This is a genomic window from Bradyrhizobium sp. (genome assembly GCF_035309285.1).
GTDB lineage: Bacteria > Pseudomonadota > Alphaproteobacteria > Rhizobiales > Xanthobacteraceae > Bradyrhizobium.
Genome location: NZ_DATGFH010000033.1, coordinates 1 through 51,621, shown reverse-complemented (window position 1 = coordinate 51,621; position 51,621 = coordinate 1). Strand labels below are relative to the sequence as shown.

General features: G+C 63.4%; 48 protein-coding genes. 26 read left to right on the top strand and 22 right to left on the bottom strand.

Translation table 11 applies throughout. The annotated features are described in order from the left end of the window. Window positions 1–153 precede the first annotated feature (153 nt). Both VKR55_RS07500 and VKR55_RS07495 read right to left on the bottom strand, forming a co-directional pair. On the bottom strand, window positions 154–507 hold the full coding sequence (locus VKR55_RS07500) for a nuclear transport factor 2 family protein (RefSeq protein WP_324401330.1): 354 nt from the start codon (window positions 505–507) through the stop codon (window positions 154–156). Between the two features lie 20 nt (window positions 508–527). Next, on the bottom strand, window positions 528–2,000 hold the full coding sequence (locus VKR55_RS07495) for an amidase (protein ID WP_324401328.1): 1,473 nt from the start codon (window positions 1,998–2,000) through the stop codon (window positions 528–530). A gap of 260 nt (window positions 2,001–2,260) precedes the next feature. Here VKR55_RS07495 and VKR55_RS07490 point away from each other — a divergent pair, with 260 nt between their 5' ends. Beyond that, window positions 2,261–3,316, top strand: a complete 1,056-nt coding sequence (locus VKR55_RS07490; protein ID WP_324401326.1) for a serine hydrolase domain-containing protein — start codon at window positions 2,261–2,263, stop codon at window positions 3,314–3,316. A 2-nt stretch (window positions 3,317–3,318) separates the two neighbouring features. Here the strand turns inward: VKR55_RS07490 and mbfA are convergent, their stop codons facing one another. Next, window positions 3,319–4,290 (bottom strand): iron exporter MbfA, encoded by a 972-nt coding sequence (gene mbfA, locus VKR55_RS07485; protein ID WP_324401324.1) that lies wholly within the window; start codon window positions 4,288–4,290, stop codon window positions 3,319–3,321. A gap of 204 nt (window positions 4,291–4,494) precedes the next feature. Between mbfA and VKR55_RS07480 the strand changes: the two genes are divergently transcribed. Beyond that, on the top strand, window positions 4,495–5,217 hold the full coding sequence (locus VKR55_RS07480; protein ID WP_324401322.1) for a hypothetical protein: 723 nt from the start codon (window positions 4,495–4,497) through the stop codon (window positions 5,215–5,217). An 86-nt stretch (window positions 5,218–5,303) separates the two neighbouring features. On the opposite strand, the gene VKR55_RS07475 is transcribed toward VKR55_RS07480, so the two are convergent. The 4 genes from VKR55_RS07475 to VKR55_RS07460 form a co-directional block, all read right to left on the bottom strand. Next, window positions 5,304–5,687 carry a hypothetical protein gene (locus tag VKR55_RS07475; protein ID WP_324401320.1) on the bottom strand — a complete coding sequence of 128 codons (384 nt, stop codon included), beginning with the start codon at window positions 5,685–5,687 and terminating at the stop codon, window positions 5,304–5,306. Window positions 5,688–5,809: 122 nt separating this feature from the next. After that, on the bottom strand, window positions 5,810–6,970 hold the full coding sequence (locus tag VKR55_RS07470) for an alpha/beta hydrolase (protein ID WP_324401319.1): 1,161 nt from the start codon (window positions 6,968–6,970) through the stop codon (window positions 5,810–5,812). A 123-nt stretch (window positions 6,971–7,093) separates the two neighbouring features. Continuing rightward, window positions 7,094–8,641, bottom strand: coding sequence for an acyl-CoA synthetase (locus VKR55_RS07465; RefSeq protein ID WP_324401318.1), 1,548 nt, complete (start codon window positions 8,639–8,641; stop codon window positions 7,094–7,096). Window positions 8,642–8,810: 169 nt separating this feature from the next. Beyond that, window positions 8,811–9,983 (bottom strand): acetyl-CoA C-acetyltransferase, encoded by a 1,173-nt coding sequence (locus tag VKR55_RS07460; RefSeq protein ID WP_324401316.1) that lies wholly within the window; start codon window positions 9,981–9,983, stop codon window positions 8,811–8,813. A 150-nt stretch (window positions 9,984–10,133) separates the two neighbouring features. Here VKR55_RS07460 and VKR55_RS07455 point away from each other — a divergent pair, with 150 nt between their 5' ends. The 8 genes from VKR55_RS07455 (at window position 10,134) to VKR55_RS07420 (ending at window position 19,352) form a co-directional block, all read left to right on the top strand. Further along, window positions 10,134–10,802 (top strand): TetR family transcriptional regulator, encoded by a 669-nt coding sequence (locus VKR55_RS07455; protein ID WP_324401314.1) that lies wholly within the window; start codon window positions 10,134–10,136, stop codon window positions 10,800–10,802. 91 nt (window positions 10,803–10,893) lie between these two features. After that, entirely contained in the window at window positions 10,894–11,652 is a 759-nt protein-coding gene (locus VKR55_RS07450) for an SDR family NAD(P)-dependent oxidoreductase (RefSeq protein ID WP_324401312.1), read from the top strand. 176 nt (window positions 11,653–11,828) lie between these two features. Then, window positions 11,829–12,635 (top strand): enoyl-CoA hydratase/isomerase family protein, encoded by an 807-nt coding sequence (locus VKR55_RS07445; protein ID WP_324401310.1) that lies wholly within the window; start codon window positions 11,829–11,831, stop codon window positions 12,633–12,635. 40 nt (window positions 12,636–12,675) lie between these two features. Beyond that, entirely contained in the window at window positions 12,676–14,550 is a 1,875-nt protein-coding gene (locus VKR55_RS07440; protein ID WP_324401308.1) for an AMP-binding protein, read from the top strand. Window positions 14,551–14,675: 125 nt separating this feature from the next. After that, on the top strand, window positions 14,676–15,803 hold the full coding sequence (locus VKR55_RS07435; RefSeq protein WP_324401306.1) for an acyl-CoA dehydrogenase family protein: 1,128 nt from the start codon (window positions 14,676–14,678) through the stop codon (window positions 15,801–15,803). 119 nt (window positions 15,804–15,922) lie between these two features. Next, entirely contained in the window at window positions 15,923–17,167 is a 1,245-nt protein-coding gene (locus VKR55_RS07430) for an acyl-CoA dehydrogenase (RefSeq protein WP_324401304.1), read from the top strand. Between the two features lie 114 nt (window positions 17,168–17,281). Then, entirely contained in the window at window positions 17,282–18,526 is a 1,245-nt protein-coding gene (locus VKR55_RS07425; protein ID WP_324401301.1) for an acyl-CoA dehydrogenase, read from the top strand. A gap of 124 nt (window positions 18,527–18,650) precedes the next feature. Then, window positions 18,651–19,352, top strand: coding sequence for a nitroreductase (locus tag VKR55_RS07420; protein ID WP_324401299.1), 702 nt, complete (start codon window positions 18,651–18,653; stop codon window positions 19,350–19,352). A 33-nt stretch (window positions 19,353–19,385) separates the two neighbouring features. Here the strand turns inward: VKR55_RS07420 and VKR55_RS07415 are convergent, their stop codons facing one another. Both VKR55_RS07415 and VKR55_RS07410 read right to left on the bottom strand, forming a co-directional pair. Then, window positions 19,386–20,198 (bottom strand): enoyl-CoA hydratase/isomerase family protein, encoded by an 813-nt coding sequence (locus VKR55_RS07415; RefSeq protein WP_414642316.1) that lies wholly within the window; start codon window positions 20,196–20,198, stop codon window positions 19,386–19,388. Further along, window positions 20,195–21,298 carry a cyclic nucleotide-gated ion channel gene (locus tag VKR55_RS07410; RefSeq protein ID WP_324401297.1) on the bottom strand — a complete coding sequence of 368 codons (1,104 nt, stop codon included), beginning with the start codon at window positions 21,296–21,298 and terminating at the stop codon, window positions 20,195–20,197. The genes VKR55_RS07415 and VKR55_RS07410 overlap by 4 nt, the downstream gene beginning before the upstream one ends. A gap of 295 nt (window positions 21,299–21,593) precedes the next feature. Between VKR55_RS07410 and VKR55_RS07405 the strand changes: the two genes are divergently transcribed. The 4 genes from VKR55_RS07405 to VKR55_RS07390 all read left to right on the top strand — a co-directional run bounded on the left by VKR55_RS07405 (window position 21,594) and on the right by VKR55_RS07390 (window position 24,579). Then, window positions 21,594–22,256, top strand: a complete 663-nt coding sequence (locus tag VKR55_RS07405; RefSeq protein WP_324401295.1) for a Crp/Fnr family transcriptional regulator — start codon at window positions 21,594–21,596, stop codon at window positions 22,254–22,256. A gap of 26 nt (window positions 22,257–22,282) precedes the next feature. After that, window positions 22,283–23,158, top strand: a complete 876-nt coding sequence (locus VKR55_RS07400) for a DUF6537 domain-containing protein (protein WP_324401293.1) — start codon at window positions 22,283–22,285, stop codon at window positions 23,156–23,158. Between the two features lie 521 nt (window positions 23,159–23,679). Then, entirely contained in the window at window positions 23,680–24,030 is a 351-nt protein-coding gene (locus VKR55_RS07395) for a DUF3307 domain-containing protein (RefSeq protein ID WP_324401335.1), read from the top strand. A gap of 144 nt (window positions 24,031–24,174) precedes the next feature. Then, on the top strand, window positions 24,175–24,579 hold the full coding sequence (locus VKR55_RS07390) for a hypothetical protein (RefSeq protein ID WP_324401291.1): 405 nt from the start codon (window positions 24,175–24,177) through the stop codon (window positions 24,577–24,579). 30 nt (window positions 24,580–24,609) lie between these two features. On the opposite strand, the gene VKR55_RS07385 is transcribed toward VKR55_RS07390, so the two are convergent. Together VKR55_RS07385 and VKR55_RS07380 are read right to left on the bottom strand one after the other, a co-directional pair. Continuing rightward, window positions 24,610–24,921 (bottom strand): YkgJ family cysteine cluster protein, encoded by a 312-nt coding sequence (locus VKR55_RS07385; protein WP_324401289.1) that lies wholly within the window; start codon window positions 24,919–24,921, stop codon window positions 24,610–24,612. A gap of 6 nt (window positions 24,922–24,927) precedes the next feature. Further along, on the bottom strand, window positions 24,928–25,626 hold the full coding sequence (locus VKR55_RS07380; RefSeq protein ID WP_324401287.1) for a helix-turn-helix transcriptional regulator: 699 nt from the start codon (window positions 25,624–25,626) through the stop codon (window positions 24,928–24,930). Between the two features lie 214 nt (window positions 25,627–25,840). Here VKR55_RS07380 and VKR55_RS07375 point away from each other — a divergent pair, with 214 nt between their 5' ends. Next, window positions 25,841–26,575, top strand: coding sequence for a glutathione S-transferase family protein (locus tag VKR55_RS07375; RefSeq protein WP_324401285.1), 735 nt, complete (start codon window positions 25,841–25,843; stop codon window positions 26,573–26,575). 137 nt (window positions 26,576–26,712) lie between these two features. Here VKR55_RS07375 and VKR55_RS07370 read toward each other — a convergent pair whose 3' ends face one another. The 4 genes from VKR55_RS07370 to pobA form a co-directional block, all read right to left on the bottom strand. Further along, entirely contained in the window at window positions 26,713–27,384 is a 672-nt protein-coding gene (locus VKR55_RS07370) for a pyridoxamine 5'-phosphate oxidase family protein (protein ID WP_324401283.1), read from the bottom strand. Window positions 27,385–27,619: 235 nt separating this feature from the next. Further along, window positions 27,620–28,039: a PaaI family thioesterase gene (locus tag VKR55_RS07365; protein ID WP_324401281.1), complete on the bottom strand. Its 420-nt coding sequence runs from the start codon at window positions 28,037–28,039 to the stop codon at window positions 27,620–27,622. A 282-nt stretch (window positions 28,040–28,321) separates the two neighbouring features. Next, window positions 28,322–28,903 (bottom strand): glutathione S-transferase family protein, encoded by a 582-nt coding sequence (locus VKR55_RS07360; protein WP_324401279.1) that lies wholly within the window; start codon window positions 28,901–28,903, stop codon window positions 28,322–28,324. A gap of 142 nt (window positions 28,904–29,045) precedes the next feature. After that, on the bottom strand, window positions 29,046–30,215 hold the full coding sequence (gene pobA / locus VKR55_RS07355) for a 4-hydroxybenzoate 3-monooxygenase (RefSeq protein ID WP_324401277.1): 1,170 nt from the start codon (window positions 30,213–30,215) through the stop codon (window positions 29,046–29,048). A gap of 252 nt (window positions 30,216–30,467) precedes the next feature. Here pobA and VKR55_RS07350 point away from each other — a divergent pair, with 252 nt between their 5' ends. The 10 genes from VKR55_RS07350 (at window position 30,468) to VKR55_RS07305 (ending at window position 40,905) form a co-directional block, all read left to right on the top strand. After that, complete coding sequence (locus VKR55_RS07350) at window positions 30,468–31,484, top strand: TRAP transporter substrate-binding protein (RefSeq protein WP_324401332.1); 1,017 nt, start codon at window positions 30,468–30,470, stop codon at window positions 31,482–31,484. A 78-nt stretch (window positions 31,485–31,562) separates the two neighbouring features. After that, window positions 31,563–32,072, top strand: a complete 510-nt coding sequence (locus tag VKR55_RS07345) for a TRAP transporter small permease (protein ID WP_324401275.1) — start codon at window positions 31,563–31,565, stop codon at window positions 32,070–32,072. Between the two features lie 6 nt (window positions 32,073–32,078). Then, window positions 32,079–33,392: a TRAP transporter large permease gene (locus tag VKR55_RS07340; RefSeq protein ID WP_324401273.1), complete on the top strand. Its 1,314-nt coding sequence runs from the start codon at window positions 32,079–32,081 to the stop codon at window positions 33,390–33,392. A gap of 3 nt (window positions 33,393–33,395) precedes the next feature. Next, window positions 33,396–33,857: a DUF3237 domain-containing protein gene (locus VKR55_RS07335; RefSeq protein ID WP_324401271.1), complete on the top strand. Its 462-nt coding sequence runs from the start codon at window positions 33,396–33,398 to the stop codon at window positions 33,855–33,857. Between the two features lie 231 nt (window positions 33,858–34,088). Then, entirely contained in the window at window positions 34,089–34,892 is an 804-nt protein-coding gene (locus tag VKR55_RS07330; RefSeq protein ID WP_324401268.1) for a crotonase/enoyl-CoA hydratase family protein, read from the top strand. After that, entirely contained in the window at window positions 34,889–36,763 is a 1,875-nt protein-coding gene (locus VKR55_RS07325; RefSeq protein ID WP_324401266.1) for a feruloyl-CoA synthase, read from the top strand. The genes VKR55_RS07330 and VKR55_RS07325 overlap by 4 nt, the downstream gene beginning before the upstream one ends. Before the next feature lie 21 nt (window positions 36,764–36,784). Continuing rightward, window positions 36,785–37,546 (top strand): SDR family NAD(P)-dependent oxidoreductase, encoded by a 762-nt coding sequence (locus tag VKR55_RS07320; RefSeq protein ID WP_324401263.1) that lies wholly within the window; start codon window positions 36,785–36,787, stop codon window positions 37,544–37,546. A gap of 9 nt (window positions 37,547–37,555) precedes the next feature. After that, window positions 37,556–37,975 carry an acyl-CoA thioesterase gene (locus tag VKR55_RS07315; protein ID WP_324401261.1) on the top strand — a complete coding sequence of 140 codons (420 nt, stop codon included), beginning with the start codon at window positions 37,556–37,558 and terminating at the stop codon, window positions 37,973–37,975. A 51-nt stretch (window positions 37,976–38,026) separates the two neighbouring features. After that, window positions 38,027–39,178, top strand: a complete 1,152-nt coding sequence (locus VKR55_RS07310; RefSeq protein ID WP_324401259.1) for an ABC transporter substrate-binding protein — start codon at window positions 38,027–38,029, stop codon at window positions 39,176–39,178. A 323-nt stretch (window positions 39,179–39,501) separates the two neighbouring features. Then, window positions 39,502–40,905: a GSCFA domain-containing protein gene (locus tag VKR55_RS07305; RefSeq protein WP_324401257.1), complete on the top strand. Its 1,404-nt coding sequence runs from the start codon at window positions 39,502–39,504 to the stop codon at window positions 40,903–40,905. A 131-nt stretch (window positions 40,906–41,036) separates the two neighbouring features. Here the strand turns inward: VKR55_RS07305 and VKR55_RS07300 are convergent, their stop codons facing one another. The 3 genes from VKR55_RS07300 to VKR55_RS07290 are packed head-to-tail and all read right to left on the bottom strand — an operon-like array spanning window position 41,037 to window position 44,582. After that, window positions 41,037–41,768: an ABC transporter ATP-binding protein gene (locus VKR55_RS07300; protein ID WP_324401256.1), complete on the bottom strand. Its 732-nt coding sequence runs from the start codon at window positions 41,766–41,768 to the stop codon at window positions 41,037–41,039. Next, window positions 41,765–43,534 carry a branched-chain amino acid ABC transporter ATP-binding protein/permease gene (locus VKR55_RS07295; RefSeq protein ID WP_324401253.1) on the bottom strand — a complete coding sequence of 590 codons (1,770 nt, stop codon included), beginning with the start codon at window positions 43,532–43,534 and terminating at the stop codon, window positions 41,765–41,767. Before VKR55_RS07295 ends, VKR55_RS07300 begins: the two co-directional genes overlap by 4 nt. A 4-nt stretch (window positions 43,535–43,538) precedes the next feature. Then, window positions 43,539–44,582: a branched-chain amino acid ABC transporter permease gene (locus tag VKR55_RS07290; RefSeq protein WP_324401251.1), complete on the bottom strand. Its 1,044-nt coding sequence runs from the start codon at window positions 44,580–44,582 to the stop codon at window positions 43,539–43,541. Between the two features lie 182 nt (window positions 44,583–44,764). On the opposite strand from VKR55_RS07290, the gene VKR55_RS07285 reads away from it, so the two are divergent. Next, window positions 44,765–45,253 carry a MarR family winged helix-turn-helix transcriptional regulator gene (locus VKR55_RS07285; RefSeq protein ID WP_414642317.1) on the top strand — a complete coding sequence of 163 codons (489 nt, stop codon included), beginning with the start codon at window positions 44,765–44,767 and terminating at the stop codon, window positions 45,251–45,253. Between the two features lie 129 nt (window positions 45,254–45,382). Here the strand turns inward: VKR55_RS07285 and VKR55_RS07280 are convergent, their stop codons facing one another. The 4 genes from VKR55_RS07280 to VKR55_RS07265 all read right to left on the bottom strand — a co-directional run. Beyond that, window positions 45,383–47,533, bottom strand: a complete 2,151-nt coding sequence (locus VKR55_RS07280) for an EAL domain-containing protein (protein WP_324401245.1) — start codon at window positions 47,531–47,533, stop codon at window positions 45,383–45,385. 145 nt (window positions 47,534–47,678) lie between these two features. Beyond that, complete coding sequence (locus tag VKR55_RS07275) at window positions 47,679–48,959, bottom strand: glycerate kinase type-2 family protein (RefSeq protein ID WP_324401243.1); 1,281 nt, start codon at window positions 48,957–48,959, stop codon at window positions 47,679–47,681. 108 nt (window positions 48,960–49,067) lie between these two features. After that, entirely contained in the window at window positions 49,068–50,297 is a 1,230-nt protein-coding gene (locus VKR55_RS07270; RefSeq protein ID WP_324401240.1) for an ABC transporter substrate-binding protein, read from the bottom strand. 208 nt (window positions 50,298–50,505) lie between these two features. Then, on the bottom strand, window positions 50,506–51,621 hold a 1,116-nt coding region (locus tag VKR55_RS07265), incomplete at its 5' end, for an ABC transporter substrate-binding protein (protein WP_324401238.1).

The window sequence follows — 51,621 nt, the reverse complement described above, 5'->3', positions numbered from 1 at the left end:
TCGCTCAAAACCTCATGCAGCGACGGCGGATCGATCGCCTCCTCGATCCGCCTCCGCCAATCATCAAAGATCAGCGACAGATGAGCCTCAGCCTATGCCAAAGCTAAACCGGACAGCCGTGGGTCAAGCCCGGCAATGACGAGTGCTACTTTCCTACCGCGACACATGCGCCGACACGGCGAGCCACTTGCCGTTATGCCGTGCCCAGCAGTCGGTGTAGCGGCCGTGGGCCTCCTGGCCGTCCGGCATGGTGTAGCTGGTTGCGGCATGGATGATCGCAAAATCGCCCATCACGCGAATCTTCACGTCATGTGCGTACAGATTCCTGATCGCGACCGGCTTTGCCGTCTGCTTCAGGAACGCGGCGCGGTCGACCAGCGACTTGTCCGGGTTGGAGCAATAGAACTCCGGCGCCAGGATTTGGTCGAAGCGTTTTACGTCGGAGGATTGAACTGAGTCGACGTAGTCCTTATTGAGCGCGGCGAGCTCGTCGATGTCCTTGCTCATGCGGTTCTCCTCATTTCCCGTCAATCATCAAACGCCGGCGGCGGAACGAAGCCGCCGAACTCGCGCTCGATCAGTTCCGCCAGCGTCAGCGGCGTGCGGTCCTCCAGGAACGGACCAACGATCTGCACGCCGAGCGGCAGGCCTTGCGCGTTGAGCCCGAGCGGGATCGCGGTGGCGGGCAGGCCCGGCAGCGTCGCGATGCCGGGCCAGGCGAGCTGGTCGGTGTAGGAATAATCCGTGCCGTCGATGTTGACGCGGCGGTTCTCCTGCTCCGGCGACTGGTCCTGCACAAAGGCCGCCGTCGGCATGACCGGGCAGATCACCGCATCGAAGCTCCTGAACAGCTCGGCCCATTGCGCGCGAAGCCGCGTGCGGCCGCCGTCGGCCGCGAGCCAGTCGCGATGGCTGAGCGCGATGCCGCGCAGCCGCTCCGCGCGGAGACTCACGTCGTCGGACGTGAGCTGCGCGGCGCCGGCCTTTGCACCGTCATAAACTTCAGGCTGAAAGGTCGCGCCCAACAGCGACATCAAGAGGCGCATATAGAGCCGCGAGGACGCCGCAAAGTCGGGCAGCAGCGGACTTTGCCGCGTCACGATGGCGCCGGCCTTGCCGAGATTCGTTGCGAGTGTCTCGATCGATCCGCGCACGTCCTTGCCGGTCGGCATCACGGGATCGCTGTCGATCACGAGGATGCGAAAATTCCTGAGCGCGCCATGACGCGCCTTTGGCAGCTCGAGCCTGTAGGCCTTGCCGGCTTCGATCGGGTCCGGTCCAGCCATCACGTCGAGCAGCAGCGTGAGGTCGGCGGCGCCGCGCGCCATCGGCCCGATCACCGCGAGGTCGCGGTTGAAGGGCAAGGGCGGCAGCGGTGGCGGCGTATGGCCGCGGTTCGGCACCAGTGCGAATGTCGGCTTGTGCGCGTAGACGCCGCAATGGAACGCCGGCGCGCGCAGCGAGCCGCCGATATCGGATCCGATCGACAGCGGACCGTAGCCCGCGGCAAGCGCGGCCGAGGAGCCGCCGGAGGAGCCGCCCGGCGTGCGCGCGAGATCGAAGGGATTGTTGGTGGTGCCGTAGATCTCGTTGTAGCTCTGCCAGTCGCCGAGCCCGAGCGGCACGTTGGTCTTGCCCAGGATGACGGCGCCGGCATCCTTGATGCGCGTGACCGACAGCGCGTCTTCCTTGGCGATGAAATCCTTCTGCGCCGGAAAGCCCCACGTCGTGGGCAGGCCTGCGATGTTATAGGATTCCTTCACCGTCAGGGGGATGCCGAGCAGCGGCCTGTTCTCGCCGCGCGCGATCGCGGCATCGGCCGCGCGTGCCGCCTCCAGCGCGCGATCGAAGTCGCGCACGCAGATGGCGTTGATCTTGCCGTCATGCCGCTCGATCCGTCCGATCGCGTCCTGCGCGAGTTCGACCGCGGAGACCTGCTTCGCCTTCAGCGCCGCGGTAAGCTCGACGGCGGTCTTGAAGCTCCATTGCGATTTGGCCAAAGCGTACTCCCGTCCGATATTTTTCGAAGCGGCTCGGATGATGCGCAGTTTGGCACGGCGCCGCAAGAGCAATCGCTGTACAGTGACGCCTCAGATGACATGTTACTGCCAATGCGCGCCGTCATCGTCGTTGCAGGCCGAAAGGTGACGATAGGACCGCAACAATGTTCAACCGCCGGCGGATGCTGGCAGCCGCAGGAGGAGTTCTCATGGTCGGATCGATCAGAGAAAGTTCGACGGCAACAACGCTCGATTGGCACATGACGAAGCCTTCCGAAGCCGGATTTGCCGCCGATCTCGAGGCGCGGCTCGGCAAGGCCGTTGCCGACAAGCGCATCTGGAACATGCACGCCGTCATCGTCATCCGCGGCGGGCGGCTGGTGCTGGAACGCTATTTTGACGGTGCGGACGACGCGCGCGGCACACCGCTCGGGGTCGTCGCGTTCAAGCCGGATACGCTGCATGACCTGCGCTCGGTGTCGAAGAGCATCGTCGGCCTCCTCTACGGAATTGCGCTCAGGGATGACAAGGTGCCGCCGCCCGAGCAGCCGCTGATGCAGTCCTTTCCCGAATATGCGGATCTCGCCGCGGATAGCGACCGCCAGCGCTGGACGCTGCATCACGTGCTGTCAATGACGATGGGCACGGATTGGGATGAGCTCAGCATTCCCTACACCAATCCGGCCAACAGCGAGATCGCGATGGATCGCGCTCCCAATCGCTATCGCTATGTGCTCGGGCGTCCCATTGTCATGGAGCCGGGCGCGCGCTGGACCTATTGTGGCGGGGCCACTGCGCTGCTCGGCCGCATCATCGCCGAGGGCACCGGCAAGTCGCTCCATGCCTATGCGCGCGACGTGCTGTTCGATCCGCTTCGTATGGCGCCGACCGATTGGTACACGGGCCGCGACGACGAACTGATCGCAGCCTCCGGCATTCGCATGACGCCGCGCGATCTTGCCAGAATAGGCCAGCTCATGTTGAACGGCGGGGTCTGGGAGGGCCGCCGGGTCGTGCCGGCGGATTGGATCGCGCGTTGCACGACGGCGGTGGTGCGGGTCGATGAGATGCGCGAATACGGCTATCAGTGGTATCTCGGACGCTTCGGTTTCGAGACGGCGTCGGATGGTCCGCACTGGAAGAGATCCCGGCTCGAGCCTGTCACGAGCGCCTTGGGCAATGGCGGGCAACGGCTCTATGTCATGCCGGGGCTCGACCTCGTGGTGGTGACCACGTCGGGCAATTACGACACGCCGGATCAATGGGTGCCGCCGACGCGCATCATGCGGGAGGTCGTGCTGCCGGCCGTGCTGTAGTTCTACGACGCGCCGATCAGGATGCCGACGCCAAGCACAATGACGCCGCCGAGCACGACCTGAAACACCGCCTGCAGGAACGGCGTATCCATGTAGTGCGCGCGAATGAAGGCGATCGCCCACAATTCGAAGAACACGACGACACCAGCAATTCCGGTCGCGATCCAGAACGCGTTTGGCCAGGCGTCCGGCACCAGATAGGGCAGCGTATGGCCGAGACCGCCAAGCGCGGTCATGATGCCGGTCATCGTGCCGCGTATCCAGGGCGAACCGCGACCGGTCAGCGAGCCGTCGTCCGAGAGCGCTTCGGCAAAGGCCATGCTGATGCCGGCGCCAATAGACGCAGCAAGGCCCACCACAAAGGTCTGCCAGTTGTGATGGGTCGCAAACGCCGCCGCAAACAGCGGCGCCAGCGTGGAGACCGAACCGTCCATCAGGCCGGCGAGCCCCGGTTGCACATATTGCAGCACGAACATGCGCCGCCGTGTCTTGTCCTCGGCCTCGCGCACGTCCGGCTTGAGGATTTCGCCGGTCAGCCTGGTTGCGAGATTCTCGTGGCCCCTTTCCTCTTCGGCGAGATCGCCGAGGAGACGGCGCACGCCAACATCCTCCGCCCGCTCGCTGGCCTTGGCATAGAAACGCTCGGCCTGCTGCTCCATGGTCTCCACTTCCTTGCGGATGGTGTCGAGCGGCAGGTTCTTGGTGAGCCAGATCGGGCGGCGGCGCAAAAAGCCCTTCACGTCCTCGCGGCGGATCGGCGGCAGATGTGGGCCGAAGCGCTGCTCATACATTTCGAGCAGGCGGTGGCGATGGCCGCGTTCCTCTTCTGCCATCTCCTCGAAGATCCTTGCCGAATCCGGGTAGCGCTCCTTCAGATCCTCGGCGAAGGACATATAGATGCGGCTGTCCTCTTCCTCGGAGGAAATCGCGACCGCCAATACCTCGCGCTCGGTGAGATCGGCGAAATTCTTCATCGAAGCCTTCCGGGGAGCCTAATTTAGAATGGTTCTAAACCTATAGGTTCGGACTGACGCGGTCAAATGTTCAGAATGCTCTCAGGTCAAATGGTGAGAATGTCTTCAGAAATGTCGCCTCGCCGGCACGATGGCTGATATGGAACCGGCAGCGGCAAATGACCGTTTCGATTGGTCGGTGGGAGCGCCGAGCGGGGAAGCTTCATGGAAAAAGTCAAATACCGTCTGAACCATCCAGGACTGGCGCCGCGGCGCACCAAGCTCGAAATCCCGGGTTGGGCCGGCACCCGCGATCCGCGCAAGGACGGATCGCACGAGCAGGTCTGGCACTGCGTGCCGTTTTCCGAAGGCGCGCAGTACGGGATCGAGCTGTTCTATCCATACGACAACGAGCTGCATGTCACCACGAAGGATGGGCACCTTGTCCTCGAAGGCGATTGGGGTGAGCCGCCGAACAACGGACTGCAATGGCCGCCCTTCCGGAATTTCGGCGACACCTTCTACACCTATCAGCTCCTGCTCGATGTGAAGGCGCCGCAGGGATTTGCGATCCGCACCGAGCCGCATCCGCGCTTCTACTCCGACCCGACCGACACAGTGCCGATCGCCGTGCCCGCGCTGATCCGCAACTGGTGGCCGATGGTGTTCTTCTGCGTGTTCAAGTCCCCGGCGGAAGGTCGCACCCACATCTTCCGTCCCGGCGAGCCGTTCGCGCAAATCATCGTGATCCCGGAGGAGGCGCCCTTCGAGCTCGAGCCGATGACCGAAGAGGAAGCGGCCGAACGCGAGCTGCAGGCCCGCCGCATCTATGCCAACCGGCCAAATCTCGCCAAGGGCACGGAGTGGCTGTCATCGACCGATACGGTGTTCGACGGCACCTACCGGCATCTCCACCGCGCGGCAAAAGAGAAAGCGCGGCAGGGCTGATCGCTATTGAGCCGACCCGAGACGAAGCGGGCGCCCGATCCTTCCCGGATCGAGCGCCCGACGTAATCCTCACACCATCACGCGGGTCAGTACCGACGATAGTAGCCGTGATGGTGGTGGTGATGGTGATGATGGTGGTGGTGATAGAAGCGGCGGGGTGGCACGATGATCACATGCGGCCGGTAATAGCCGTGGTGATGATGGTGATAGTAGCCATGGTGATGGTGATGATGGTGGTGGTGATAGAACTGCGCCATCTGGACGTTATCTTCCCACGGCTTCACAGGTTGCTGTTCCTCAATCGCCTGCAGCACTTTGAGGGCATTCGGGATCGGCTCCAGCAGGTCGGCGTAGGAGTTCACCTTGAGTGTGTCCGACGGGTCCAGGGCCGGCGCTGGCGCGGCCTGCGCACCATTGAGCGTGCCGAGCGCAGCCACCGCTCCCAGTAATCCAGCAATCTTCTTTTCCATCTTCTCCTCCAGTGGGTATTGTGCGAGGTCACAAACGCGTGTGTCGAACGAAGGTTCCGACAGGGCTCGCCTAGCGCCCCATCATTTGGTGGCACGGCTGAACGGCAGATGAACCCCCGCATCTAACGGTCGCGATTACCTGCCGCGCCTTTGAGGAATTGCAGTAACAATCGGTTGACTTCCTCCGGCCGCTCCTGCTGCACCCAATGCCCGGCACCGTCGACGAGATGGCAACCGATCATGTCGGTGCAGGCCGTCTTCTGCATGGCTTCGAGCGCACCGGGGCGCTGATAGGGGCCCCAATCCTGCTTGCCGGCGATGAAGCACGACGGTACGTCGATGGTGCGGCCGGACCATGTCTGCAGTTCGGCATCGAAGGCGCCGGATGTGCCGCAGCGATACCATTGCAGGCCGCCCTGGAAGCCCGTGCGCTGATATTCGGCCGCGTAATAGGCGAGCTCGCTGTCCGGCAGCCATTGGTTGGCGGCGATCTCCGCGGCCGAGGGCATCTCCGGCGCGACGGTCTCCGGCATGGTCCTGGCCAAATCCATCACATAGTAGGTCGGCAGCTTGGCGAGCTCTTCCGCCGACCATGCCTTCAGCGGATACGGCTTGTTGGCTTTCCAGTCCGCGCTCTTGTGATGGTAGTAGGCGCGCAGGAAATCATGCACGCCCTGCGGCGCGCGGTGCATGTCGGGGTCCGCCTCGCGTGTCGAGTAGTACCATTGGTAATGCTTGCGCGGCCGCGGCAAGGCGGCGAGCTCGCGATGCACGGCGTCTTGGTCGCGCGGCTTGGCTAGCGCGTTGGCCGTGTTGAACGGCAGCGACGGCGGCGGTGCGAACGGCGCGCTCATCATCACCACCGAACGGAACGCGTCCGGCCGCAGCAGCGCGCACCAGCCTGCGATCGGGCTGCCGAAATCATGCCCGATCACCGCGTCGACGCTCCGGTAGCCGAACGCCGACACCAGTCCCAGCGCATCACGAACGATGTTGAGAAAGCGGAACGAGCCGAGATCGCCGTCATAGCGTGCGTCCCAGCCCGTGGTGCGGCCATAGCCGCGCTGGTCCGGCGCGATCACGTGATAGCCGGCGCCGGCAAGAGCCGGCATCACCTTGCGCCAGGAGACGGCGAGCTCGGGAAAGCCATGCAGCAGCAACAGGCACGGCCGGCCCTTGGTCTCGAAGCCGGCTTCGAGCACGTGCATGCGAAGGCCGTTGATGTTCTCGACGTATCGCGAGCGGATCGAGGCGGGGAGGGGGATGTCTGGCAGGGAGGTCATGCTGCGAGTGTAGCTCGTAGGGTGGGCGAAGCGAAGCGTGCCCAGCATCTTGCAATCGCGCAAGGGGTGGTGGGCACGGCGCATGCGCGCCTTTGCCCACCCTACGGCTTTCGCGAGCGCGCGCTAGATCCTCGCCACCGCGGTCTTCGGCCAGTAGCGGTCGCGGAGATGGCGCTTCACCAGCTTTCCGGTGGGCGTGCGCGGCAGCTCGGCCTCGAAGTCGATCGAGCGCGGACATTTGATCGGCGACAGATGTTTGCGACAGAAGACGATGAGCTGCTCCTCGAGCGCCTTGCCGGCCTTGGCCATGTCGTGCGGCTGCACCACCGCCTTGACCTCTTCGCCCATCTCAGCGTTGGGCACGCCGAACACCGCGACGTCGGCCACTTCAGGGTGCGTGATCAGGACGTCCTCGGTCTCCTGCGGGTAGATGTTCACGCCGCCGGAGATGATCATGTAGGACTTGCGGTCGGTGAGATAGAGAAAGCCTTCGTGATCGAGATAACCGACGTCGCCAAGCGTGGACCAGCCACGGGCATTGTGGGCGCGCGCGGTCTTCTCAGGATCGTTGTGGTAGGAGAACGCCGGCGCGTCGGCGAAATAGACCGTGCCGATCTCGCCGGTTGGCACCTCCTGGTCGTTCTCGTCGAGGATCTTGACCTTGCCGACCACCGCGCGGCCGACCGTGCCGCGATGGGTGAGCCAGTCCTTCGAGGTCGAGACCGTGACGCCGTTGCCTTCGGAGCCGGCGTAATACTCGATCAGGATCGGTCCCCACCATTCGATCATCTTGGCTTTCACGTCGACCGGGCAGGGCGCGGCCGCATGGATTGCGCCCTTCAGCGACGAGACGTCATAGCGGTTGCGCACCTCATCCGGCAGCTTCAGCATGCGCACGAACATGGTCGGCACGAGCTGAGACTGCGTGACCTTGTGCGTCTCGACCAGCTTCAAGAACTGCTCGGCGTCGAAGGATTCCATGATGATCGAGGTGCCGCCCAGCATGGTCGCCATCATGTTGAAGCGCAAGGGAGCGGCATGATAGAGCGGCGCCGGTGAGAGATACACCGTATCCGCGCTCATGCCGCACATATTGGCGCAGAGCAGCTTGAGGAAGGGATTTGGCAGCTCGATCGGATTGCCCTCGAACTGTTTCTTGATGCCCTTTGGTCTTCCTGTGGTGCCGGACGAATAGAGCATGTCGTAGCCCGCGACCTCGTCCGCGATCGGTGTGGTCGGCTGCGCGATCGCCTCCTTGTCGTAGGAGCGAAAGCCTACCTCCGGCTCGTCGATCATAAAGAATAGCGGTTCGCCCGGCTCGCCCTTGATCAGCCCCTTCACCTGTCCGGCGCATTTGGGCGAGGTGATGAAGACCTTTGCGCCGCAATCCTTCACGATGTAGCCGATCTCGTCCGGCGTGAGATAGCGGCTGATCGCGGTGTAATAGAGTCCGCTGCGCTGCGCGGCCCAGCAGATCTCCATGAAGGCGAGCCGGTTTTCCATCAGCAGCGCGATATGATCGCCGGCCTTCAGGCCGAGCGAGCGGAACAGATGCGCGCCCTGGTTGGAAAGCTCATCGAGCTCGCGATAGGTGATCGCCTTGCCGGTCGTCGCCATCTGGTAGGCGATCTTGTCGGGGTTGGTGCGGGCGTGGATGGAAGGGTGGGTCATGGAAAGCTATCAACACAAGTGAGGTGGTCGCCCCCGCGAACGCGCGGACCCATAGCCACTGGCTAACGTTATAGACGCGAGCTGGAGCTCCAGCTTGGCATAACCACGGGATCCTGTGGTTATGGGTCCCGGCTCAAGGCCGGGACGACACCGTTTGTTGATATGCAGCCTACAGCCGCTCCACAATCGTCACATTGGCCATGCCGCCGCCCTCGCACATGGTCTGTAGCCCATAGCGCTTGCCCCGCTGCTTCAGCGCGTTGACCAGCGTCGTCATCAGCTTGGTGCCGCTTCCACCGAGCGGATGGCCGAGCGCGATCGCGCCGCCATTGACGTTGAGCCGCACAGGATCAGCGCCGGTGGTCTTCAGCCACGCCGTCGGCACCGAGGCGAAGGCTTCGTTGACCTCGAACAGGTCGATGTCGTCGATCGACATGCCGGTCTTCTTCAGCGCGCGCTCGGTCGCGTGCAGCGGCGCATCGAGCATGATCACGGGGTCGCCTCCCATCATGGTCATGTGATGGATGCGCGCAATCGGCTTGACGCCGAGCTGCTTGAGACCCTTCTCGTTCACCACGACCACGCCGGAGGCGCCGTCGCAGATCTGGCTGGCGCTCGCCGCGGTCAGCTTGCCGTTCTCGGCGATCAGCTTGACGCCCTTGATGCCATCGAGAGAGACGTCGAAGCGGATGCCTTCATCGATGGTGTGGGTGTCGGTCGAGCCGTCGGCGCGGGTGATCGCGACCGGCACGATCTCGTTCTTGAAATGGCCGGCTTGCGTTGCCGCAATCGCGCGCTGGTGGCTGTTATAGGAAAATTCGTCGAGATCGTCTTTCGACAGGCCGTATTTCTCGGCCATCATCTCCGCGCCGGTGAACTGGCTGAACACGATGTTCGGATAGCGCTTCTCGATATTCGGGCTCTTGTAATGGCCGTAGCCGTTCTTGGCAGGAAGCTGCGAGGCAAGGCCCATCGGCACCCGCGTCATCGATTCGACGCCGGCAGCAATCACGATGTCCATGGCGCCACTCATCACCGCTTGCGCCGCGAAGTGCAGTGCCTGCTGCGAGGAGCCGCATTGCCGGTCGATCGAGGTGCCGGGCACGCTCTCCGGCAGCTTCGAGGCCATGATCGCGTTGCGGGCGATGTTATTGGACTGCTCGCCCGCCTGCATCACGCAGCCCATGATGACATCTTCGATCTGCGCGGGATCAGCGCCCGAGCGCTCCACCAGCGAGTCCAGCACCTTGGCCGCGAGGTCGGCCGGATGCCAGCCGGCGAGACGCCCTCCCTTGCGGCCGCCGGCGGTGCGGGCGGCGGCGACGATGTATGCCTCGGCCATCTCACTTCTCCCTGATTGATTTCGCTGTGGCTTAAAATGACGGAGCCGGATTTAAGGGGCGGTCGGGGTTTTAGTCAATCGATCAATTAACTCTTGAGTGCGGCCCCGGCATGCGCTTATGTGCGACCCGCCCTTTGGATGCAGGCAGCTATGGCACCCGAGTTGAATACCAGTGTACCGGCAAGACCGCAGCCGGCGAAAAACCCCACCGCCGAGAAGCTGCTCGTGGCGGCGAGCGAATTGATGATCGAGCGCGCCTCGATCGACGTTTCGCTCTCGGACATTGCGCAGAAGTCCGGCGTCAACGCGGCGCTGGTGAAATACCATTTCGGCAACAAGGAAGGGCTCCTGCTTGGGCTACTCGCGCGCGACGCCGCGACCGAGATATCGAATCTCGAATATCTCCTGGCGCAGCCGATCACGCCGACCGCGAAGCTGAAGCTGCATGTCGCGGGCATCATCCGCGCCTATCACCGCTTCCCCTACATGAACCGGCTGATCCACTACCTGCTGCATGAGAGCAGCGGCGAGGCCGCCGACGAAGTCTCAAGATTCTTCGTCGCTCCGCTTCTGGACTTTCATCGCCGGCTGCTTGCGGAGGGCATCAGGTGCGGTGAATTCCGCAAGATCGATCCGGTGCTGTTCTACACCAGCCTGATCGGCGCCTGCGATTATCTGTTCTTCGGTCGGCATGCGATGTCGCGCGCGACCGGCGTCGGCCCTGTCACCGACGAAGTCTGCCGCGACTACATCAAGCACATGGAAGCGCTGATCTGCGGCGGCATGCTCAAGCCGACCAACGGAGCCGCGGGATCATAATCACAACAAGCCCAAGTCTGCGGAAGAGAAGTCCAGGGAAGAAGTCCAAGAAGACAAGTCCAGAGAAGAAACGCCCAAGGAGAGGTTTGACATGCAATTGAAAGACGTTGCCGTTCTCATCACCGGCGGTGGCTCGGGGCTCGGCGCCGCGACCGCGCGCGCCATGGCCGAAAAGGGCGCCAGGATCGCCGTGCTCGATCAGAACAAGGAAAACGCCGAGAAGGTTGCGGCCGAGGTGAAGGGCGTGGCGCTGCACGCCGACGTCACCGACGAGGAGCAGGTCAAGGCCGGCATTGCCAAGGCGGAAGCCGCGCACGGCGTCGCGCGTGTGCTGATGAACTGCGCCGGCATTGGCGGCTCGCAGCGCATCGTCGGCCGCGACGGCGTCTATCCGCTGGCGAAGTTCGCGCGCATCATCAATGTCAACCTGATCGGCACCTTTAACTGCCTGCGCCTGTTCGCCGAGCGCCTGGTCACTGCAGAGCCTGTTGGCGAGGAGCGCGGCGTCATCATCAACACGGCGAGCGTCGCGGCCTATGAGGGTCAGATCGGCCAGATCGCCTATTCCGCGTCGAAGGGCGGCATCGTCGGTCTCACGCTGCCGGCAGCGCGCGATCTCGCCAGTCAGAAAATCCGCGTCAACACCATCGCGCCCGGCATCTTCTTCACGCCGCTTTTGATGGGACTGAACGAGGAAGCGCGCAAGAGCCTCGGCGCCCAGGTGCCGCATCCCGCCCGGCTCGGCGAACCCAGCGAATATGCCGCGCTTGCGGTCCACATTGTCGAGAACGCAATGCTGAACGGCGAGACCATCCGTCTCGACGGCGCCATCCGCATGGCGCCCCGATAACGCTCTTCCCTTCTCCCCTTGTGGGAGAAGGTGGCGCCGAAGGCGCCGGATGAGGGGTTCTCTCCGCGAATACCCCTCACCCGAGTGAGTCCTTGGCTGACATCGGTGATGCCCTCTCCCACAAGGGGAGAGGGCGCAGCAACTGCCACCGCTTCCGCTGCGAGCAGGAGCAAATCGTGACTCAACCGCTTTTGATCGAACACTCCGACGGCCTCGACCGGCTGACGCTCAATCGCCCGGAAAACCTGAACGCGCTCGATCCGTCGCTGATCGACGCGCTCAATGCCTATTTCCAGGGCCTGCAGCGCAACCGTGACACCCGCGTGGTCGTGCTGAAGGGCGCGGGGAAGAATTTCTGCGCTGGCCTCGATTTGAAACACGCGATGAAGCGCCGTGCCGGGCAACAGGAGCCACCGGGCGTCACAGAGTCGCTGGATTCGCAGCGCCGCATCGCCGATATCGTGATGCTGATGCGGCGCTGTCCGCAGCCGATCCTCGCATTGATTCAGGGTGCGGCCGCGGGTGGCGGCTTTGCGCTGGCGCTTGCTTCCGACATCCGCATCGCCACGACATCCGCGCGGATGAACTGCGCCTTCATCAAGCTCGGCCTTGGCGGCTGCGACATCGGTACCAGCTATTTCCTGCCGCGCCTCGTCGGCGTCTCCGTTGCATCAGAATTGATCCTGACCGGCCGCTTCATCGGCGCCGAGCGTGCGCTAGCGGTGGGTCTCGTCTCGGAGATCGTCGGGGAGGGCGGCCTTGAAGCCGCCGCCGAGCCCTATATCGAGGCGATGCTGACAGCCTCGCCGGTCGGTCTGAGGCTGTCGAAGGAATGCCTCAACATGAGTGTGGATGCGCCTTCGCTCGAGGCTGCGATTGCGATGGAAGACCGCAACCAGGTGCTGTGCAGCCGCTCCGAAGATTTCAGCGAAGGCATCAGGGCCTTCCTTGAAAAGCGAAAGCCGGTCTATATCAGACGATAACAAAGAGTCCGCCAAGGGCCGATATTTCGGGAGACGCAATATGGATGGGAATGCGGCGACGGTGCTGGAGAAGCCGGCCTTTCGCAAGATCCAGTGGTTGAAACGCGACATCGCGGTCGAGCGCCGCGGCGATGGCACAATCATCCTGAAGTCGCGCATTCCGCTGCAGGCCTATGAGAAGCATATTCCGGCCTCGCTTGCGAAGTGGGCAAAGCAAGCGCCCGAACGCGTCTGGCTCGCGCAGCGCGGCGGTCCCGAGCGAGAGTGGCGCAAGGTGTCCTATGCCGAAGCCAAGGGCACCGTCGATGCGCTGACGCAAGGCCTGCTCAACCTGAAGCTCGGGGACGGGCGTCCGGTCGCGATCCTCTCCGGCAATTCGATCGAGCACGCGCTGATGACGCAGGCGGCGATGCAGGCGCGCCATCCGCTAGCACCGGTGTCGCCTGCTTACTCGTTGATGAGCCAGGATCACGCCAAGCTGAAATACCTGTTCGGCCTGATCAAACCCGGTGTCGTGATGGTGCAGGACGGGCCGGCGTTCGAGAAAGCGCTGAGGGCGATCGACCTCGACGGCGTCACCGTGATCCACGTTGCGCGTCCCTGCGACGGCATCAAGAGCGTCGCGTTTGCCGATCTCGCCGCGACGCCGGTGACGAACGATGTGGAAGACTCGATCGCGAAAATCACGCCGGATACCATCGGCAAGCTCTTGTTCACCTCCGGCTCGACCGGCATGCCCAAGGCCGTCGTCAACACGCAGGAGATGATGTGCGCCAATGCGGCGATGATGATGCAGGTACGGCCGCGCGCGGCGGGCAGCATCCCGCCAACCGTGCTCGACTGGATGCCGTGGAACCACACGATGGGCGGCAACGCCGCGTTCAACCCGGTGCTGGTCGACGGCGGCACGCTCTATATCGACGACGGCCGGCCGATGCCGGGCCAGCTCGAAGAGACCATCCGTAACCTGCGTGAGGTGTCGCCGACCTACTACGCCAACGTTCCCGCCGGCTATGCGGCGCTCGCTGCGGCGATGGAGAAGGACGATGCGCTGTGCCGCAGCTTCTTCAAAAACCTCAGCCTGATGGCCTATGGCGGCGCGCGGCTGCCGGACGATCTCTATGAGCGCATGCAGGCGCTCGCGGTGAAGACCACAGGCGAGCGCATCGTGTTCTACACCGGCTGGGGCTCGACCGAGACCGCGCCGACAGCGACGGGCACCTATTGGGACACCGAACGCGTCGGCCTGATCGGCCTGCCGTTCCCCGGCGTCGAATTGAAGATGGTGCCCTGCGGCTCGAAATATGAGTTGCGGCTGCGTGGCGTCAACGTCACGCCCGGCTATTTCGGCCAGCCCGAGCTCACCCGGACAATTTTCGACGAGGAGGGCTTCTATTGCATCGGCGATGCCGGAATCTTTGTCGATCCCAACGACCCCGTGGCCGGGATCATCTTCGCCGGCCGCGTGGTCGAGGATTTCAAGCTCACCACCGGCACCTTCGTCCATGTCGGCTCGCTCCGCACCGATGCGATCGCGGCCGCGACACCCGTCGTGCATGACGCGCTGGTGACGGGACAGGACCGTCCGTTCATCGGGCTGTTGGCCTGGCCGAACCTGCATGCCTGTCGGCAAATCGTCGGCGAGCCGGACGCGAGCTATGAAGATGTGGTCCGTCATCCCGAGGTGATCGCCTGCTTCAAGCGCGGGCTTGAGGCCCACAACAAGGCGAGTGGCGGCTCAAGCAGCCTGCGCGTAGCGCGCGCGATGTTGATGGTCGAGCCGCCCTCGATCGACGGCAACGAGCTGACCGACAAGGGCTACATCAATCAGCGCGCCGGCCTCGAGCGCCGCGCGGCTCTGGTGGAGCGGCTTTACGCCGACAATCCCGACGAAGACGTGATCGTGCTGCAATGAAAACAGAGCGCAGTTTTTCTCGCCGTCATTCCGGGATGGTCCGAAGGACCAGACCCGGAATCTCGAGATTCCGGGTTCGATGCTTCGCATCGCCCCGGAATGACCATCAAAGAAGGTAGGCCGCCATGAACTTCGATTTCTCCGACGACCAGAAGCAACTGCGCGATCAGGCGCGGAAATTCCTTTCTGAGAAATGCCCGCCGAAGGCGGTGCGCGTCGTGCTCGACGGCAAGGCGCCCTATGACAAGGACTTGTGGAGAGGGCTTGCCGAGATGGGCTTTCTCGGCGTCGCGATTCCGGAAGAATTCGGCGGCGCGGGCGCGGGCCATCTCGAGCTTTGCGTCATCGCGGAGGAAATGGGCCGCGCACTGGCGCCGGTGCCGTTCTCCTCGACGGTTTATCTCGCCGCGGAAGCGCTGCTGCTCGCGGGCAGCGATGCACAGAAGAGGAAATGGCTGCCGAAGATCGCGTCCGGTGACGCCATCGGCACGCTGGCGCTGTTCGAGGGCACCGGCAATCCGTCGCCCAAGGCGATCAAGCTCACCGGCAACGGCGGCACGCTGAATGGCGTGAAGAAGCCGGTTGCGGACGGCGCGATCGCCGATTTCGCCGTGGTCGCGGCACGGACGGGATCGAGCGGGCGCGAGAGCGACGTCTCGCTGTTCCTGGCCGACCTCAAGGGCGATGGCGTCGAGATCAAGGCGCTCACCAACGTCGATCCGACCCGCGGCCAGTCCGAAATCACCTTCAGGAATTGCAAGGCCGAGCCGCTCGGCCCCGCCGGCGAAGGCTGGAGCATCCTGACCCAGGTGCTCGACCGCGCCGCGGTGTTGACCGCCTTCGAGCAGGTCGGGGGCGCCGACCGCGCACTCGAGATGGGACGCGACTACGCGCTCGACCGCATCGCCTTCGGGCGTCCGATCGGCTCGTTCCAGGCAGTGAAGCACATGCTCGCCGACATGTATGTCTCGGCGACGCTGGCGCGCTCGAATTGCTATTACGGCGCCTGGGCGCTCTCGACCAATGCCGGCGAATTGCCGGAGGCTGCCGCCGCGGCGCGCATCAGCGCGACGCAGGCGTTCCAGCATTGCGCCAAGAACAACATCCAGGTCCACGGCGGCATGGGTTTCACCTGGGAATTCGACTGCCACATGTACTATCGCCGCGCCAATGCGGTCGCGCTCGGGCTCGGCAGTCTTTCTTATTGGGAAGACGCGTTGATCGATCGCATGAGGAAGAAGAACGCGGCGTGATCTTGCACGTCATTCCGGGGCGCGAGCAACGCTCGCGAACCCGGAATCTCGAAATGAGCAAGTAACCTCTAGATTCCGGGTTCGCGCTTCGCGCGCCCCGGAATGACAGGGAAAAGAACATGAACTTCGACGATACCCAGCAGGAAGCCGCGTTCCGCGCCGAGGCCAAGGCCTGGATCGCGGCGAACGCGCCGAAGCAATATGAGGAGGAGTTGCGCAAATCCTCGCTCGGCCGCACGAAGCTCGAGGGCGCCAACATCCTCGAAGTGGCAAAAGCCTGGCAGAAGAAGAAGGCCGATGCCGGCTGGGCCTGCCTGCATTGGCCGAAGGACTATGGCGGCCGTGGCGCTTCGCCGATCGAGCGCGTGATCTGGCAGCAGGAGGAGGGGCCTTACGGCAAGCTCTCGGCGATGTTCATCATCGGACACGGCATGTGCGGGCCGACCATGATGGCGTTCGCAGGAGAAGAGCAGAAGCGCAAATACCTGCCGCCGCTCGCCTCCGGCGAGAACATCTGGTGCCAGCTTTTCTCCGAGCCGGCCGGCGGCTCCGATGTCGCCGGCCTTCGCACGCGGGCGGAGCGACGCGGCGACGACTGGATCATCAACGGCCAGAAGATCTGGACCTCGGGCGCGCATTATTCCGACTACGGCATTTTGCTGACCCGCAGCGATCCCAATGTCCCCAAGCACAAGGGCCTCACCATGTTCTTTCTGGACATGAAGAGCCCGGGGGTCGAGGTCAGGCCGATCAAGCAGGCGAGCGGCCAGTCGGACTTCAACGAAGTCTATTTCACCGACGTGAAGATCCCGGACTCGCAGCGCCTCGGCAACGTCAATGACGGCTGGAATGTCTCGCTGACCACGCTGATGAACGAGCGCATGTCGATCGGCGCCGGCGTCGCAACCGGCTTCCCGGAGATCTTCGAGTTCTGCTCCAATCTGATGCTGGAGGACGGCCCGGCGATCGAGGATCGCGCCGTGCGCTCGAAATTGGCAAATTGGGCCGTCAAGGCGAGCGGCCTGAAATATACCAGCTTCCGCGCCATCTCGGCGCTTTCCAGAGGAGAACGTCCGGGGCCGGAAAATTCCATCGGCAAGCTGGTTGCGGGCTCGATGATTCAGGATGTCGCGACCTATGCGCTTGATCTGCAGGGCGCGGCCGGCGCCTTGAGCGGGTCCGAAGCGGAGCTCGCTGGGAAATTCCAGGCGATGCTGCTGCGCGCGCCCGGCACCCGTGTCGAAGGCGGCACGGACGAGATCATGCGCAACATCATCGCGGAACGCGTGCTGGGGCTACCCGGCGACATCCGCGTCGACAAGGACGTGCCGTTCAATCAGATTCCGACGAAGGGAAGACATTAGCCGTCATTCCGGGGGCGCCGCGGAGCGGCGAACCAGGAATCCAGAGATTGTGGATCGAGATTCCGGGTTCGCGCGTTCCGCGCGCCCCGGAATGACAGCAGAAGAGGAAGCGCCATGAACTTCGATGATACCCCGCAGGAAGCCGAGTTTCGCAGCGTCGCGCGCAAATGGATCGACGCCAATGCGCCGAAGGAATTGGAGGCGGAGCTTTCGAAATCCTCGCTGGGCCGTATCCGCTTGCGGCACCAGGACATCGTCGAGGTCGGCAAGGCCTGGCAGAAGAAGAAGGCGCAAGGCGGATGGGCCTGCCTGCAATGGCCGAAGGAATATGGCGGCCGCGGCGCCACGCCGATCGAGCGCGTGATCTGGCAGCAGGAAGAGGGCGTCTATGGCAAGCTGACGCAGCCGTTCCAGATCGGAGAGGGCATGTGCGGCCCGACCGTGATGTCCTATGGCAGCGAGGAGAACAAGCGCCGCTATTTGCCGAAACTCGCGTCCGGCGAGGAAATCTGGTGCCAGCTCTTCTCCGAACCCGCGGGCGGCTCCGACGTTGCAGGCCTGCGCACTCGCGCCGAGAAGAAGGGCGACAACTGGCTCGTCAACGGCCAGAAGATCTGGACCTCCGGCGCGCATTATTCCGACTACGGCCTTCTCATCACCCGCACCGATCCCAACGTGTCCAAGCACAAGGGGCTCACCATGTTCTTCCTCGACATGAAGAGCAAAGGCGTGGAGGTCAGGCCGATCAAGCAGGCCAACGGCATGCAGGAGTTCAACGAGGTCTACTTCACCGACGTCGTGATTCCCGACAGCCAGCGGCTTGGCAACGTCGGCGACGGCTGGAACGTCTCGCTGACCACGCTGATGAACGAGCGCATGTCGATCGGCGCGCGGCTTGCGACGGGCTTTCCGGAGATGTTCGAGTTCTGCTCGAACCTGATGCTGGAGGACGGGCCCGCGATCGACGATCGCGCGACGCGCTCGAAACTTGCGAGCTGGGCGGTGAAGGCGAGCGGCTTGAAATACACCAGCTACCGCGCGATCTCGGCGCTGTCGCGTGGCGAGCGTCCGGGACCGGAGAATTCGATCGGCAAATTGGTCGCGGGCTCGATGCTGCAGGACATCGCGACCTATGCGATGGATCTCGAAGGCGCGGCAGGCGCGCTCACAGGTAGCTCGGAGGAAGTCGCGCGCGGCCAGTTCCAGCAGATGCTGTTGTCGTCGCCCTCGATGCGCATCGCCGGCGGCACCGACGAGATCCTGCGCAACATCATCGCCGAGCGCGTGTTGGGCCTGCCCGGCGATATCCGTGTCGACAAGGATGTGCCGTTCAACAAGATTCCGACGAAGGGGCGTTGATAGCCTTCGTAGGGTGGGCAAAGCGAAGCGTGCCCACCATCTTCTAGGAATCCTTGGGCGGTGGGCACGGCGCTTACGCGCCTTTGCCCACCCTACGAAATAGATCAACCAAACGAGCTGATCGATGGATGCCGCCGTAAAACAAAATCACAACCGTATCGATGTCCTGGAAGACCTCCTCAACGAGCGTTACTCCGTGCGCGCCTTTCTGCCTAAACCTGTGCCGCGCGAGACCATCGTGCAGGTGCTCAAGGTGGCGCAGCGCACGGCGTCGTGGTGCAACAGCCAGCCCTGGCAGGTCGTGATCGCAAGCGGCGAGGCCAAGGAGCGTTTCCGCAAGCTGATCTACACGGAAGCTGCTTCCGGCGCCCCGCACGACAGCGACTTCCCATATCCGCGCGAATATCTCGGCGTCTATCTCGAGCGCCGGCGCGAGAGCGGCTTCCAGCTCTACAACACGCTCGGTATTGTCAGAGGCGACAAGGCCGCTTATGCCAGACAGGCGCTGGAAAACTACAACTTCTTCGGCGCCCCGCATGTCGCGATCATTCACACCACCGAGCCGCTCGGCGTGTATGGCGCGGTCGATTGCGGCGCCTATGTCGGCAATTTCATGCTGGCGGCGCAGGCGCTGGGCCTCGGCACCATCCCGCAGGCCGCGCTCGCGCGTCATTCCGGATTGATCCGCCGCCACTTCAATCTCGGCGACGACCGCCGCGTGGTGTGCGGTATCTCCTTCGGCTATGCCGACCATGATCACAAGGTCAACAACTACCGCACCTCACGCGCGACGCTCGCGGAGGTTGCGGCGTTCGTGGACGATTAGCGTACAAAAATAGCCTGAAAAGCAGCATCAAAATCAGAATTTTGGCGGGCGCTTCTCGTTGAAGGCCTTCACGCCTTCCCTGATCTCGGCGCCACGCATGCTGTCGCGGGCGCGCTGGTCCGCCGCGGCCTCGTCGAGCTTGCCACGCGCGATCTCGTTGATGGTCCGCTTCATGCCGGCCATCGCTACCGGCGCATTGCAGGCGAGGATCACGGCCAGCCGGTCGACCTCCTCGTCCAGCGCCTCCGGCGGGACCATCGCGGTGAGATAGCCGATCCGCAGCATTTCCGGCGCGTCGATCTTTTGCGCCGTGAGGAAGAGTTTCTTCGCGTTATCGATGCCGAGCCGCGACACGTAGCGCCGAATGCCGCTTTTGTAATAGTGCAGGCCAAGCCGTGCCGCCGGCATGAACATCTCGGCGGTATCGACGCCGATACGGAAATCGCAGGCGAGGGCAAGGTCGGTCGCGCCGCCATAGACGCCGCCATTGAGCCGGCAGATGGTCGGCACGGCGAGGTCCTCGAGCCGGTTGACCACGACCTCGAAGGCGGAGCCCGCGCTTTGCTGCTCGTTTGCGCTGGTCGCGCGTTCGGCGACCGAATTGAGGTCATAGCCGGCTGAGAAGGCGCGGCCGGTGCCGGTCAAAACCAGCACGCGAATGCCGTCATCGGACACGATACGGTCGAACAATTGCATCAGCGCCTCGAGATCTTCCGGTTGCAGCCGGTTCAGGTGCTTCGGCCGGTTGAGGCGGATGGTGGCGCGCGCGCCCTCGATGGTGAGGACCGGCGTGCTCGCATGCTCGCCGGCACCCGGCGCGGCGGCGTGGGCGGGTCTATGCATCATTCATTCTCCAGCGCACGGCGCTTGGCCTCGGCATCGATGGTCTCGGCGAGATCGGGATGGCGCGCCATCAACAGGCGGAAGTCGACGAGGTCGAGCACGAGCAGCTTGGAGAGCCTCGTGGTGGTGACGTTGGCGCCGCGCAGGGTGTTGCCGAGCAGCGCCATCTCGCCGAAGAACGCGCCTTCGCCGAGCTGCACCTTCTTGCCGGGCAGGTCGACCTCGACCCCGCCGGTGGCGATAAAATACATGCAATCGCCTTGCTGGCCCTTGCGGATGATCGTCACGCGCGGCGGCAGGTCGATGGTGCGGAGCATATGCGTTACATCGGCGATCGCCGACGGGCCGAGGTTGGCAAAGAACGGCACCTTGCTGACCGATTCCCAGGTTCTCAGGAAATTGTCGCGCCGCGTCTCGGAGGCGAACCCGGTCGCGAGAATACCGGTCCACAGGCCGAACACGCCAAGGCCCGAGATCATCACAATCGCTGCCACCAGCCGGCCAAGCGGCGTGATCGGCACGACGTCGCCATAGCCGGTCGTGGTCAGGGTCACCACCGCCCACCACAGCGCGGCCGGTACATTGGCGAAGGTCTGGGGCTGCGCGTCGCGCTCCAGGAAATATTCGGCGACCGAGCCCAGGAACAGCACCATCAAAAACAGCACCAGCACGCTGAGCAGCGGGCCGGACTCCAGCACCAGCACCCGCCGCAACTGGCGCAATCCCGGAATGCCGGGGATCACCTTGACGAACCACAGGACAGCGAGCAGCCAAGCCGTCCTGGGCTCGGCGCCGGCAGCGAGTGCGATCGGCACGGCGATCACGCCGGCGGTGTCCAGGAGCCCCCGGCCGGTCATGAGATAGGGCCGTCCGGAGCGGAAGCTGCCGCGAATCCGCACCACCCATTCGAAGGCGAAAAACGCGAGGCACGCCCACAGCACCGCGCCGGCCCAATGCGCGGCCTCATAGGCGGGATTGACGGTAAGCATCACCATGGTGGCGACGCCGATCGCCACGGCCAGATAGGCCGCTTTGGTCATGTTGCGGCCCGCCGTCGCCGTCAGAAATTGCGTCAACGCGGAAGGAACCGGTGATTGGGACATCTTGGCGGCGTAGATCGATCAGGTGCGGCCATGACGGCCGCAACCGACAAGGTGCCCGGGCGGCGGAGGGCCGTCAACGCGCCTTGGGGCGCATTGTTGTCGCGCGCTGCACCGCCATATGGGCCGCTCGGCATTTGGCGGCAGCGCCAGGGCACGCCGAAAGGATGATTTTGCCCGGATCGGTTCAAATCCCCGACAAATCGTTGCCTTTGTGCGTATACCGAAGCGGTCGCGCGAGCGGTATGATGGCGCTCAGGCAGCGCGTTTGTTTTGCCTTTTTGAAAGCTGGTCGGCCATGGATAGCACTCATCTTGCCCAACATGCAGGCACGGCGGGCACGTTGTTCGCCTCGATCTTCCTGGTCGCGACCAGCACGATGCGGACCATGATCCCGCTCCGGCTGTTCAGCATCCTGACCAACCTGGTGCTGATCGCGACCGCGATCCCTGCCCATAATTACGTGCTTATACTGGTCCAGACCTTGATGCTGGTGCTCAATTCCTACCGGCTGCACCAGATGCTGCAGCTTGTGCGCGATGTGAAACGCTCCGTCGGCGGCGACCTGTCGATGGAGTGGCTGAAGCCGTTCATGACCGAGCGCAAATGCAAGGCCGGCGAGATGCTGTTCTACAAGGACGAGAAGGCCGAGGATATGCTCTATATCGTCTCGGGCCGCTTCCGCCTGGTCGAATCCGGCATCGAATTGCCGGTCGGCGCCATCGTTGGCGAACTGGGCATGCTGTCGCCGTCCAATGTGCGGACGCAGTCGCTGGAATGTATCGAGGCCGGCGTGATCCTGAGCGTGAGCTACGACCAGGTCGAGCAGCTTTATGTACAGAATCCGGCTTTCGGTTTCTATTTTCTGAAGCTTGCCACCGCTCGGCTGTTCCAGAACCTCGATACGCTGGAGCGGCGGCTCGCGCAGCAGACGGCGCTGGCGGCGGCGAAGACCGCTTGAGAGTATTTTGGCAACGAGGCATCGGCGTGTCTGACGACGGCATCGTGTCTTCGCTGAAATATCTGTTCGCCGACTTCCTCGACGAAGTGGACACCACGCCGCCGTTCCTGCCCGAGGGCTTGCCGGAAGGTGCGATTCCGATCGTCAGCGACGCCATCCATCTGTTGATGGATTATCAGGGCGCGACCTACGCCAAGCTCTATGTCGAGCGGCTTCAGCGTTTCATCGGCAAGGGCTTGTCGGCCACGACGTATTGCGAGATGGCGCGGCTGATGGCGAGGCGCATGGCCTACGAGGATGCGATCCGCATCGCCCAGCTCAAGCTTGCCGAATATCGCGACGGCGGCGGGCAAATCATCTCGACCGACATCAAGCAGTTCCGTTTGGACGAGCTGGTCGATGCGCTGCCGGAGATTGCCGCCGACCCGGTGCTGACTGTGCTCGACAAGATCGGCTGGTCACGCCGGCGCGTCTCGATCCCGTTCTCGACCGCGAGCCAATGGGGCATCCGGCGGCTGAAGGTGGAAGCCTGGCTGCGCCGCTGGCGGATGTTCTCGATCCGCTATATCCGGGAGCGCAACTGGGTCGAGCGCTGGCTTCACATGATCGCGCGCAGCATGCTGAAGCAGCCGGAAGCGACCGATGCGATCGTGGCGACCGCGACCATGGTGCAGGGCTATGGCGACGCCTACCGGCAGGGGCTTGCCGACTGGCATGCGATCATCGACGGCCTCGTCAAGCCGACCTTCGATGGCGTGCTGCCGCTCACCGATCTTGCCGACGCCATCACGGAGGCGCGCGCCGCCGCGATGCCCGATTCCCGCCAGGCCTCGCTCAAGCGCGCGATCGCCCAGATCAGGGCACGGGTGACCGCGCCCGATGCGCACGCGGCGGCGGAGTGATGGATCTTCGTGATTGCCGTGCGCCAAAGACGGTCGCCGCCGCCAGGACGATCGCCTTTGGCGTGTACAACATCACCTGTTGTCGGTTTCTTCTTGCAACCTGCGAGCGAGGCGACTTTTGCTCCGCCGCAGGCGTTCGGCCTTCGGCATTCATGGCTCTATCCGGTCGGTCGGCGCCGTCCTGGCGGCGTTCACATTCTCGCGCGGCAGGACGGTAACTACCTAAAAAGAAAGAAAATTTCAGCCAGTCGTGATATGTCGCTGGCGAATTATCGGTAAAGCTGCGGCGGACGGCTATGGCGCCGTTGGGCCACACCTCCGGTTTTTCAGGTTCCCGGCAGGTGCATTCCGGCACCGGAGATGTCATAAAAGGCCAATGCGGGGTTGAATTGGCCGGTTTTGAAAAAGAGTTGCGCTGAACGCCTCCTGCCCCGTCCGGTCTTTGGGTCTCTTGCGAGGTCGTCAGCTTGTCGCTTCCTTCCATCTCGTCGTCGGTCCCGGTCGGTCTGCTCGTCGGTTGGATGATGCTTTTGACCGTCAAGCACATCATTGCCGATTTCGTTCTGCAGAACGCCTGGATGGCCCATGGCAAGGATCAGAAGAAAGGCTGGGCGCTGCCGCTGTTGGTGCACTGCCTGATCCACTTCGCGGTCGCCTTGCTGCTGATCCTGATCATCGCCCCGAAATTCTGGTTCGTCGCCTTTATCGATTTCGTCATCCACATCACGGTCGATCGCGCCAAGGGGCTTTGCTCCTCCACCTTCTGCATGACGCCGGAGCATCCCTGGTTCTGGACCCTGATTGGCGTTGACCAGGCGCTGCATCATCTTACCGGCTTCGGCCTCGCGCTGTTCATGGCGGCGAACGCCTGATCGATCCGGATCGCTCGCGCTTCACGGCTCCGCAGCGCACCGATTCGCGCGGATCAAGCCCACCGTGGAACTACCGGCGTGGCTGGTTAACCCTTCGTTAGAGAATTGCATTGCATCTTTTGCCCGAGCGAGGGGGGCCTCACGATGTTTCCAAGCCGCGACGCCTACGATAGCGATTCATGCCCGGTCCGGGACGAACTCCTCGGCGAGATGTACCGCGCCAACGAGCACGGCCTGGCAAGACTGGTCGAGACCGTCTCCTCCGACGTCAGGGCGATGCTGGCGCTGTTCTGCTATCGCCGCAGTCACCTGCATGCGCTGGCGCTCTCGATCGCCGCAAGCTGCACTGAGCGCGACCTGGTCCATTTCGGAGGTCGCGTCGGAATGACGCTTTACGCGTTGTCGCGCGAGGCGCCGGCAAGCCGCCCGGCTTCATCCTCCTACAATGGCCGCAAGCCGATCACGCTGTCGACCAAGCCGCTCTCGGCCGTCGCGCCGATCGAGGACGAGTTCGACGATCACGATGTCGTTGAAGCGGTGACGGCATAGGTTTCTCCGTCGTCCCCGCAGGGACGACGGTCACAGCACCGGCAATCCCCACTTCTTCCGCGCCAGCGCACACTCGTCGTCGCCGGGCATGCAGGTTCGGCAGACCTCGGGCCGCACGGCGTAGATCGAGCACGATGTGGCTTCGCCAACCTTGCCCTTCAGCGCCGCGCAGCGGTCGCCATCGCAGCGCATCCCCGAGCCGCGCGCATTGACGAGCTGCAAAGGGATGCGAGCGAGCGCCTCGTCGTCCTCGGTCGAGAAGCGCGGCCAGTTGGCCGACGTGGCGCAGCAGGCGCCGCAGGCCTGGCAGGGATTGTCTGCAATGGTCAAAGCGGCGTCCATATCGCCTCACGTGTCCGGTGGCCGTTCCCAAACGAGACTCTGCCGCCATCGCGCGCGCAGGATGTCGCGCCGTTCGGGATATTTCTCGTCGAGATAGTCGGCATTGATGACGCGGTCGGTGCGGAAGCTGCGAAAGTCCTTGCGCAGCTCGCACCAGGCGGCAAGCAACCGCACCGCTTCAAGATAGCCGACCGCGATCGGCCAGATCGTGCGCTCGGTGGCGCGGCCCTGCTCGTCACGGTAATGCAGCATGATCTTCTTGCCCTCGTGGATATGCGATCGCGTCTTCACCATGTCGATGCGGTCCGGCTCACGGCTCCAGGCCGGCCGGGCACGGCTCGCAGGCTCGATCACGAACGGCCGCAGCCGTTCGGGCACGGTGTCGGCAATCTTGGCAATCAGGTCATCTGCGGCGCGCGCCAGTGTGGGATCGGCATGCCCCGCGACCCATTGCGCGCCCAAGACCGCGGCCTCGATCTCGTCCGGTGTCAGCATGAGTGGCGGCAGGTCGAATCCCTTTTCCAGGATGTAGCCCATGCCGGCCTCGCCGCGGATCGGCACGCGCTGTCCGATCAGGGTCGCGATGTCGCGATAGATCGTGCGCTTCGAGGTTTCGAGCTCGGCGGCAATGGCATCCGCGGTCAGCGGCTTGCGGGTGCGCCTGAGCACCTGAATGATCTGAAAAAGCCGGTCGGCGCGTCTCATGGCGGATCTCTTGTAGAGGCTCTTCCGATGCTGACAGGATGTTGGCAGCAGGCGGAATCTATAAGGGGACAACACGCTAACGAAGAGGATTTTGTCCCATGATTATCATCTACGGCTACGATCTTTGCACGGCAGCGTTGCCGCTGCTGACACCATGGTGGCAGCAGGGTGTATCTAGCGTCAGGCGGCTTATCAAGAAGATGGGAGCCGCCTGATGATCACCCTCTACGGCTTCGGCGCAGGCTTCGGCCTGCCCGAAATCAGCCCCTTTGTGACCAAGACCGAGGTCCAGCTCAAGATGGCGGGCCTGGCCTACCGCAAGGAGCGGGCGATGCCGCCGGCCTCGCCCAAAGGGCAGTTGCCATTTATCGAGGATGAGGGCGAGAAGGTCGCCGATTCCACCTTCATCCGCGCCCATATCGAGCGCAAATACGGCTTCGATTTCGACGCCCCCCTTGCGCGCGAGGCGCGGGCGCAGGCCTGGGCCTTCGAGCGGATGATCGAGCACCATGTCTATTGGGCGTTGGTCGGCGCGCGCTGGGTGGACCCTGAGAACTTCGCCAAGGGGCCGGCGCATTTCTTCGACGGCGCGCCGGAAGACCGCCGCGAGCAGCTTCGCGAGAATGCGCAGTTCCGCGTCGCCGAGAACTATTTGTTGAGCGGGCTGGGTCGGCATGCGCCGGATGACGATGTCGACCTGGCGCTGCGCTCGATTCTCGCGCTGTCGGTGCAGCTTGGCGACAAGCCCTATCTGATGGGCGACAAGCCGGCCGCCGTCGACGCCACCGCCTTCGGCGCACTCGCCGGCATTCTCACGCCGTTCTTTTCGTCCAGGCTGCGCGGCGAGGTCGAAAAATTCGATAGTCTCGCCGCCTACGTGGACCGCATGATGCAGCGTTATTATCCGGAGTTTTCGTGGACACCGGCGCGCGAACGCGAGGCGGCGTGAGTTTTCGCCACTCTTCACTTTCGTCGTCACGGCCGGGCTTGTCCCGGCCATCCACGTCTTTCTTTGTCGATGGTACCAAAGACGTGGATGCCCGGCACAGGGCCGGGCATGACGACCTTGATACCGACGTCAACCGACTAATTGCATTTTGAGTCGGCTAGGGCTTCGCGCGAGTTCTGATCCTTCAACTTCGCAACCTCCGCTTCCAGCTCTGCGATGCGCGCGTCGCGTTGGGCGATCTGGGCGCTGGCTTCGCCCATTGCGGCAGCGACATCGGCTGCATCGAACTTTTGCGGGATATGCTGCGGACAGTTGGTGTCCCAGGCCGCGATGGTGAAGATGATTACCTGCTCGGGCCGCGCCTTGTAGCCCTTCGGCATCAGCGAAGCCGTCAGTGCCGGATCGTCATCGACGACGCGCGCCGTGCCCCAGATCTTCACCCGCCGCCGATGCGCATAATCCACGATGAAGATGTGCGCCCTCGGATTTTCCGAGAGGTTGCCCTGGGTCAGGTATTGCCGGTTGCCGCTGTAGTCGGCAAACGCGATCGTCTTCTTATCGAGGATCTTGATGAAGCCTTTCGGCCCGCCGCGATGCTGGATGTAGGGCTGTCCGTCTGCGGTCGCCGTCGCCAGGAAGAAGCTGTTGGTATCAGCGAGGAAGGCAGCCAGGCGCTCGTCGATCTCGGTGCGCCAGCCGCCATTCTCTTCGACACGGGCAAAGGCCTCGCGCGAACCCTTTCGCGCCTGGATCGTCTTCACGGCGGGGGTGAAGGCGACGTCGCTGGAATAGACAGGGGTGTCTGACATCGGATATTCCTCCGTCCCGGACGCCGAAACGTCCGTCTTTCCGCGTCAAGATGACCCCTTCCGGAAATTAAACAATCTCCTGAATTAACACTACATAATTGCGGATGGTGGAATAATCCGATGGACCGGATCGAAGCGGGTGGATGCCCCGGGCCTTCGCCGCGCCGCAGGGGCTTCGGCCCCGCAGGCGGGTCAAACCAAGGTCAATCCGGGGCATGAGTAACGCGTGGAGCGACTACTCCTTCTTCGGCACCACGCGAAACGTGCCGTTGGCCCGCGCGATCACGGCATCATCGGAGCTGATCAGGCTTTGCGCGAAGCAGAGCGTAGAGCCGGTCTTGATCACCTCGCATTCGACCGTGAGCCATTGGCCGATGCTCGCGCTGCCGACATAGTCGACCGCCAGCGACACCGTGACGAACGATGTGGTCCAGCCGGTCGCCTGCGCACAGCTATAGCCCATGGCATTGTCGGCGAGCGAGGCGATCAGCCCGCCGTGAATGAGCCCGCGCGCATTGGTGTGCGCTTTAGCGAGCCGAAGTCCCATGAACACGGCCTTGTCGGTGCGCTTCGAATAGAGCGGCTCCCAGGGATCGGTGAACGGGCTCTTGCGGAAGTGAGGCTCGAAGCCTTCGGGGATGTCGGTCGTCATCATCGGCGCTCACTGGCTTGCAATGTGTCGAGGCCATTGAACGCGAGGTCGACGACAGTTTCACCGCCTACAAAGTTTTAAACGCAATTTGCGCGGATGTTTGAAATGGTCCGCCGCTGTCGTCACCCGCAAAGAATGTAGGGTGGGCAAAGGCGCATCGCGCCGTGCCAGCCATCTCTCCGCGCGCCGTGATCCGCACCGGTGGGCACGCGGAGCCTGTCATCGGGCCGCGCGTTCGCGCGGACCCGTTGGCTTTGCCCACCCTACGATTCCCGGAATGACGGCCTACGCCGGCAGCTCATATCCCACCGCGGTCTCCGCCGCGATGGTCCGCAGCACGGCGGGCCGCGCCATCATCCGTGCGTAATGCGCATCCAGATTGGGGAACGTGCCAGGCTGAGGCTTCAGCGAGTTGAACAGCCGCCAATAGAGCCGGAACAGATGAATGTCGGCGATCGAGTAGCGTTCGCCGAGCGCCCAGCCCGCACCCAGCCGCCTGTCGGCGATACCCCAGACCTGCCGGACGTGATCGAGCCCTTTCTGCCGCGCCGGATGCAGCGCCGAGGCGATGAACGACATCCATGACACCGCCTGCGCCTCGGCCTCGATATCATTCGCCGGCAACAGCTTTGCATCGGGATAGCGTTTCGCCAGGTAAAACAGAATGCCGGCGACTTCGGTGAGCACGCGCCCGTCGATCAACAGTGTCGGCACCTTGCCATCCGGGTTGATCTTCAGAAACTCCGCCGACTGCATATCGTTCTTTCTGAACGACATTGGCCGCGTCTCGAAGTCTGCGCCGACCTCATGCAGCGCGATATGCGCGGCAAAAGAGCTCGATCCCGGTGCGAAATAGAGTGTGAGCATGCGTTCTCCGTTCTTTCCGTCATTGCGAGGAGCGAAGCGACGAAGCAATCCAGAGCCCCGCGCAAGATTCTGGATTGCTTCGCGGAGCCTGTCATCGGGCGCGCATTCGCGCGACCCGTTGGCTCGCAATGACGCCAGACGTCTAAAACGGCAATCCGACGTAATTCTCAGCCAGTGACGTCATCGCCGCCTTCGAATGCACGACATAATCGAGCTCCGCGAGCTGGATGCGCGCGCCGATCGTACCTTGATCGGGGAATTTGTGCAGCATCGATGTCATCCACCAGGAGAAGCGCACCGCCTTCCAGACCCGCGCCAGCGCCTTGGCGGAGTAGCTGTCGATCCCGGCGGACGATTTCTCGTCGTAATATTCACGCAAGGCGCAGGCGAGGTAATGCGCATCGCTGGCGGCGAGGTTCAATCCCTTGGCGCCGGTCGGTGGCACGATATGGGCGGCGTCGCCGGCCAGGAACATCCGGCCGAAGCGCATCGGCTCGGCGACGAAGCTGCGCAAGGGCGCGATGCTCTTCTCGATCGAAGGCCCGGTGATGAGGCTGTCGGCGGCCTTCTGGTCGAGCCGTCGCTTCAGCTCGTCCCAGAACCTCTCGTCCGGCCATTGCTCGACCTCGTCGTCGAGCCGGCATTGCACGTAATAGCGGCTGCGGCTCCTCGAGCGCATGGTACAGAGCGCGAACCCGCGCGCATGGTTGGAATAGATCAGCTCGTGCGAGACCGGCGGCGTATCCGACAGGATGCCAAGCCAGCCAAACGGATAGATCCGCTCGAAAGTCTCGATCGCGTCGCCTTTCACGCTGGCGCGGCTGACGCCATGAAAGCCGTCGCAGCCGGCGATGAAGTCGCATTGGATCTCGTGGGCGGTGCCGTCCTTCACATAGGTGACGCGCGGATGGTCCGTGTCGAAATCATGCGGCGTCACGTCGGCCGCATCATAGATCGAGGTGAGCCCAGCCGCCTTGCGCGCGTTCATCAGGTCGAGCGTGACCTCGGTCTGGCCGTAGATCATCACCCGCTTTCCGGTCGCGCCTTTCATGTCGATGCGGTGACGGTAACCTGCGAAGGCAAGCTCGATGCCGTCGTGCCAGAGGCCCTGAGCTTGCGCACGGTGCCCGACGCCGACCTCGTCCAGGAGCCGCACCGTTCCTTCCTCGAGCAGACCTGCGCGAATGCGAGCCAGCACATATTCGCCCGTGTGCCGCTCCAGGATGACATTGTCGATGCCGTAGATATGAAGCAGCTGCCCGAGCAGCAGTCCCGCCGGTCCCGCGCCAATGATTGCGACTTTAGTCCGCAATACCGGATTCCTCCGATGTTATGGGTTTTGATGCGAGGCTTGCGCGAGTTGTCGCTGGCTTGCAATGATAATTATGTCCTATAACCGTTCCGGACCAACGTGGTTGCGTGGGACGATCGAGCTTCGCCGCACTGCAAGGTCGGTCGGTGAAGGCCTTCTTGGGAAAAGAGCTTTCGCCTTGAATGATCGCGCAAATTAGATAACATGTTAACTAACAAGCCCGGCCTTCACCGTGGGAGGACGTCGATGAAAATGAGGATGAGCTGTCTGGCGCTGCTCGTGGCCGCCAGCGTCACACCGGCGCTGGCGCAGGAAAAAACCTTCGATCTGAAAATCTCGCATTGGGTCCCGGCTTCGCATCCGCTGCAGAAGGCGCTGGAAGACTGGGGCACGGCGGTCGAGAAGGAATCGGGCGGGACCATCAAGTACCACGTGTTTCCGGCGCAACAGCTCGGCAAAGCCAAGGATCACTACGATATGGCCCGCGACGGCATCGCGGACGTGACCTATGTCAATCCCGGCTATACGCCCGGCTCCTTTCCAATCATCGCCGCCGGCGAGCTTCCATTCCTGATGTCGAATGCCACCGGCGGCTCCGAGGGGCTCGATGCCTGGTATCGCAAATATGCGCCGAAGGAGATGAAGGACGTCAAGTTCTGCCTCGCCTTCATCCATTCGCCATCGGCATTCCATTCGCGCACCAAGAAGATCGTGGTGCCTGCGGACGTCAAGGGCATGAAGGTCCGGCCTGCGGATGCGACCATGGCGGACTTTGTGACGCTGCTCGGCGGCACCAATGTGCAGACATCGGCGCCGGAAGTGCGTGATACCATCGAGCGCGGCGTCGCCGACGCGGTTACCTTCCCCTGGGGGTCGCTGGTGCTGTTCGGCATCGACAAGGTGACGAAGTATGACATGGACGCGCCGCTCTATGTCACGACCTTCGTGCTCGTCATGAACAAGAACACCTACGACCAGATGTCGGATCGCCAGAAGAAGGCGGTGGACGACAATTGCAACACGGAAGCAGCGGCCCGACTCGCCAAGCCGTGGGGCGACTTCGAGGATAGCGGCATCGGCAAGGTGAAGGCCGAGAGCGGCCATGAGGTTTATACGCTGACGGCCGACCAGCTTGCGCAATGGAAGAAAGCAGCCGAGCCGCTGGTCAAGACCTGGGCGGACGGCGTGAAGAAGGTCGGCGTCGATCCGGATCAGGCGATGAAGGAGCTGAAAGCTTCGCTCGCCAAATATAACGCGCTGGCGCATTAAGGCGCCGCGACCATCGGGCCGTGCGGCGGCAGATCCTTCTGCCGCCGCTCTCATTGCAATCGCAATCGGATAGCCAAGATGCAACGCGCGGCGATGGACCGATTTATCGACACGATCGAATGGATCGCGGCCGGATTCATCGGCATCGTCGCGCTCGACGTTTTCGTCTCGGTTCTGTTGCGCAACACGCTGAATTATTCGATCCCCGATTCCTTCGACATCGGGCGCATGCTGCTCGGCATCCTGATCTTCTGGGGTATTGCCGCGACCAGCTATCGCGGCACCCACATCACCGTGGACCTGATCTGGGCGAATGTCGGCCCGCGCTGGCAGCGCAGGATCGATGTGTTCGCGACCCTGGTGCTGCTGTTCGTGGTCACGGTGCAGACCTACACGCTGTTCGACAAGGTGCGTGTCACCTATAACGACAACGTACTGACCTTCGACACGCACATGCCGACCTGGCCGTTTTCCGCCGTCGCCTGGATCGGCGACATCTCCGCGGTGCTGCTGATCGCGATCCGCACCTATCGGCTGGTCTTCCATCCCGAAGAGATCCACGATCCGAAAATCAAGGCGACGGAGTAGCCCGCGATGAGCGCCAATGCTGTCGCCGTCATCGGCTTCGTCTCGCTGTTCGCGCTGATGCTCTTGCGCGTGCCCGTCGGCATGGCGATGGGCCTCGTCGGCGTCTGCGGCTTCGGCTATCTCGTCAACGGCACCGCGGCGCTGAAGCTGGTCGGCCAGACCTCAATGCGCACAGTCACCGACTACACCTTCGGTGTCATCCCGATGTTCCTGCTGATGGGAACGTTCGTCTCCAATTCCGGGATGAGCCGCGAGCTGTTCCGGGCCGCCAACGGCTTTGTCGGGCATCTGCGCGGTGGGCTCGGTATTGCCACCGTCGCCGCCTGCGGCGGCTTTGCCGCGATCTCCGGCTCGTCCGTCGCCACTGCCGCGACCTTCTCCGCGGTCGCCTATCCCGAGATGCGTCGCTTCGGCTATCCGCAATCCTTCTCCACCGGCGTGATCGCGGCCGGCGGCACGCTGGGCGCGATGCTGCCGCCGTCGACCGTGCTCGCGGTCTACGGCATCATTACCGAGCAGGATATCGGCAAGCTGTTCATGGCGGGCATCGTCCCGGGCCTGCTCGCGATCGCCATGTACATGACCACGATCACGTTACTCGGCATCATCAGGCCGGACTTCCTGCCGCGCGGGCCGGCACTGCCGTGGCGCGAGCGCTTCGCTGGGCTGCGCGACATCTGGGCGCCGGTGATCCTGTTCGTCTTCGTCATCGGCGGCCTGTACGGCCTGCCCTTCCTGCCGCGTTTCACCCCGACCGAAGCCGGCGGCGTCGGCGCCACCGGCGCGTTCCTGATCGGCGTCGTCACCGGTCGGCTCGACAGGGAAAAGGTCCTGACCTCACTGTTGCAGGCGACGCGCACTGCGGCAGCGGTGTTTACCGTGCTGATCGGCGCGCTGATCTTCGGCTATTTCCTCACGATCACGCAGACCCCGCAAAAGGTGACGTTGTTCCTCACCGGTCTCGGGCTCGGCAAGTACGGCGTGCTTGCCGTCATCATGCTGATGTATCTCGTGCTCGGCTGCCTGATGGACGCGATGGCGATGATCATCCTCACCGTGCCGATCATCTTTCCCGTGGTGACGCAGCTCGGCTTTGATCCAGTCTGGTTCGGCGTCATCATCGTGATGACGGTGGAGCTGGGCTTGATCCATCCGCCGGTCGGCATGAACGTGTTCGTCATCAAGAGCGTGGTGAAGGACGTGTCCTTTGCCACCATCTTCAAGGGCGTGATTCCCTTCGTGCTCACCGACCTGGTGCGGCTGGTGATCCTGATCGCGTTTCCGATTCTCGCGCTATGGCTGCCGACGCGCATGGGATGAAGCATGGCGCCGGAACTCCATACCCAATACGCCTTCACCATCACCGCGCACATCGCGGACGTGACGAGTGCGGGCGAGATCGGCCATGGCGTCCGCCGCATCATTCCGATCACCGGCGGCGAGGTGAGGGGAGAGAAGGTCAACGGCAAGGTGCTGGCGCTCGGCGCCGATTTCCAGATCATCCGTCCCGACGAGCTGATCGAGCTGGAAGCCAAATATGCCTTCGAGACCGACGACGGCGCGGTGGTCTATGTCGAGAACAAGGGCATCCGCTTCGGGCCGGTGGAGCTGTTGCAGAAGCTCAAGCGCGGCGAGGTCGTCGATCCCAAGCTGATCTATTTCCGCACTGTGCCGAAATTCGAGACCGGCCACGAGAAATACCGCTGGCTGATGCAGCATATCTTCGTCGCCTCCGCCGCCCGCCATGCCGACCGCGTGGTCATCGACGTGTTTTTGGTGCTTTAGCCGCCCCGTGACCGTTCATTCCCCACGTCGTCCCGGCCAAGCGAGCTCTTGCGAGCGCGAGCCGGGACCCATAACCCCGCGGCTTCGCGATGATGCACGGTGGCAGTCACCCGTTTTCATCACCTGGCCCTAGGGTTATAGGTCCCTGCGTTCGCGGGGACGACACCCGTTGTTGACTCTCCTGCAGATCGTTATAAAACATAACTATTTTGGATAGGACACAATAGGCCCATGGGAAACGCCACCGGCCGCGCGAATGCGGGATCAACCGCGCTGCTCACGGTCGAGCGGCAAGACGCGGTGCTGACCATAGGCCTCAATCGTCCGGCCAAACGCAATGCGCTCAACGACGGCATCGTGCTGGAGATCGGCGAGTGCTTTGCGAGGCTGCCCGACGATATCGGCGCGGTTGTGATCCATGGCATCGGCGATCATTTCTCGTCCGGCCTCGATCTTTCCGAACTGACCGACCACGACGCCACCGAAGGACTGATCCATTCGCAGATGTGGCACCGCGTGTTCGACCGCATTCAGTATAGCCGCGTGCCTGTGATCGCGGCACTCAAGGGCGCTGTGATCGGCGGCGGGCTGGAGCTCGCCTGCGCCGCGCATATCCGCGTCGCGGAGCCGTCGGCCTATTACGCGCTCCCCGAGGGCCAGCGCGGCATCTTTGTCGGTGGCGGCGGCTCGGTGCGGCTGCCGCGGCTGATCGGGGTTGCGCGGATGACCGACATGATGCTCACGGGGCGGGTCTATTCAGCGACCGAAGGCTCGGCCTACGGCTTTGCGCAATATCTGGTCGAGGACAGCGGAGCGCTGCCGAAGGCGCTGGAATTGGCCGAACGCATTGCCTCCAATGCGCCGCTGACGAATTTCGCGGTGCTGCAGGCGCTGCCGATGATCGCCGAGGCCAATCCGCAGACCGGCCTCCTGATGGAATCGCTGATGGCAACGGTGGCGCAGAGCGACAAGGAAGCCAAGCGCCGCATCCGCCAATTCCTCGATCACAAGACCGCCAAGGTGAAGCCGGTATGAGTGCGCCCGCACCCTCCGCGCGCGCGGCAAGCGCGCATCCGCTGCGCCGGATCTCGTTCAGCGATCCCGCCGTGTCGATCGAGCGCCGGGACGACGGCACCATCTATCTCCGCCCCAAGGCTGCGCTCGGAGATTATCCCCGACGCTTCACCGACCGCCTGCATCACTGGGCGCAGACGACGCCGAACAGCGTCTTCATGGCCGAGCGCGTCGCCGGCGGCGACTGGCGTAGGCTGACTTATGCGGAGCTGCTCGAGGCGAGCCGGCATATCGCGTCCGCGCTGTTGGACCGCGGGCTCTCGGCCGAAAAGCCGGTCGTGATCCTCTCCGGCAACTCGATCGATCATGCATTGATAGCGTTCGGCGCGCTCTATGCCGGCGTTCCCTTCTGCCCGGTGTCGCCGGCCTATTCGCTGGTCTCCAGGGACTTTGGCAAGCTGTCCTATGTCATCAAGCTGCTTACGCCCGGCCTGGTCTTTGCCGACGACGCCGACAAATTTGCCGGCGCGCTGGCCGCCAACGTCCCTGCCGGCGTCGAGATTGCCGCGACCTCCGGCGCGCTGCCCGGCCGCGAGGTGACAAAGCTTGCCGATCTCTGGAAGGCGCCGCTGCATCCCGACCTCGATGCCGCGCACGAAAAGATCGGCCCCGACACGATTGCAAAATTCCTGCTGACGTCGGGCTCGACCGGCAACCCCAAGGCGGTCATCAACACGCAAGGCATGATCTGCGCCAACCAGATGATGATCCGCGAGGCCATGGCCTTCCTGAAAGACGAGCCGCCGGTGATCGTCGACTGGCTGCCGTGGAACCACACCTTTGGCGGCAATCACAACATCGGGCTGATCCTCTTCAACGGCGGCTCGATGTATCTCGACCAGGGCAAGCCGATGCCGGGCGGCATCGAGGAGACGGTGCGAAACCTGCGCGAGGTGTCGCCGACGGTCTATTTCAATGTTCCGAAGGGCTACGAATCGTTGCTGCCTTACTTGCGCGATGACGCTGCCTTGCGCGACAAATTCTTCTCGCGTCTGCATGCGATGTTCTTCTCCGGCGCGGCGCTGTCGCCCTATGTCTGGAACAGCCTCGATGAATTGTCGGTGCAGGCGACGGGCTCGCGGGTGCCGATGCTGACCGGCCTTGGTGCGACCGAGACCGCGCCGTTCTTCATGTCGGTCAATCCGACGACCAGCCGCTCCGGCCATGTCGGTTTGCCCGTGCCCGGCAATGACGCGAAGCTCGTGCCGAACAACGGCAAGCTCGAAGTTCGCGCCAGGGGACCGAACGTCACGCCGGGCTATTGGCGCCAGCCGGACTTGACGAGAGCGGCGTTCGACGAGGAAGGGTTTTACAAACTTGGCGATGCGCTGAAGCCTGCGGATACGAACGACTTCCACGCCGGCTTCGATTTCGACGGCCGCATCGCCGAGGATTTCAAGCTGGCGAGCGGCACCTGGGTTTCGGTCGGCCCCCTGCGGGCGCGCTTCATCGCGGCCTGCGCGCCGCTGGTGCGCGATGTCGTGATCGCTGGCATCAACCGCGACGAGATTGCGGCGCTGGTGATCCTCGATCTCGACGGCTGCCGCATGATCAGTCCGAAGCTTTCCGCCGATGACATCGCCGCTGCCGCCAATGATACGGCCGTGCGCGCCGCGCTCCGCGAGCGGTTCGAGAGGCTGCTTGCGGGCGCCACCGGCTCGTCGAACCGGATCACGCGCGCGATCCTGATTGACGGTCCGCTGTCGATCGATCGCGGCGAGGTCACTGACAAGGGCTCGATCAACCAGCGCGCGGTGCTGGAGCATCGCAAGGAGCTGATCGAGGAGCTTTATGCGCCGGCCGCCTCGGCGCGCGTCATCACACTGGTGTAGGAAGGTTTCAGGGAGAAGATCATGCAATTGAAGGATCAGGCCGCGATCGTCACCGGCGGTGCGTCGGGATTGGGTGCCGCGACCGCGCGAAAGCTGGCCGCGCAGGGTGCCAAGGTTGCGATCTGCGACCTCAACGCCAAGCTTGCCGAGAGCGTCGCGGCCGAGATCAAGGGCGTGGCGGTCACTTGCGACGTCTCGGATGCAGCGTCCGCCGAAGCTGCGATCGCGGCGGCGGCCAAGGCTCACGGTCCGGCGCGCGTACTGGTCAATTGCGCCGGCATCGGAGTTGCCAAGCGCGTGGTCGGCCGCGACGGACCGCACCCGCTTGCCGATTTCGACAGGGTCATCAGGATCAACCTGATCGGCTCCTTCAATATGCTGCGGCTCGCGACTGCGGCGATGTCGAAGCTGGAGCCGCTTGCCGGCGGCGAGCGCGGCGTCGTGATCAACACGGCTTCGGTCGCCGCCTATGACGGCCAGATCGGGCAAGCCGCCTATTCCGCGTCGAAGGGCGGCATCGTCGGCATGACTTTGCCGATCGCGCGCGAGCTTGCGCAGTTCGGCATCCGCGTGCTGACCATTGCGCCCGGCCTGTTCCTGACGCCGCTGCTTGGCGCTCTGCCGCAGGAAGCGCAGGATTCGCTTGCGGCCGCGATCCCGTTCCCGCATCGGCTGGGCAGCCCCGAGGAGTTCGCCTCGCTCGCCATGCACATGATCGACAATCCCTACCTCAACGGCGAAGTGGTGCGCCTCGACGCGTCGCTCCGCATGGCGCCGAAATAGGCCGCGCCCATGTTCGTGCACCGGCGCGATGTCCAGATCCAGTGGGGCGATTGCGACCCCGCCAACATCGTCTATTACCCGCGCTATTTCGCGATGTTCGACGATTCCACCTCGATCATGTTCGAGGCGGCCGGCTTCTCCAAGCAGGACATCGTGCACAAATACGGCCTCGTCGGCATTCCCATGGTCGACACACGCGCGAAGTTCTACATCGCCTCGACCCATGGCGACTGGATCACCATCGAAAGCCGGATCGAAAGCTTTGGCCGCTCCAGCTTCGACGTTGTCCACAAGGTGTTCAAGGGCGAGGCGCTCGCGATCGAGGCGTTCGAGAAACGCGTGCTGGTCGGCCGCGATTCGAACGATCCGGACAAGTTGAAATCGGCGCCGATGCCGCAGGAGATCATCGACAAATTCTTGAACGGCTAAATCATGGAAGTTTGATCTGCACTCGATAAAACACGCTCAGGGAGGAAGAGAATGAAAAAAGCTTATCTCGCGGCCGCGGCGCTTGCCTCGGTGCTTGTGCTGCCGGGCTCACCGGCAAGCGCACAGACCAACGAAATTACCATCGGCCTCACGCTCGTGACGACAGGTCCGGCGGCGGCGCTCGGAATCCCCGAGCGCAACGCGCTGGAATTCGTGCCGAAGGAGATCGCCGGCCACCCGATTAAGATGACCGTGCTCGACGACGCCGGCGATCCGACCACCGCCACAACCAATGCGCGGCGCTTCGTGACGGAGCAGAAAGCCGACATCATCATGGGCTCCTCGAACACGCCGGCGACGATCGCAGTGTCGAACGTCGCCAATGAGGCCGGCATTCCCCACATTGGGCTGGCGCCGTTCCCGATCACGCCGGAGCGCGCCAAGTGGTCGGTCGCGATGCCGCAGCCGATTCCGATCATGGGCAAGGTGCTGTACGCGCACATGAAGGCGCACAACGTCAAAACCGTCGGCTATATCGGCTATTCCGACTCCTACGGCGACCTGTGGTTCAACGACCTCAAGGCCCAGGCCGTGCCGATGGGGATCAAGATCGTCGATGAGGAACGCTTTGCGCGTCCCGACACCTCGGTTACCGGCCAGGTGCTGAAGCTCGTCGCCGCTAATCCCGACGCCATCCTCGTCGGCGCCTCGGGCACGGCCGCAGGCCTGCCGCAGCAGGAGTTGCGCGATCGCGGCTACAAGGGCCTGATCTACCAGACCCACGGCGCCGCCAGCATGGATTTCATCCGCATCGCCGGCAAGGCCGCGGAAGGCGTCATCATGGCTTCGGGTCCGGTGATGGATCCGGAGGATCAGCCCGACAGCGCGCTGACCAAGAAGCCCGGACTGGCCCTGGATAGGGCCTATGAAGCCAAATACGGACCGAACAGCCGCAGCCAGTTCGCCGGACATGCCTACGACGCCTTCCTGGTGCTCCAGCGTATCATTCCGGTGGCGCTGAAGACGGCCAAGCCCGGCACGCCGGAATTCCGTGAGGCGATTCGCAAGGCGCTTCTGACCGAGCGCGACATCGCGGCAAGCCAGGGCGTCTACAATTTCACCGAGAAGGACCGCTACGGCCTCGACGACCGCTCGCGCATCCTGCTCACGGTGAAGGACGGGAAATACGTGTTGTTGAAGTGACCCATTTCTCGCTGGGAGTTCGAGCCGGCCCTGTCTAAGGGCCGGCTTTTTTATCCTCAAACAGAGTTTGTAGGGTGGGCAAAGGCGCGAAAGCGCCGTGCCCACCGGCCCCTGTTCCGGCATAAGTGGTGGGCGGGCGGAGCCTGTCATCGGGCCGCGCGTTCGCGCGGACCCGTTGGCTTTGCCCACCCTACTGCGCTGGCTCCGGCCTCGAATCCAAGCTAACGTCGATTCAAAGCGAATCAGCTTGGTCTCGCCTCGGCGTACGATCGCTGCCATGAGCGATGGGGTCGGATCAACGACTCTAAGGGCGCATCCTCGACATGACCACTGACCTTGCTGCTCCTCCTGCGCTCGAGCCACTTCTGGAGCAACTGAAGGCCGCCGGCTACAAGTGCATCGAGCAAAAGGACTTCGCCAACGCCCTTCTCGCTTTCAAGAAGATCGTCGAGCTGGACGGCAAGGACGTCAACGCGCGATTTGTCTATGCGCAATTGATCGACGACGGCTCGCACAAGAAGCGCGCCGAGGCGCGCGACCTGATGCTGTCGATCCTGGACGAGCACCCCGCGATCTTCGACCAGCCGACCGAGGGCAATCTGCATCTGATCAGAAATGCGGCCGTGCGCTGCAGCCATGTCGGTCCCTTCGCAAAAGCGATTGAGCTGTTTCGCAAGCTGGCCCACGCGTCGAACAGGGCCAGCGACTATTTCCAGCTCAGCGAAATCCTCACCCAAGGCGATTTTTTCGAAGAGTCGGTGTCCAGCCTCGAAAAGGCTATCGCGCTCGATCCCACCGCCTTTGATACGCCGGCGAACAGGGAGACGCTGAACATCGCGCGATCGCGCCTCACCCAAACCACGGCCAAGGCAGCAACGGGAAGGAAGAAGATCGGCCGCTACCCGGAGACGAAGGATTTCCTGGGCGATCTCCAGAAGCTGGTCAGGGATCATATTGCCGTCGATCTCAACCGCGCGCCGAAATTCATCAGCAAGACGACAAGATTTTTCACGATGGGCTCCTGCTTCGCCAGAAATCTGGCCGGCAGCCTGATCAAGAACGGCTTTGCCGCCCATCACATGGAAATCTCCGAATATATCAACACGACCTTCGCCAACCGCGTGTTCGTCGACTGGCTCAGTGATGTGGAGATTGATGCCGCGATCCGTGAACGGATCGTCGAGTTGCTGCCGCCGGGCTGGAGCAAGGAAAACACGCTGCAGATCATCAAGAGCAGCGATGTCTTCATTCTGACGCTTGGCGTGGCGCCCGCCTTCTTCGACAGGGCCACCGGCGACTTCGTGCTGCCGCGGCCGAGCGCTCTGAACTCCAGGGTCTTGGCGGAGAAGTACCTGTTCCGCACCACGAGCGTGAAGGAAAACGTCGACAACGTCCTCTATCTGATCAACTTCATCCGCAGCATTGCGCCGGAGATCAAGGTCGTCGTCACGGTGTCACCGGTGCCGATGCTCGCGTCATTCGAATATGAATCGGCCGTTCAGGCCGACTGCCTGTCGAAGAGCACCATGCGGCTGGTGGCGCATGAGGTCGTGAACAATTCGAACATCGCCAATATTCTGTACTGGCCATCGTTCGAAGTCTTCAGATGGGCCGGCTCGAATGCCAGCAACTATTATGCCGCCGATGACGGCGCCGCCTGGCATGTCTCCGAAGAGAAGGTCGCCGGCACGATCAAGGCGTTTGTGGAGATGTTCTCGGCGGCTTGATTGTGACGCGGGAATCGTAGGGTGGGCAAAGCGAAGCGTGCCCACCATTTTTTTGTGCGAGAAAGGTGGTGGGCACGGCGCTGCGCACCTTTGCCCACCTTACATTTTCTTCGCGCGGTACTACCGTCGCCCTAAACCGCGCTCGCGCCTTCGTGCGTAAAGCCGAGATAGCTCGCGGCGACGCGCGCATTGGCGGCGATGTCGCTCGCCGTGCCGCTCAGCACGAACTCGCCGAGCTCCATGACATAGGCGCGGTCGGCGATCTTCAGCGCGGCCTGGGCGTTCTGCTCCACCAGCAGAACCGAGACGCCGCCGGCACGCAGGTCCGCGATGGTGCGGAAGATGTCGGCAACGATGATTGGAGCCAAACCCAGGCTGGGCTCGTCCAGCATCAACAGCTTTGGCGCGCCCATCAGTGCACGGCCCATTGCCAGCATCTGCTGCTCGCCGCCCGAGAGCGTGCCGGCGAGCTGCCGACGCCGCTCCTTCAGCCGCGGAAACAACGTGTAGACGCGCTCGAACGCGGCTGCAGCCTGCGCCTTCGCAACGCGGAAGGCGCCGAGCTCAAGATTGTCCTCGACATTCATCGAGGAGAACAGCTCGCGGTGCTCGGCCACGAGACTCAAGCCCAGCGCGACGCGATCCTCGATCTCGAAACGCGCGAGATCTTCGCCTGCGAAAGCGACGCGTCCCTTCGCGGGCAGCACGCCCATGATGGCGTTGAGCAGCGTAGTCTTGCCGGCGCCATTGGCGCCGACGATGGTGACGATCTCGTTGTCGGCGACGTCCAGCGAGACGCCGCGCACGGCTTCGACCTTGCCATAGGCGATATGCGCGTCGGAGACGGACAGCAGCGCGCTCATGCCGCTGCTCCAAGATAGGCCTTGATCACGTCCGGATTGGTCTTGATCGCCTCCGGCTTGCCCTCGGCGATCTTGGTGCCGAAATCGAGCACCACCACGCGGTCGGCGAGATCCATCACAAAGCCCATATCGTGCTCGACCAGCAGCACGGACATGCCGCCGTCGCGCAGTTGCCGCAGCAGGGCGGCGAGCCGCTGCTTCTCCATGTGCCGCAGGCCCGCGGCAGGCTCATCCAGCAGCAGCAACATCGGATCGACGCACAGCGCGCGCGCAATCTCGACGATGCGCTGCTGGCCGAGCGAGAGCGAGCCGGCCAACTGATCCATCTGGTCGGCGAGGCCGACGCGCTCGATCTGGCGCGCGGCTTCCGCCAGCAACCTTGCCTCTTCGGCGCGGTCGAAGCGGAACATGCTGGCGAGCGCGCCGGAGCGTCCGCGCAGATGCGTGCCGATCGCAACATTCTCCAGCACGGTCATATCTGGCACGAGCTTCACGTGCTGGAAGGTGCGGGAGATGCCGAGCTTGACGATCTCCTGCGGTGGAGCGTTGTGGATCGCCTTGCCGAGGACGGCGAGCGAGCCGCTGGTGGCGCGCAAGACGCCGGTGATGAGGTTGAACGTCGTGCTTTTTCCCGCGCCGTTTGGTCCGATCAGGGCGACGATCTCGCGCGCCTGGATGTCGAAGGAGACGTCGTTGACCGCGATCACGCCGCCGAACTGCTTGCGGGCCTTGTCGACCTCGAGCAGCACGCTTGGCGCGCCGGCATCGCGCGGGCGTGGCGGCAGCGTGAGCGAGATATCGGGATGCTTGCGCGCGGGCTTGAACGGCCACCACGACATCAACAACGGCCAGACGCCGGTTGGCGCAAGCTGCAACAGGGCAACGAGCAGGATGCCGAACACGATGGTCTCGAGCTGGCCCTCGCCATGCAGCAGCATCGGCAGATAGCTCTGCAGCACCTCTTTCAGGATCACCACGATGGCAGCGCCCAGCACGCCGCCCCAAACATAGCCGGCGCCGCCAACCACGGCGACGAACAGATATTCGATGCCGGCCCCAGCGCCGAACGGCGTCGGGTTCACGGCGCGCTCGAAATGCGCATAGAGCCAGCCCGAGAGGCCGGCGAGCACCGCCGCATAGATGAACACGAGGAGCTTTGTGCGCGGCGTGTGCACACCGAAGGCTTCGGCCGCGATATGGCCCCGCCGCAGCGCACGGATGGCGCGGCCGGTGCGGGAGTCGAGCAGGTTCATCGTCAGAAGCGCCGAGACCAGGACCGCGATCCAGATCGCGAAATAGATCGTGCCGGGATCGAGCATCTTCAGCGAGCCGATCGACAGCGGCGGAATCGCGGAAATGCCGTCGTTGGTGCCGAGAAACTCCAGCTTGCTGAAGAGATAGAACAGGCCAAGGCCCCAGGCGATAGTGCCGAGCGGCAGATAATGACCGGACAGCCGCACAGTGACGAGGCCGAGCAGCACCGCGGCTCCGCCACTCACGATCAGTGACATTGGCAGCGCGAGCCATGGCGAAAGGCCATAGGCGGTGGTCAGCACGGCGGTGGTATAGGCGCCAAAGCCGCAGAAGGCGGCTTGTCCGAACGAGGTGAGGCCGCCGACCCCCGTGAGCAGCACCAGTCCCATCGCGACCAGGGCTGACAGGCCGATATTGTCGAGCAGCACGATCCAGAACGGCGGCACGCCGGGCACGAACGGGATCGCCGCCATCACGCAGGCAAACAGAAGGACCGGCCAGCAGTTTCGCATCGCTTCAGTCCTTCTCGTCCTCGACCGCGGTGGGCGCGGCGAGCGAACGCAGGAGCAGCACCGGGACCAGCAGCATGAAGACGATGACCTCCTTGAAGTTGGAGGCATAGAAGGACGAGAAGGCCTCGACGATGCCGACGAGGAGCGCGGCGATCGCCGTTAGCGGGTAGCTCACGAGCCCGCCGATGATCGCGGCGATGAAGCCTTTCAGGCCGATCAGGAAGCCGGTGTCGTAGTAGAGGGTGGTGATCGGCACGATCAGAATGCCCGACAGCGCGCCGATCATGGAAGCGAGCAGGAACGCGATCTGGCCGGACAGCGAGGTGCGGATACCGACCAGTCGCGCGCCGAGGCGGTTGACCGCGGTGGCGCGCAGCGCCTTGCCGTAGCGCGTAAGGCCGAAGAACAGCCACAGCCCAATGATGAAGGCGATCGTAATGCCGTAGACGGCGAGGCTTTGCCCGGTAAAGCGCAGCGGGCCAGCGGTCAGCGCCGCGTCGGCGAGCGCGGGGCCGCGTTGGCCTTCGGCGCCGAAGAACAACAGCCCAAGCCCCTGCATCGCCAGATGGCAGCCGACGGACGCAATCAGGAGCACCAGCACCGAAGTGTGTGCGATCGGCTGAAAAGCGATGCGGTAGAGGAACAGCCCGATCGAGGCCACGATGACAAGCGACAGCGCGATCGCAAGCGGGACCGGCGCGTGGTGGCTGGCGGCCCAGAAGGTCAGCGCCAGCACGATCAGGGGAAGGGCGATGTCGACCGCGAAAGCGCGCGCGATTTTCTTGCCGTGCAGCGCGCGCCGCGCGGCGTACAGGTCGAACGCGAAGGCGGCCACCCCCATTGCGACCGCGAGCTTTGCGGTCCCCGGCATCTGGCCCGAGGCGAGCGAGGCATAGGTCAGCGCCCCATAGGTGACGAACTCGCCCTGCGGGATCAGGATCACCCGCGTCACGGCGAAGACGAGCACGAGCGCGAGCCCGAGCAGCGCATAGACCGCGCCGTTGGTGATGCCGTCCTGGATCAGGAACAGCAGGATCGTCGAATTCACGACGGGACGCTCCCCCTTAAAAATGCAGGCCATCGGAAGGGGATGGCCCGGTTGCCGCAGTTGAACTCCGGCGGCTATTTGATATAGTGCATAACAATTATCAAATATAATCTCAAGGGCAGACGATAGTCTTGCCCTTAAACTACCACAGGCCGCACGCGATGAGTGTTTCCAAGGCCGCCATGGCCGAAAGCGGCAGGGCCCGCAAGGAGCCGGCTGACGGGGCAATTGAGGCGAGCGCGCTGCAGCTCGGCGAATTGTCCGAGCTGCTCGGCTATTTGCTCAAACGTGCGCAGCTCAAGGTGTTCGAGGACTTCTTGCACTGCGTGGCGCCGCTGCAGCTCACTCCGGCACAGTTCTCGGTGCTGCTGCTGCTCGACAAGAACCCCGGCCGCAACCAGACCGAGATCGCGAACACGCTCGGCATCCTGCGTCCCAATTTCGTGGCGATGCTGGACGGGCTCGAGAGCCGCGACCTCTGCGCGCGGATCCGCTCCACCAATGATCGCCGCTCCCACATCCTGGCGCTGACCGACAAGGGCCGCGCGGTGCTGGCGCGGGCGAAGAAGCTGGTGGCATCAAAGCACGAGGCGCGGCTGAACGAGCTGCTCGGCCCCGCCAACCGCACCGCGCTGCTTGCGATGCTGACCAAGATCTCGCAGGAGTTTTAGAACGCGGTCATTCCGGGATGCGTGCGAAGCACGCAGGCACGGAATCCATAACCACCGTCCTGGGTTATGGATTCCGGGCTCGCGCTACGCGCGCCCTGGAATGACGAGCAAAAAAACAAAACGCCGTCGTTACGCCACCGCGATCCGTCCCGGCGCGGCATCCTTCTTCTGCCGCGACAGGAACAGCCGCTCGATGTCGGCCGCGGGCAGGGGCCGGCTGAACAGATAGCCCTGCATTTCCGTGCAGCCCTCGGCCGTGATGCGGTGGAGCTGTTCGTTGGTCTCCACGCCTTCGGCGGTGGCGGTCATGCCCATGCCGTTCGCCATCGCCGCCACCGCGCGGACGATGGTGAGCGAACCGGCATTCTCCGTGATGTCCTTGACGAAGGAGCGATCGATCTTGATCTTGTCAAACGGAAACGATTGCAGATAGGTCAGCGAGGAATAGCCGGTGCCGAAATCGTCCATGGCGATGCGGACGCCGAGCGCACGCAACTGATGCAGGACGGAGAGCGTGGCCTCCTTGTCCTGCAACAGGACGGTCTCGGTGATTTCGATCTCAAGCCGCGTGGGCTTGAGGTTTGATGCGCCCAGCGCACTCACGATCACCTGCATCAGGCCGGCGCTGCGGAACTGCACCGCGGAGATGTTGACCGCGACGTGGAGATGCTCCGGCCACCGCGCGGCGGTGAGGCAGGCCTGCCGGATCACCCATTCGCCCAAGGGAACGATGAAGCCGGTGTCCTCCGCGAGCGGAATGAAGGTCGCTGGCGAGATCAAGCCGTGCTCGGGGTGATTCCAGCGGAGCAGTGCCTCGAAGCCGGAGATTTCGCTGGTCTGCAGGTTGACTACGGGCTGGTAGTGAAGCTCGAACTGGCCCGCCGGCAGCGCCATGCGCAGATCCCGCTCCATGGTCCGGCGCGTCTGCATTTGCTCATCCATTCCGGCCTCGAAGAAGCAGAAACCGCCGCGCCCCTCCTCCTTGGCGCGGTAGAGCGCAAGATCGGCATTTCGCAGCAGCCTGTCCGCGGTCGAGCCGTCGTGCGGGCTGACGGCGATGCCGATGCTGACGCCGACAACGGCCTGATGGCCGTCGATCACAAAGGGCTCGCCGATGGCGCCGATCGCCCGCTCCGCAAGCGAGGTGGCCTGACCGGAATCCGAGACGGGCGCCTGGACGATGACGAACTCGTCGCCGCCCATTCTCGCGATGGTGTCGGTTTCCCGGACCAGCTCGCGCAGGCGGCTTGCCACGATCTTCAACAGCCGGTCGCCGGTGTGATGCCCGAACGTGTCGTTGACCGCCTTGAAGCGGTCGAGGTCGAGATGGTGCACGGCGACCATTTCGCCGTTGCCACGCTGGGCCAATGCCAGCTCGAGGCGCTCGTTCAAGCGGATGCGGTTGGCGAGCCCGGTGAGCGCATCGTGGTGGGCCATATGCTCGATCTTGAGCTCGGCCTGGCGCTTCTCGGTGATGTCCTCATGCGTTGCCACCCAACCGCGATCGGACATCGGGCGGTGACGGATCAGGAAGGTGCGCCCGTTACGCAGCTCGACGATGCTGTCGCTCGGCTGGTCCGAGATCGCGACGTTCGAGCGCCACTGCAGATATTCGTCCCGCGTCATCGCGGGAAAGCTGCCGGCCTCGAAGCGCAGGTCGACCACCTCGGACAACGGCGTGCCGGGACCGACGCTGCCCGGCGGCAGGTCGTACATCTCGATATAGCGCTGGTTGCAGACCATCAGCCGGTGATTGGCGTCGAAGAAGCAGAGCCCCTGCGACATGTTGTTGATGGCGGCATCGAACTGGAAGTTCTTTTCCCTGAGCTTCTCTTCCTGCTCGCGAACGAGCTCATACTGCCGCTTCAAGCGCGCGGCCATCTCCTCGCGCTCGGTGACGTCCTCATGGGTCGCGATGCCGCCGCCGTCGGCCAGAGGACGGAGCGTGTATCGGATGATGCGGCCATCGGCGAATTCGTGCATCGAGGAGGTCGGGACGATCGGCTTGCTCACCCGCCCACGGATATAGTCCTCCGGCGTCTCCTCGATCTTCAGCCCGAGATTGAGCCGGTGGCGGATCAAATCGCTCGTAGGGGTTCCGGGCTTCACCTGCTCCGGGGAGAGCTCGTAAATCTCCCGGTAGCGCGCATTGCAGAATACGATTTCGCGCTTGCCGTTGAAGATGACAATACCAAGCGAAAGATCGTTGAGCGCCTGCTCGATCAGACGGGTCTGGTCGGCCGGTGCTGAGCCGGAGGCAATATCGCTGATGTCCGTCATCACGTTCCCCGCCGCTTCCGCGGCTTCCCGCTGCTTGCGGCCGAGCATTAGAAGCCGGGGCAGGTGAATCGCTCCTTGACCTGCGGCTCTCCTGATCGGTTCCTTGGAACGCACTGAACAAAAGGTTAACCGGCGGCTTGGCCCGTTAATCGATCAGGATCACCCGGACGTCGTTCATATTGGTGAGCGTCGGGCCGGTCTGCAGCAGATCGCCGGTCGCGGCAAAAAACGCTGTGGCGTCGTTGTTGGCGAGATAGGCGGCCGCGTCGAGGTTTTGCGCCTTCATCCTCGCAAACGTGCTCGCATCGATCAGCGCGCCGGCGGGATCGGAGGCCGAGCCCGCACCGCCATCAGCTCCGTCGGTATCGCCGGCAAGCGCTGCGATATCGGGGGTCGCCTTGAGCAGGTCGGCCAGCGCCAGCGCATATTCCTGGTTGGGGCCGCCGTGGCCGTTGCCGCGCACGGTCACGGTGAGCTCACCGCCGGAAAGGATCGCGACTCTCCTGCCGCTCGCGCGGGCTTCGAGCGCGAGCCGCGCATGATGGGCGGCGACCTCGCGCGCCTCGCCCTCGAGGTCGGCGCCGAGATCGATGGTCTCGTAGCCGGCGTCGCGTGCGAGCTTGACGGCGGCATCGAGCGACTGCCGGGGACGGGCGATCAGTTCGAACCGCGCACGAGCAAAAGCGGCATCGCCTTCCTTGCAGCTCTCATTGGCGGGATTGTCCAGCGCGCGGCGGATCGCGTCATCGACATCGAGCTTGTACCTGGCGACGATGGCGCGCGCGTCCGCAAGCGTCGTCGGATCGGGCACGGTTGGACCCGAAGCGATCGCGGAAGGATCGTCGTGCGGCACGTCGGAGATCGCGAGCGTCACGATCTCCGCGCGTTGTCCGGCGCGCGCCAGCCGCCCGCCCTTGATCCGCGAGAGATGCTTGCGGACGGTGTTGACCTCGCCGATCGGTGCGCCGGAGCGCAGGAGTGCGCGGGTGAGCTTTTGCTTCTGCTCGAAGCTGATGCCGTCTGCCGGTGCGATCCAGTTCGCCGAGCCGCCGCCCGACAACAGCACCAGCAGGAGGTCACCGGCCTCCGCGGTCGCGGCGAGCTTCAGCGTGTCCTCGGCGCCTTTCAGCCCGGCCGCATCCGGCATGGGATGGCCGGCCTCGACCACGCGGATGCGCCGCGTCGGCACGCCGTGGCCATGCCGCGTGGTCGCGATGCCGACCAGGCGCGACGGCTCGAGCTTCAGCGCGTCGAGATAGTGCTTTTCGGCGCTTGCGGCCATCGCAGCCGCGCCCTTGCCGGCCGCGAGACAGATCACGCGGCCTTTGGGCACGGGACGCAGATGTTGCGCCAGCACGACATCGGGATGTGCGGCGGCAACCGCGGCGTCGAAGATCGCACGCAGGAGAGGACGTCGGTCGGTCATGGGATCACGGAGCGGAGGGACAAGAGCATCAGAGCGTCCTTATCCATCCTATCTCGCCAAAAGAAAACCCCCGCAAGCGGACTTGCGGGGGGTGGGGCGGAAGAAGCGCTAGCCGCCGACGTCGCCGGAGATGACGTCGCCGAACAGCTCCCACTTCTCGCCCTTGAAGCGCATGAGCTGCAACTGGTTGATCGGGGCGAAATCGGTCGGCGAGGTGTCGATGGTGATGCCGGGCAGCAGGGCTTCGGTGCGGTAATTCTTCAGGTTCGCCGCCTGCTTCATGATATTCGCGCGCGTGAGGTCGTCGCCGCACTGCTTCAGCACCTGGACCAGCGTCTGCGAGACGCCGTAGCCCACGATGACCGAGGCGTCGAGCTTGTTGCCTTCCGGGAAATCCTTGGCAAGGAAGTCGAGGAAACCCTTCATGCCGGGGTCGTTGTCCCATTGCGGGTCGGAGGCGTCCTTCATGTAGGCCGCCGAGATGATGCCCTGCGAGTTCTCAAAGCCCGCCGGCTGTATCACGCTGCCGACGGACGCCGCGACGTTGTTGAGGATATGCAGCGGCTTCCATTCGATCTCCTTGATCTTCTTGATCGCTTGTGCGGCGAATTTCGGCGTGGTGACGTCGAAGAACACGTTGGCTCCGCTCGCCTTCAGCTTGACGATATGACTGTCGATGGAAGGTTCAGTGGTCTCGTAGCTGTCCTCGGCTACGATCATCGAAGCGGCCTTGGCGCCAAGCCCGTCCTTCAGGCCCTTGACGTAGTCTTTGCCGTAATCGTCGTTCTGGTAAAGGATGGCGATCTTGGCGTCCGGCTTCTCCTTCAAGAGGTACTTCGCATAGATGTGGGATTCGCTCTGGTAGTTGGGCTGCCAGCCCATGGTCCAGGGAAAGTTTTTCGGATCGTTCCACTTGGTGGCGCCGGTCGCGACGAAGAGCTGCGGCACCTTCTTCGCGTTCATGTATTTGTGGATCGCCGAGTTCGGCGGCGTTCCAAGCGAATTGAAGATGAACAGCACCTCGTCGCTCTCGACCAGCTTGCGGGCCTGCTCGACCGTCTTCGGCGGCGAGTAGCCGTCGTCATAGGAGATGAAGTTGATCTTGCGGCCGTTGATGCCGCCCGCGGCGTTGATCTTTTTGAAATAGGCGGCTTCCGTCTTGCCGATCACGCCATAGGCCGACGCCGGGCCGCTATAGGGCATGATGTTGCCGATCCTAATCTCGGTGTCGGTGGCGCCGGTGTCGTATTTCTTCTGGGCGAGCGCGCTGGTCGAAGAGACGACAAACAGGGCAAGCGCGGTCGAAGCCATGACCAGGCGTGTGGTGATAACGGGCATTCCATTCTCCCTTAATTTCCAATTGTCGACGGGTTTTTGGTGTCGACGGTTTGCAGGTCGCGGCCTTCTTGAACGGAAAGCTCTTCTTGTTTGGGGGCAGAAGTACCATCTGGCCGGAAGTGGAACAACAAAAAGCCCCTGCGGGGCGTCGCCGCAGGGGCTGCTTTTTTAGCGGTCTGCGCCGTTGAATAGTCGGCGCCTTCCGGTGTTAACCGCCGACCTCGGGACTGATGACGTCGCCGAACCGCTCCCAGGTGTCGCCCTTCAGCCGCTCCAACTGCAACTGCGAGACCGGCGCAAAATGCGAGGGGCTGGTATTGATCTTCACGCCGGGCAGCAAGCCGGCCACCGTGTAGTCGTGCATGCTCGCGGCCTGCTTCATGATGTTCGCGCGCGTCAGGTTGTTCCCGCAGCTCTGCAGGACATGGACCATGGTCTGAGCAACGGCATAGCCGTAGATCACGTTGCCGTCGGAGCGATTGGCCTCGGGGTAGTATTTGTCGAGGAACGCATTCCAGCCCTTGATATCCTTGTCGTCTTTCCATTGCGGATCGGTCGGGTCCTTGAGCCAGGCCGAGGAAATGATGCCCTGCGAATTATCGACGCCGGCCGGCTTGATGGTGGCGCTGATCGACGACGAAACGTTGTTGAGGATGTGCATCGGCTTCCATTCGATCTCGGCGGCCTTCTTGATCGCCTGCGCCGCAAACTTCGGGATCGCCACGTCAAAGAACACATTCGCGCCCGACGCCTTGAGCTTGATGATGTGCGAATCGATGGTCGGCTCGCTGGTCTCGTAGCTGTCTTCCGCGACAATCATCGAGGCGGCCTTGGCGCCCAAGCCGTCTTTCAGGCCCTTGACATAGTCCTTACCGTAGTCGTCGTTCTGGTAGAGGATCGCGATCTTGGCGTCCGGCTTCTCCTTCATGATATATTTGGCGTAGATCTGGGCTTCGCTCTGATAGTTGGGCTGGTAGCCCATGGTCCAGGGAAAATGTGTCGGGTCGTTCCACTTGGTGGCGCCGGTAGCGACGAAGAGCTGCGGCACCTTCTTGGCATTCATGTATTTTTGGATCGCCGAGTTCGGCGGCGTGCCGAGCGAGTTGAAGATGAACAGCACGTTATCGCTTTCCACCAGCTTGCGCGCCTGCTCGACCGTCTTCGGCGGCGAATAGCCGTCGTCGTAGGAGATGAAGTTGATCTTCCTTCCGTTGATACCGCCCTCGGCGTTGATCTTGTTGAAGTAGGCGGCCTCGGTCTTGCCGATTTGGCTGTAAGCCGACGCCGGGCCGCTATAAGGGTTGATGTTGCCGATCTTGATCTC

Excerpts from the sequence above, each read along its gene's own strand:
- VKR55_RS07330 (WP_324401268.1), top strand. The coding sequence starts at position 34,089 with ATGGGAAACGCCACCGGCCGCGCGAATGCGGGATCAACCGCGCTGCTC.
- VKR55_RS07425 (WP_324401301.1), top strand. The coding sequence starts at position 17,282 with ATGAACTTCGATGATACCCCGCAGGAAGCCGAGTTTCGCAGCGTCGCG.
- VKR55_RS07470 (WP_324401319.1), bottom strand. The coding sequence starts at position 6,970 with ATGACCTCCCTGCCAGACATCCCCCTCCCCGCCTCGATCCGCTCGCGA.
- VKR55_RS07440 (WP_324401308.1), top strand. The coding sequence starts at position 12,676 with ATGGATGGGAATGCGGCGACGGTGCTGGAGAAGCCGGCCTTTCGCAAG.
- VKR55_RS07300 (WP_324401256.1), bottom strand. The coding sequence starts at position 41,768 with ATGAGCGCGCTGCTGTCCGTCTCCGACGCGCATATCGCCTATGGCAAG.
- VKR55_RS07295 (WP_324401253.1), bottom strand. The coding sequence starts at position 43,534 with ATGCGAAACTGCTGGCCGGTCCTTCTGTTTGCCTGCGTGATGGCGGCG.
- VKR55_RS07280 (WP_324401245.1), bottom strand. The coding sequence starts at position 47,533 with ATGACGGACATCAGCGATATTGCCTCCGGCTCAGCACCGGCCGACCAG.
- VKR55_RS07335 (WP_324401271.1), top strand. The coding sequence starts at position 33,396 with ATGGCGCCGGAACTCCATACCCAATACGCCTTCACCATCACCGCGCAC.
- VKR55_RS07340 (WP_324401273.1), top strand. The coding sequence starts at position 32,079 with ATGAGCGCCAATGCTGTCGCCGTCATCGGCTTCGTCTCGCTGTTCGCG.
- VKR55_RS07325 (WP_324401266.1), top strand. The coding sequence starts at position 34,889 with ATGAGTGCGCCCGCACCCTCCGCGCGCGCGGCAAGCGCGCATCCGCTG.
- VKR55_RS07315 (WP_324401261.1), top strand. The coding sequence starts at position 37,556 with ATGTTCGTGCACCGGCGCGATGTCCAGATCCAGTGGGGCGATTGCGAC.
- VKR55_RS07460 (WP_324401316.1), bottom strand. The coding sequence starts at position 9,983 with ATGGCCGAGGCATACATCGTCGCCGCCGCCCGCACCGCCGGCGGCCGC.
- VKR55_RS07455 (WP_324401314.1), top strand. The coding sequence starts at position 10,134 with ATGGCACCCGAGTTGAATACCAGTGTACCGGCAAGACCGCAGCCGGCG.
- VKR55_RS07475 (WP_324401320.1), bottom strand. The coding sequence starts at position 5,687 with ATGGAAAAGAAGATTGCTGGATTACTGGGAGCGGTGGCTGCGCTCGGC.
- VKR55_RS07450 (WP_324401312.1), top strand. The coding sequence starts at position 10,894 with ATGCAATTGAAAGACGTTGCCGTTCTCATCACCGGCGGTGGCTCGGGG.
- VKR55_RS07395 (WP_324401335.1), top strand. The coding sequence starts at position 23,680 with ATGATGCTTTTGACCGTCAAGCACATCATTGCCGATTTCGTTCTGCAG.
- VKR55_RS07405 (WP_324401295.1), top strand. The coding sequence starts at position 21,594 with ATGGATAGCACTCATCTTGCCCAACATGCAGGCACGGCGGGCACGTTG.
- VKR55_RS07420 (WP_324401299.1), top strand. The coding sequence starts at position 18,651 with ATGGATGCCGCCGTAAAACAAAATCACAACCGTATCGATGTCCTGGAA.
- mbfA (WP_324401324.1), bottom strand. The coding sequence starts at position 4,290 with ATGAAGAATTTCGCCGATCTCACCGAGCGCGAGGTATTGGCGGTCGCG.
- VKR55_RS07275 (WP_324401243.1), bottom strand. The coding sequence starts at position 48,959 with ATGACCGACCGACGTCCTCTCCTGCGTGCGATCTTCGACGCCGCGGTT.
- VKR55_RS07320 (WP_324401263.1), top strand. The coding sequence starts at position 36,785 with ATGCAATTGAAGGATCAGGCCGCGATCGTCACCGGCGGTGCGTCGGGA.
- VKR55_RS07465 (WP_324401318.1), bottom strand. The coding sequence starts at position 8,641 with ATGACCCACCCTTCCATCCACGCCCGCACCAACCCCGACAAGATCGCC.
- VKR55_RS07390 (WP_324401291.1), top strand. The coding sequence starts at position 24,175 with ATGTTTCCAAGCCGCGACGCCTACGATAGCGATTCATGCCCGGTCCGG.
- VKR55_RS07435 (WP_324401306.1), top strand. The coding sequence starts at position 14,676 with ATGAACTTCGATTTCTCCGACGACCAGAAGCAACTGCGCGATCAGGCG.
- VKR55_RS07345 (WP_324401275.1), top strand. The coding sequence starts at position 31,563 with ATGCAACGCGCGGCGATGGACCGATTTATCGACACGATCGAATGGATC.
- VKR55_RS07430 (WP_324401304.1), top strand. The coding sequence starts at position 15,923 with ATGAACTTCGACGATACCCAGCAGGAAGCCGCGTTCCGCGCCGAGGCC.
- VKR55_RS07350 (WP_324401332.1), top strand. The coding sequence starts at position 30,468 with ATGAGGATGAGCTGTCTGGCGCTGCTCGTGGCCGCCAGCGTCACACCG.
- VKR55_RS07385 (WP_324401289.1), bottom strand. The coding sequence starts at position 24,921 with ATGGACGCCGCTTTGACCATTGCAGACAATCCCTGCCAGGCCTGCGGC.
- VKR55_RS07310 (WP_324401259.1), top strand. The coding sequence starts at position 38,027 with ATGAAAAAAGCTTATCTCGCGGCCGCGGCGCTTGCCTCGGTGCTTGTG.
- VKR55_RS07490 (WP_324401326.1), top strand. The coding sequence starts at position 2,261 with ATGACGAAGCCTTCCGAAGCCGGATTTGCCGCCGATCTCGAGGCGCGG.
- VKR55_RS07380 (WP_324401287.1), bottom strand. The coding sequence starts at position 25,626 with ATGAGACGCGCCGACCGGCTTTTTCAGATCATTCAGGTGCTCAGGCGC.
- VKR55_RS07375 (WP_324401285.1), top strand. The coding sequence starts at position 25,841 with ATGATCACCCTCTACGGCTTCGGCGCAGGCTTCGGCCTGCCCGAAATC.
- VKR55_RS07480 (WP_324401322.1), top strand. The coding sequence starts at position 4,495 with ATGGAAAAAGTCAAATACCGTCTGAACCATCCAGGACTGGCGCCGCGG.
- VKR55_RS07285 (WP_414642317.1), top strand. The coding sequence starts at position 44,765 with ATGGCCGAAAGCGGCAGGGCCCGCAAGGAGCCGGCTGACGGGGCAATT.
- VKR55_RS07500 (WP_324401330.1), bottom strand. The coding sequence starts at position 507 with ATGAGCAAGGACATCGACGAGCTCGCCGCGCTCAATAAGGACTACGTC.
- VKR55_RS07270 (WP_324401240.1), bottom strand. The coding sequence starts at position 50,297 with ATGCCCGTTATCACCACACGCCTGGTCATGGCTTCGACCGCGCTTGCC.
- VKR55_RS07360 (WP_324401279.1), bottom strand. The coding sequence starts at position 28,903 with ATGCTCACACTCTATTTCGCACCGGGATCGAGCTCTTTTGCCGCGCAT.
- VKR55_RS07370 (WP_324401283.1), bottom strand. The coding sequence starts at position 27,384 with ATGTCAGACACCCCTGTCTATTCCAGCGACGTCGCCTTCACCCCCGCC.
- VKR55_RS07365 (WP_324401281.1), bottom strand. The coding sequence starts at position 28,039 with ATGATGACGACCGACATCCCCGAAGGCTTCGAGCCTCACTTCCGCAAG.
- VKR55_RS07415 (WP_414642316.1), bottom strand. The coding sequence starts at position 20,198 with ATGATGCATAGACCCGCCCACGCCGCCGCGCCGGGTGCCGGCGAGCAT.
- VKR55_RS07410 (WP_324401297.1), bottom strand. The coding sequence starts at position 21,298 with ATGTCCCAATCACCGGTTCCTTCCGCGTTGACGCAATTTCTGACGGCG.
- VKR55_RS07305 (WP_324401257.1), top strand. The coding sequence starts at position 39,502 with ATGACCACTGACCTTGCTGCTCCTCCTGCGCTCGAGCCACTTCTGGAG.